This window comes from Streptomyces sp. BBFR2, assembly GCF_044497305.1.
Lineage (GTDB): Bacteria > Actinomycetota > Actinomycetes > Streptomycetales > Streptomycetaceae > Streptomyces.
The window spans coordinates 6,560,515-6,616,946 of sequence record NZ_CP172415.1; the positions used below are offsets into that span (position 1 = coordinate 6,560,515).

The 56,432-nt window shown below is 74.1% G+C and carries 51 protein-coding genes and 1 pseudogene (2 of these 52 only partly in view); 24 read left to right on the forward strand and 28 right to left on the reverse strand.

Translation table 11 applies throughout. From position 1 onward, the window contains the following. A protein-coding gene (locus tag ACGH2B_RS27025; RefSeq protein ID WP_399095185.1) for a tetratricopeptide repeat protein crosses the window boundary here: on the forward strand, window positions 1-1,079 show its final stretch. 1,207 nt of this gene lie to the left of the window's left edge; only the last 1,079 of its 2,286 coding nucleotides appear in the window; the start codon falls outside the window, past its left edge; its stop codon occupies window positions 1,077-1,079. A 19-nt stretch (window positions 1,080-1,098) separates the two neighbouring features. On the opposite strand, the gene ACGH2B_RS27030 is transcribed toward ACGH2B_RS27025, so the two are convergent. After that, the gene (locus tag ACGH2B_RS27030; RefSeq protein WP_399095188.1) at window positions 1,099-2,265 is read right to left on the reverse strand and encodes an NAD(P)/FAD-dependent oxidoreductase; all 1,167 of its coding nucleotides are present in this window, start codon (window positions 2,263-2,265) and stop codon (window positions 1,099-1,101) included. 382 nt (window positions 2,266-2,647) lie between these two features. Here ACGH2B_RS27030 and ACGH2B_RS27035 point away from each other — a divergent pair, with 382 nt between their 5' ends. The 4 genes from ACGH2B_RS27035 to ACGH2B_RS27050 all read left to right on the forward strand — a co-directional run bounded on the left by ACGH2B_RS27035 (window position 2,648) and on the right by ACGH2B_RS27050 (window position 11,006). After that, complete coding sequence (locus ACGH2B_RS27035; protein WP_399095190.1) at window positions 2,648-5,101, forward strand: FAD-dependent oxidoreductase; 2,454 nt, start codon at window positions 2,648-2,650, stop codon at window positions 5,099-5,101. A 118-nt stretch (window positions 5,102-5,219) separates the two neighbouring features. After that, window positions 5,220-6,374: an aromatic ring-hydroxylating dioxygenase subunit alpha gene (locus tag ACGH2B_RS27040; RefSeq protein WP_399095193.1), complete on the forward strand. Its 1,155-nt coding sequence runs from the start codon at window positions 5,220-5,222 to the stop codon at window positions 6,372-6,374. Window positions 6,375-6,506: 132 nt separating this feature from the next. Beyond that, window positions 6,507-9,029 (forward strand): ATP-dependent Clp protease ATP-binding subunit, encoded by a 2,523-nt coding sequence (locus ACGH2B_RS27045; protein WP_399095196.1) that lies wholly within the window; start codon window positions 6,507-6,509, stop codon window positions 9,027-9,029. A 231-nt stretch (window positions 9,030-9,260) separates the two neighbouring features. Then, window positions 9,261-11,006, forward strand: a complete 1,746-nt coding sequence (locus tag ACGH2B_RS27050; RefSeq protein WP_399095199.1) for an FUSC family protein — start codon at window positions 9,261-9,263, stop codon at window positions 11,004-11,006. A 27-nt stretch (window positions 11,007-11,033) separates the two neighbouring features. Here ACGH2B_RS27050 and ACGH2B_RS27055 read toward each other — a convergent pair whose 3' ends face one another. Next, a complete protein-coding gene (locus tag ACGH2B_RS27055) occupies window positions 11,034-13,343 on the reverse strand; it encodes an FdhF/YdeP family oxidoreductase (RefSeq protein WP_399095202.1) in 2,310 nt (769 codons plus the stop codon). A 329-nt stretch (window positions 13,344-13,672) separates the two neighbouring features. Here ACGH2B_RS27055 and ACGH2B_RS27060 point away from each other — a divergent pair, with 329 nt between their 5' ends. The 3 genes from ACGH2B_RS27060 to ACGH2B_RS27070 all read left to right on the forward strand — a co-directional run bounded on the left by ACGH2B_RS27060 (window position 13,673) and on the right by ACGH2B_RS27070 (window position 16,911). Next, window positions 13,673-14,656 carry a Dyp-type peroxidase gene (locus ACGH2B_RS27060; RefSeq protein ID WP_399095205.1) on the forward strand — a complete coding sequence of 328 codons (984 nt, stop codon included), beginning with the start codon at window positions 13,673-13,675 and terminating at the stop codon, window positions 14,654-14,656. A 5-nt stretch (window positions 14,657-14,661) separates the two neighbouring features. Then, window positions 14,662-15,498, forward strand: coding sequence for a family 1 encapsulin nanocompartment shell protein (locus ACGH2B_RS27065; RefSeq protein ID WP_399095208.1), 837 nt, complete (start codon window positions 14,662-14,664; stop codon window positions 15,496-15,498). 135 nt (window positions 15,499-15,633) lie between these two features. Beyond that, entirely contained in the window at window positions 15,634-16,911 is a 1,278-nt protein-coding gene (locus ACGH2B_RS27070; RefSeq protein WP_399095211.1) for an aminotransferase class I/II-fold pyridoxal phosphate-dependent enzyme, read from the forward strand. An 85-nt stretch (window positions 16,912-16,996) separates the two neighbouring features. Here the strand turns inward: ACGH2B_RS27070 and ACGH2B_RS27075 are convergent, their stop codons facing one another. Further along, the gene (locus ACGH2B_RS27075) at window positions 16,997-17,506 is read right to left on the reverse strand and encodes a DUF664 domain-containing protein (protein WP_399095214.1); all 510 of its coding nucleotides are present in this window, start codon (window positions 17,504-17,506) and stop codon (window positions 16,997-16,999) included. Between the two features lie 182 nt (window positions 17,507-17,688). Between ACGH2B_RS27075 and ACGH2B_RS27080 the strand changes: the two genes are divergently transcribed. Beyond that, on the forward strand, window positions 17,689-18,741 hold the full coding sequence (locus ACGH2B_RS27080; RefSeq protein ID WP_399095216.1) for a nitrous oxide reductase family maturation protein NosD: 1,053 nt from the start codon (window positions 17,689-17,691) through the stop codon (window positions 18,739-18,741). Window positions 18,742-18,775: 34 nt separating this feature from the next. Next, window positions 18,776-19,834 carry a methyltransferase gene (locus ACGH2B_RS27085; protein ID WP_399095219.1) on the forward strand — a complete coding sequence of 353 codons (1,059 nt, stop codon included), beginning with the start codon at window positions 18,776-18,778 and terminating at the stop codon, window positions 19,832-19,834. A gap of 78 nt (window positions 19,835-19,912) precedes the next feature. Here the strand turns inward: ACGH2B_RS27085 and ACGH2B_RS27090 are convergent, their stop codons facing one another. The 7 genes from ACGH2B_RS27090 to ACGH2B_RS27120 all read right to left on the reverse strand — a co-directional run bounded on the left by ACGH2B_RS27090 (window position 19,913) and on the right by ACGH2B_RS27120 (window position 25,196). Then, window positions 19,913-20,245 carry a TcmI family type II polyketide cyclase gene (locus ACGH2B_RS27090; protein WP_399095222.1) on the reverse strand — a complete coding sequence of 111 codons (333 nt, stop codon included), beginning with the start codon at window positions 20,243-20,245 and terminating at the stop codon, window positions 19,913-19,915. Window positions 20,246-20,305: 60 nt separating this feature from the next. Continuing rightward, window positions 20,306-20,785 carry an SRPBCC family protein gene (locus ACGH2B_RS27095; RefSeq protein WP_399095225.1) on the reverse strand — a complete coding sequence of 160 codons (480 nt, stop codon included), beginning with the start codon at window positions 20,783-20,785 and terminating at the stop codon, window positions 20,306-20,308. A gap of 1 nt (window position 20,786) precedes the next feature. Then, complete coding sequence (locus ACGH2B_RS27100; RefSeq protein WP_399095228.1) at window positions 20,787-21,044, reverse strand: phosphopantetheine-binding protein; 258 nt, start codon at window positions 21,042-21,044, stop codon at window positions 20,787-20,789. 17 nt (window positions 21,045-21,061) lie between these two features. Next, window positions 21,062-22,306, reverse strand: a complete 1,245-nt coding sequence (locus tag ACGH2B_RS27105; RefSeq protein WP_399095231.1) for a ketosynthase chain-length factor — start codon at window positions 22,304-22,306, stop codon at window positions 21,062-21,064. Next, window positions 22,303-23,571 carry a beta-ketoacyl-[acyl-carrier-protein] synthase family protein gene (locus ACGH2B_RS27110; RefSeq protein WP_399095234.1) on the reverse strand — a complete coding sequence of 423 codons (1,269 nt, stop codon included), beginning with the start codon at window positions 23,569-23,571 and terminating at the stop codon, window positions 22,303-22,305. Before ACGH2B_RS27110 ends, ACGH2B_RS27105 begins: the two co-directional genes overlap by 4 nt. Further along, complete coding sequence (locus ACGH2B_RS27115; protein WP_399095237.1) at window positions 23,568-24,002, reverse strand: cupin domain-containing protein; 435 nt, start codon at window positions 24,000-24,002, stop codon at window positions 23,568-23,570. Before ACGH2B_RS27115 ends, ACGH2B_RS27110 begins: the two co-directional genes overlap by 4 nt. Window positions 24,003-24,077: 75 nt before the next feature. Continuing rightward, window positions 24,078-25,196: a SchA/CurD-like domain-containing protein gene (locus tag ACGH2B_RS27120; RefSeq protein WP_399095240.1), complete on the reverse strand. Its 1,119-nt coding sequence runs from the start codon at window positions 25,194-25,196 to the stop codon at window positions 24,078-24,080. 236 nt (window positions 25,197-25,432) lie between these two features. Between ACGH2B_RS27120 and ACGH2B_RS27125 the strand changes: the two genes are divergently transcribed. The 3 genes from ACGH2B_RS27125 (at window position 25,433) to ACGH2B_RS27135 (ending at window position 29,551) form a co-directional block, all read left to right on the forward strand. Then, complete coding sequence (locus ACGH2B_RS27125; protein ID WP_399095243.1) at window positions 25,433-27,067, forward strand: FAD-dependent oxidoreductase; 1,635 nt, start codon at window positions 25,433-25,435, stop codon at window positions 27,065-27,067. Between the two features lie 439 nt (window positions 27,068-27,506). Continuing rightward, entirely contained in the window at window positions 27,507-28,640 is a 1,134-nt protein-coding gene (locus tag ACGH2B_RS27130; RefSeq protein ID WP_399095245.1) for a hypothetical protein, read from the forward strand. Between the two features lie 185 nt (window positions 28,641-28,825). Next, window positions 28,826-29,551: a class F sortase gene (locus ACGH2B_RS27135; protein ID WP_399095248.1), complete on the forward strand. Its 726-nt coding sequence runs from the start codon at window positions 28,826-28,828 to the stop codon at window positions 29,549-29,551. Window positions 29,552-29,713: 162 nt separating this feature from the next. On the opposite strand, the gene ACGH2B_RS27140 is transcribed toward ACGH2B_RS27135, so the two are convergent. From ACGH2B_RS27140 to ACGH2B_RS27185, 10 genes are all read right to left on the reverse strand, one after another. Continuing rightward, entirely contained in the window at window positions 29,714-30,226 is a 513-nt protein-coding gene (locus ACGH2B_RS27140; RefSeq protein ID WP_399095251.1) for a hypothetical protein, read from the reverse strand. Between the two features lie 385 nt (window positions 30,227-30,611). After that, entirely contained in the window at window positions 30,612-30,911 is a 300-nt protein-coding gene (locus ACGH2B_RS27145) for a DUF1876 domain-containing protein (RefSeq protein WP_399095254.1), read from the reverse strand. Window positions 30,912-30,958: 47 nt separating this feature from the next. Next, window positions 30,959-31,951, reverse strand: coding sequence for a universal stress protein (locus ACGH2B_RS27150; RefSeq protein WP_399095257.1), 993 nt, complete (start codon window positions 31,949-31,951; stop codon window positions 30,959-30,961). Between the two features lie 613 nt (window positions 31,952-32,564). Next, the gene (gene paaE, locus ACGH2B_RS27155) at window positions 32,565-33,707 is read right to left on the reverse strand and encodes a 1,2-phenylacetyl-CoA epoxidase subunit PaaE (RefSeq protein ID WP_399095260.1); all 1,143 of its coding nucleotides are present in this window, start codon (window positions 33,705-33,707) and stop codon (window positions 32,565-32,567) included. Then, window positions 33,707-34,228 (reverse strand): 1,2-phenylacetyl-CoA epoxidase subunit PaaD, encoded by a 522-nt coding sequence (paaD, locus tag ACGH2B_RS27160; protein ID WP_399095263.1) that lies wholly within the window; start codon window positions 34,226-34,228, stop codon window positions 33,707-33,709. The genes paaE and paaD overlap by 1 nt, the downstream gene beginning before the upstream one ends. A gap of 2 nt (window positions 34,229-34,230) precedes the next feature. Then, entirely contained in the window at window positions 34,231-35,097 is an 867-nt protein-coding gene (paaC, locus tag ACGH2B_RS27165; RefSeq protein ID WP_399095266.1) for a 1,2-phenylacetyl-CoA epoxidase subunit PaaC, read from the reverse strand. A gap of 19 nt (window positions 35,098-35,116) precedes the next feature. Continuing rightward, window positions 35,117-35,419 (reverse strand): 1,2-phenylacetyl-CoA epoxidase subunit PaaB, encoded by a 303-nt coding sequence (gene paaB / locus ACGH2B_RS27170; protein WP_399095269.1) that lies wholly within the window; start codon window positions 35,417-35,419, stop codon window positions 35,117-35,119. Next, entirely contained in the window at window positions 35,416-36,420 is a 1,005-nt protein-coding gene (gene paaA / locus ACGH2B_RS27175) for a 1,2-phenylacetyl-CoA epoxidase subunit PaaA (protein WP_399095272.1), read from the reverse strand. The genes paaB and paaA overlap by 4 nt, the downstream gene beginning before the upstream one ends. A 312-nt stretch (window positions 36,421-36,732) precedes the next feature. Continuing rightward, entirely contained in the window at window positions 36,733-37,605 is an 873-nt protein-coding gene (locus ACGH2B_RS27180) for a 3-hydroxyacyl-CoA dehydrogenase family protein (protein WP_399095275.1), read from the reverse strand. Between the two features lie 115 nt (window positions 37,606-37,720). After that, window positions 37,721-38,944, reverse strand: coding sequence for a thiolase family protein (locus tag ACGH2B_RS27185; RefSeq protein WP_399095278.1), 1,224 nt, complete (start codon window positions 38,942-38,944; stop codon window positions 37,721-37,723). A gap of 288 nt (window positions 38,945-39,232) precedes the next feature. On the opposite strand from ACGH2B_RS27185, the gene paaI reads away from it, so the two are divergent. After that, complete coding sequence (paaI, locus tag ACGH2B_RS27190; RefSeq protein WP_399097373.1) at window positions 39,233-39,622, forward strand: hydroxyphenylacetyl-CoA thioesterase PaaI; 390 nt, start codon at window positions 39,233-39,235, stop codon at window positions 39,620-39,622. Next, a complete protein-coding gene (paaK, locus tag ACGH2B_RS27195) occupies window positions 39,619-40,971 on the forward strand; it encodes a phenylacetate--CoA ligase PaaK (RefSeq protein WP_399095281.1) in 1,353 nt (450 codons plus the stop codon). The genes paaI and paaK overlap by 4 nt, the downstream gene beginning before the upstream one ends. 292 nt (window positions 40,972-41,263) lie before the next feature. Here paaK and ACGH2B_RS27200 read toward each other — a convergent pair whose 3' ends face one another. Further along, entirely contained in the window at window positions 41,264-42,790 is a 1,527-nt protein-coding gene (locus ACGH2B_RS27200) for a GMC family oxidoreductase (protein ID WP_399095284.1), read from the reverse strand. Window positions 42,791-42,973: 183 nt separating this feature from the next. Further along, window positions 42,974-43,264: a hypothetical protein gene (locus ACGH2B_RS27205; protein ID WP_399095287.1), complete on the reverse strand. Its 291-nt coding sequence runs from the start codon at window positions 43,262-43,264 to the stop codon at window positions 42,974-42,976. 153 nt (window positions 43,265-43,417) lie between these two features. Between ACGH2B_RS27205 and ACGH2B_RS27210 the strand changes: the two genes are divergently transcribed. Continuing rightward, on the forward strand, window positions 43,418-43,876 hold the full coding sequence (locus ACGH2B_RS27210) for a hypothetical protein (RefSeq protein WP_399095290.1): 459 nt from the start codon (window positions 43,418-43,420) through the stop codon (window positions 43,874-43,876). Window positions 43,877-43,908: 32 nt separating this feature from the next. On the opposite strand, the gene ACGH2B_RS27215 is transcribed toward ACGH2B_RS27210, so the two are convergent. From ACGH2B_RS27215 to ACGH2B_RS27235, 5 genes and pseudogenes are all read right to left on the reverse strand, one after another. Further along, window positions 43,909-44,289 (reverse strand): hypothetical protein, encoded by a 381-nt coding sequence (locus ACGH2B_RS27215; RefSeq protein ID WP_399095293.1) that lies wholly within the window; start codon window positions 44,287-44,289, stop codon window positions 43,909-43,911. Between the two features lie 153 nt (window positions 44,290-44,442). Continuing rightward, window positions 44,443-44,658 (reverse strand): cold-shock protein, encoded by a 216-nt coding sequence (locus ACGH2B_RS27220; RefSeq protein ID WP_399095296.1) that lies wholly within the window; start codon window positions 44,656-44,658, stop codon window positions 44,443-44,445. 329 nt (window positions 44,659-44,987) lie between these two features. After that, entirely contained in the window at window positions 44,988-47,543 is a 2,556-nt protein-coding gene (locus ACGH2B_RS27225) for an MFS transporter (protein WP_399095299.1), read from the reverse strand. Beyond that, window positions 47,540-48,091, reverse strand: a complete 552-nt coding sequence (locus tag ACGH2B_RS27230; protein ID WP_399095302.1) for a MarR family winged helix-turn-helix transcriptional regulator — start codon at window positions 48,089-48,091, stop codon at window positions 47,540-47,542. Before ACGH2B_RS27230 ends, ACGH2B_RS27225 begins: the two co-directional genes overlap by 4 nt. 243 nt (window positions 48,092-48,334) lie before the next feature. After that, window positions 48,335-48,747 (reverse strand): annotated as a pseudogene (locus tag ACGH2B_RS27235) (pyridoxal-dependent decarboxylase); the annotation flags it as partial. A gap of 383 nt (window positions 48,748-49,130) precedes the next feature. Here ACGH2B_RS27235 and ACGH2B_RS27240 point away from each other — a divergent pair. From ACGH2B_RS27240 to ACGH2B_RS27270, 7 genes are all read left to right on the forward strand, one after another. After that, entirely contained in the window at window positions 49,131-49,487 is a 357-nt protein-coding gene (locus ACGH2B_RS27240; RefSeq protein ID WP_399095305.1) for an MmcQ/YjbR family DNA-binding protein, read from the forward strand. A gap of 63 nt (window positions 49,488-49,550) precedes the next feature. Next, the gene (locus ACGH2B_RS27245; RefSeq protein ID WP_399095308.1) at window positions 49,551-50,165 is read left to right on the forward strand and encodes a hypothetical protein; all 615 of its coding nucleotides are present in this window, start codon (window positions 49,551-49,553) and stop codon (window positions 50,163-50,165) included. Window positions 50,166-50,219: 54 nt separating this feature from the next. After that, a complete protein-coding gene (locus ACGH2B_RS27250; protein ID WP_399095311.1) occupies window positions 50,220-50,918 on the forward strand; it encodes a ribonuclease H in 699 nt (232 codons plus the stop codon). Between the two features lie 163 nt (window positions 50,919-51,081). Then, entirely contained in the window at window positions 51,082-51,285 is a 204-nt protein-coding gene (locus ACGH2B_RS27255) for a hypothetical protein (protein ID WP_399095314.1), read from the forward strand. A gap of 216 nt (window positions 51,286-51,501) precedes the next feature. Next, window positions 51,502-52,530 carry an L-threonine 3-dehydrogenase gene (gene tdh / locus ACGH2B_RS27260; RefSeq protein WP_399095317.1) on the forward strand — a complete coding sequence of 343 codons (1,029 nt, stop codon included), beginning with the start codon at window positions 51,502-51,504 and terminating at the stop codon, window positions 52,528-52,530. 81 nt (window positions 52,531-52,611) lie between these two features. Continuing rightward, a complete protein-coding gene (locus ACGH2B_RS27265; RefSeq protein WP_399095319.1) occupies window positions 52,612-53,814 on the forward strand; it encodes a glycine C-acetyltransferase in 1,203 nt (400 codons plus the stop codon). Window positions 53,815-53,836: 22 nt separating this feature from the next. After that, window positions 53,837-54,766, forward strand: a complete 930-nt coding sequence (locus ACGH2B_RS27270; protein ID WP_399095322.1) for a LysR substrate-binding domain-containing protein — start codon at window positions 53,837-53,839, stop codon at window positions 54,764-54,766. A 223-nt stretch (window positions 54,767-54,989) separates the two neighbouring features. Here the strand turns inward: ACGH2B_RS27270 and ACGH2B_RS27275 are convergent, their stop codons facing one another. Continuing rightward, on the reverse strand, window positions 54,990-55,919 hold the full coding sequence (locus tag ACGH2B_RS27275) for a 2-hydroxyacid dehydrogenase (RefSeq protein ID WP_399095325.1): 930 nt from the start codon (window positions 55,917-55,919) through the stop codon (window positions 54,990-54,992). 133 nt (window positions 55,920-56,052) lie between these two features. Here ACGH2B_RS27275 and ACGH2B_RS27280 point away from each other — a divergent pair, with 133 nt between their 5' ends. Beyond that, window positions 56,053-56,432, forward strand: the beginning of a protein-coding gene (locus tag ACGH2B_RS27280) for an MFS transporter (RefSeq protein WP_399095327.1). Its footprint extends 958 nt past the window's final position; only the first 380 of its 1,338 coding nucleotides appear in the window; its start codon is at window positions 56,053-56,055; its stop codon lies off the right edge, out of view.

Here is a 56,432-nt window from a genome sequence, read left to right on the forward strand (position 1 = left end):
CGGCGGCTCACCTGGTGAACCGGGCCGCCTCCGACGACGCGGTGACGGACGCCGCGAGGCGTCTGGCCGAGCCGCATCTGCTGACACTCCTGCACCGCGACGACACCTCCGGCCTTGTGCGGGACACGGCCCGCAGGGTCAGGAACCGCTATGACGCCGCCGGACGCTGGGCGGATGCGTTGCCGTTCGCCGAGGGAATCGTACGGGCGTGGCGCGGTGCGGCGGACGCCACATCGGCCGCGGTCGCCGACGCCATTGCTCTGGGCAAGGTCATCAGTCAGAACGGTGATTTCGCCGGCGCGGAGCCCATTCTGGAGGAGGCACTGCGCGCGGCGACCGCACAGGAGGCTCAGGCGCCGCTGCTGGTGGGAGACGGCTGCATCCAGCTGGCGGGGGTCTACGGGAGGCGCGGACGCTATACGGAGGCACTGGACCTCGCGCGCCGGGCGCACGGGATCAGAGAGCGCCTGTTGGGTCCCACGCACGCGGAAACCGCGGAAACCCTCTTCGTGCAGGTCGACAACCACTGCATGAACGGCGACCTGGACATCACGCTCCGGCTGGCCGACAGGGTCAGGGAGGTCGTCCCGCATCTGCAGGGCGAGCGGAGCGAGGAGATCGCCTGCCGTTCCTTGCTGATGTGTGCCTGGGCGATGCGCGAGGTCCTCTCGGATACTTCCTCGCCGGCGGTGACCGAGCCCCTGCCCTCCTGGGACGACGTGAGCGAACAGGCGCAGGCGGCGCTGGAGGCATGCAGAGCCCATTTCGGCCCGGGCCACCCGATGACCACCTCGGCCCGGACCACCTTCGCGCAGGTGTCCTGGCACCGCGGTGACAAGGAACTCGCGGTCGCCGAGGCACGGGAGGTCGCCCGCACCCGGTCCGAGGAATGGGGTGAGGAACACCCCTTCACCATGGAGGCGACCGCCATGCTGGCTCGCATGCTGGCTTCGACGGGATTACGGGAGGAGGCCATGGGCCTGGCGGACCGCGCACACGCCGGAGCGGTGCGCATCCTCGGTGCCGACCACCGCATCACCCGGTTGTGCGCCGAAGCCCGGGCGGCGGCGTCCGCATGAGCGACGCCTGCCCCCCGCCTCACCCCACCCCCTCCGCCGCCCGCCCCACCTCCCGCCGCAGTCGCGCGAACGGTCGCGGGAGGTTGAGGGCGAGCGCGGCGGTGGGGCGGCCGTTCCGCTCGTAGACGGCGAGGAAGGAACGGTCGGCCGGGGAGCCCGCCACGACGCGCGGCAGGTCCCCGGGGGCCCGGCGTCCGGCGAACTGGAGCCGGACGCCGTACTGCTCCGACCAGAAGTACGGCACCGCCCGGCAGGTGGCCACGGTGCGGCCCGCGAGGAGATTGCGGGCGCACACCGCCGCCTGTTCGGTGGCGGCGCTCCAGTGCTCACCGCGCACCCCCGCCGCCCGCGCCACGTCCCCGGCGGCCACCACCCGCGGCAGCGGCGTCACCCCGCCCGCGTCGCAGCACACCCCGTCGTCGAGCGGCAGCCCGCTGCCGGCCAGCCAGCCGGTACGCGGGCGGACCCCGATGGCGACGACGACCACCTCGGCGGGGAGCAGCCGGCCGTCGGCCAGTGCGACCCCGGTGACGGTGTCCGCCGCGCCGTCCGCCCGCAGCCGCGCCACCCCGGTACCGGTCAGCAGCCGTACCCCGTGATCGGCGTGGAGCGCGGCACACACCCGGGCCATCGCCTCGCCCAACTGCGAGGCGAGGGGCAGCGGCGCGGCCTCCACCACCGTCACGTCGTGGCCGAGCGCGGCGCACGACGAGGCGGTCTCCGCGCCGAGGAACCCGCCGCCGATCACCACCACCCGCACCGGTGAGGCGCTCAGCGCGGCGCGCAGCGCCCGCGCGTCGTCGAGGGTGCGCAGGGTGTGCACCCCGCCGGGCACCGGCCCCGGCAGGGTGCGCGGCGCGGCGCCGGTGGCGAGGACGACGCCGTCGGTGCGGATCTCCTCCCCGGTGGCGAGCGTCACCGACCGCGCCCGCGGATCGAGGCGGACGGCCCGGGTACCGGTGCGCAGATCGAGGGCGAGCGCGGCGGTCTCCGCGTCGTCGGCGAGCGCGAGGGCGCCGGCGTCCGCCGCGCCGGTGAGGAACGCCTTCGACAACGGTGGCCGGTCGTACGGCCGGTGGGGCTCCTCGCCGAGCAGGACCAGCCGGCCCGCGTACCCCTCGGCGCGCAGCGCACGGGCGGCGCCGAGCCCCGCCAGTGACGCGCCGATGACCGTGACGGTGTGCATGGGCGTCCTCCTCGGAGCCGCGGCCTCGTCCGGGCCGGTGACGGGCGGCCGGGTGACGGCCGCCGCGCCTGTCCGGACGCGTGGAGGCGCACCGCCCGGCACCCGGACAACGTTTCGCGGTGCGCACGGCGGAGCGTTCCGCGCAACAGAGTCCCGGCGCGCCCACGGCCCGTCAAGCGCTTCCGCCGGACCCTCCGGCGATTCCCGGCCGCCCGCTCCCGGCCCCTTGACGGTGGAGCTGCGGCGTTCCCACTATGTCTCTCATCGCGCAACCGATCGTGTCCTGCGCAACACCGTGGGTCTCTGTCGCCCCGTGCCCTCCCGCTGTCCCCGCCGCACCGCCGTCCCGGCGCCGTCCGCCCCGACCTCCCCGAGGAGGGACATGCCTCCCGCACCCCCGACCGACGCCCGCGTGGTCGTCATCGGCGCCGGCATCGTCGGCTGCTCCCTCGCCGACGAACTCACCGCCCGTGGCCTGCGCGACGTCACCGTCCTGGAACAGGGCCCCCTCCCGGCCCCCGGCGGCTCCACCTCGCACGCCCCCGGCCTGGTCTTCGCCACCGCCCCGTCCCGCACCATGACCCGCTTCGCCGCCTACACCATCGAGAAGTTCACCGCGCTGGAGGCCGACGGCGCGCCCTGCTTCTCCGCCGTCGGCGGGCTGGAGATCGCCACCACCGCGGAACGCTGGGCCGACCTCCACCGCAAGGCCCGCCTCGCCGCCTCCTGGGGCGTGCGCGGGGAACTCCTCACCCCCGCCGAGTGCGCCCGCCACTGGCCGATGCTGGATGCCGCCCTGCTGTACGGCGGCTGGTACACCCCCGACGACGGCATCGCCCGCGCGGTGCCCGCCTGCCGCGCGCAGCTCGCCCGCGCCACCGCCCGCGGCGCCCGCGTCCTCGACCGGCACACCGTCACCGGCATCGAGCACTCCGGCGGCCGCGTCACCGCCGTCGTCACCGACCGCGGCACCTTCCCCGCCGACCACGTCGTGAGCGCCGCCGGTTTCTGGGGGCCGGTGATCGGCGCGATGGCCGGGGTGAGGGTGCCGCTGCTGCCGCTCGCCCACCAGTACGCGACGACCGCGCCGCTGCCCGCACTCGCCGTCCCCGGCGGCCCGCGGGCCGAGGCGGTCCGCCCGCTCCTGCGCTTCCAGGACCGCGACCTCTACTTCCGCGAGCACGGCGACCGCCTCGGCATCGGCTCGTACGCCCACCGCCCGATGCCCGTCGACCCGTACACCGTGCCCGCCTACGACGACGCGCCCGTCATGCCGTCCTCGCTGCCGTTCACCGCCGAGGACTTCGCACCGAGCTGGCGCGACGCCACCGAACTGCTGCCCGCGCTCGGCGCCTCGCGGATCACCGACGGCTTCAACGGCGTCTTCTCCTTCACCCCGGACGGGATGCCGCTGCTCGGCGAGGCGGCCGCGCCGCGCGGCTTCTGGCTCGCCGAGGCCGTCTGGGTCACCCACTCCGCGGGCGCCGCCCGCGCCGTCGCCGAACTGATCACCGACGGGCACACCACCCTCGACCTGCACGCCTGCGATCCGCACCGCTTCGAGGGCGCCCAGCGCTCACCCGCGTACACCGCCGAGCGCGGCGCCCGCAGCTTCATCGAGGTCTACGACGTCGTCCACCCCCTCCAGCCGCCGGCGGGCCCGCGCCCGCTGCGGGTGAGCCCGTTCCACGACCGGCAGCGGGAACTCGGCGCGTACTTCCTGGAGTCGGGCGGCTGGGAGCGTCCCCAGTGGTACGAGGCGAACGCCCCGCTCGCCGACGGCCTCGCCCTGCCCCCGCGCGACGCCTGGGCGGCCCGCCACTGGTCGCCGGTGAGCGTCGCCGAGGCCCGCGCCACCCGCGAACGCGTCGGCCTGTACGACCTGACCCCGCTGCGCCGCCTGGAGGTCGAGGGCCCGGGCGCGCTCGCCTTCCTGCAATACCTGACGACCAATCAACTCGACCGGCCGCCGGGCACGGTGACGTACACCCTGCTGCTCGACGCGCACGGCGGCATCCGCTCCGACCTCACCGTCACCCGCCTGGACGAGGAGCGTTTCCGTATCGGCGCCAACAGCGCCGCCGACCTGGTGTGGCTGCGCCGTCACGCCCCCGCGGGCGTCCGCGTCCGCGACCTCACCGCGGGCACCTGCGGCATCGGTGTCTGGGGCCCGCGCGCCCGCGACCTCGTGCAGCCGCTGGCCGACGGCGACTTCTCGCACCGGGGCTTCGGCCGCTTCCGGGCCCGCCGCGCCCACCTCGGCCCCGTCCCGGTCCTCGCGCAGCGCGTCTCCTACGCCGGGGAGCTGGGCTGGGAGCTGTACACCACCGCCGACCTCGGCCGCTGCCTGTGGGACACGCTGTGGGAGGCGGGCCGCGGCCTCGGCGCCGTCGCCGCGGGGCGCGCCGCCCTGGACAGCCTCCGCCTGGAGAAGGGGTTCCGCGCCTGGGGCCACGACATGACCTGTGAGGACGACCCGTACGAGGCGGGCCTCGGCTTCGCCGTCCGCCCCGACAAGGGGGACTTCCTCGGCCGCGCCGCCCTCGCCGGACGCGAAGGCGCCGTCCGGCGCCGCCTGGTCCACCTCACCCTCGACGACCCGGCCGCCGCCGTCCTCGGCGGCGAACCGGTGTACGTGGCCGGGGAGGCGGCCGGTCACCTCACCTCCGCCGCCCACGGCCCGGTCGTCGGCCGCTGCGTCGCCCACGCCTGGCTGCCCCGCGCGCACACCGCACCCGGTACCGCCGTCCACGTCGGCTACTTCGGCGACCTGCTCGCCGCGACCGTCACCGCCGAACCCCTCGTCGCCCCGGAGGCGGCCCGCCGGAACCGCTGAGCCCGCCGCCCGTTCCGCCTCGTCCGTACAGCCTCTTCCGCCCGCACCGCCCCGCCCCGTTCCGTCCGCACCGGCCCTCGGCGCTCCCGCCGGACCGCCCCGCCCGAGGAGAACGAAGATGACCGCCACCCCGTTCAGCGGCCCGCGGGCGAGCGCGCCCGGCCCCGAGCTGATCGCCACGCTGCCCGGCGCCGCCTACACCGACCCCGCCGTCTTCCGCCGTGAACAGGAGCGGATCTTCGAACGGCGGTGGTTCTGCGCGGTCCGCGCCGCCGACCTCGCCGGGCCCGGCGCCTTCCGCACCGTCCAGGTCGGCCGGGAGAGTGTGCTGCTCGTCCGCGACCGGCGCGGTGAGGTCCGCGCCCACCTCAACATCTGCCGCCACCGCGGCGCCCGCCTGTGCACCGAGGAGAGCGGCACCGTCCGCCGTACCCTCCAATGCCCCTACCACGCCTGGACGTACGGCCTCGACGGCCGCCTGACCGCCGCCCCCAACCTCGGGCAGATGCCCGGCGTCGACCGCACCGAACGCGGACTGATCCCCGTCCACCTGCGGGAATGGCTCGGCTATCTCTGGGTGTGCCTCGCCGGTGCGCCCCCGTCCTTCGAGGACACCGTCATCGCCGCGGCCACCGAACGCCTCGGTGACCCCACCGCCCTCGACCGCTACGGCGCCGCACACCTCGCCCTCGGCCGCCGGATCACCTACGACGTCCGCGCCAACTGGAAACTCGTCGTCGAGAACTTCATGGAGTGCTACCACTGCGCCACCATCCACCCCGAACTCACCGACGTGCTCCCGGAGTTCGCCGACGGGCTCGCCGCCCAGTACTTCGTCGGCCACGGCGCGGCCTTCGCCGGGACGGCCGAGGGATTCACCGTCGACGGCACCGGCGGTTTCGGCCGGCTGCCCGGCCTCGACGACACCCAGGACCGGCGTTACTACGCGCTCACCCTGCGCCCGCAGGTCTTCGTCAACCTCGTCCCGGACCACGTCATCGTCCACCGGATGTTCCCGTCCGCCGCCGACCGCACCACCGTCGCGTGCGACTGGCTCTACCGGCCCGAGGTCCTGGCGTCCGGCGCCGACCTCACCCCGTCGGTCGAGCTGTTCCACCGCGTCAACACCCAGGACTTCGCCGCCTGCGAACGCACCCAGCCCGCCATGGACTCCCGCGCCTACCGCGACGGCGGCGTCCTCGTCCCCAGCGAGCACCACATCGGCGCCTTCCACCGCTGGGTCACCGACGCCCTCGCGGACGATCCCTCCTGACCCGCGGCGCGGGGCGGCCCACCGGCCGGAACCGCGGGGCGGTCCGCGCCGGGGGCGGGCCCCGCCTTCCGTTTGCGGAGCACCCGGGGCCGCGCTTGAGTGAGGAGAACCCCCCACGCACCAGGAGCAGACATGTCGATGCCGTTCGGTTCCGCTTTCGGCGCGTCCGACCCGTTCAGCGAATTGCTGAACCGGTTCTTCGGAATGTCCCCGGCGTCCTCGCCGCCCGCCGTCCAGCGGGTCCCCATCGGACGGCTGCTGACCGACTCCTCCCAGGAACTGATCAACCTGGCCGCGGGGCGGGCGGCCGAGGACGGCACCTCCGACCTCGACACCGAACATCTGCTGTGGGCCGCCACCAAGGTCGAACCGGCCCGCGGCCTCCTCGCCCGCTCCGGCGTCGACCCGGACGGCCTCGGCGACAAGATCGCCGCCGTACTGCCCCGCGAATCCGGCGAACCCTCCGCCGAACCGGGCCTGACCCCCGCCGCCAAACGCACCCTCACCAGCGCCTACGACCGCTCCCAGGCCGCGGGCGTCTCCTACATCGGCCCCGAGCACATCCTCGGCGCGCTCCTCGACACCTCCGGCCCGGGCTCCGGATCCGGCGCCACGCGGCTGCTGCGCGCCGAGGACCTCGACGTCGACAAGGTGCGGCGGCAGGCCGAGGAGGCCGCCCGCGCGGAGGGCACCCCCGCCGCCGCCAAACCCCCGGCCACCACCCTCGACGAGTACGGCCGCGACCTCACCGAGGAGGCGAAGGCGGGCAAGCTCGACCCCGTCGTGGGACGGGCCGACGAGATCGAGCAGACCGTGGAGATCCTCTCCCGGCGCTCCAAGAACAACCCCGTCCTCATCGGCGAGCCCGGCGTCGGCAAGACCGCCATCGTCGAGGGGCTCGCCCAGCGCATCGTGGCCGGTGAGGTCCCGCAGACCCTCAAGGACAAGCGGGTCGTCGCCCTCGACCTGTCCGGCATGGTCGCCGGGGCGCAGTACCGGGGCCAGTTCGAGGAGCGGCTGAAGAAGGTCATCGAGGACGTCCAGCAGGCCGAAGGCGAGATCATCCTCTTCATCGACGAACTCCACACCGTCGTCGGCGCGGGCGCCGCGGGCGAGGGCGCCATGGACGCCGGCAACATGCTCAAACCCGCGCTGGCCCGCGGCGAACTGCACGTCGTCGGCGCCACCACCATCGACGAGTACCGCAAACACATCGAGAAGGACGCGGCCCTGGAACGCCGCTTCCAGCCGGTGATGATCCCCGAACCGACCGTCGAGGAGACCGTCCAGATCCTGGAGGGGCTGCGCGACTCCTACGAGGCGCACCACCAGGTCCGGTTCGCCGACGGCGCGCTGACCGCGGCCGCAGAACTCTCCGACCGCTACGTCTCCGACCGCTTCCTGCCGGACAAGGCCATCGACCTGATGGACCAGGCGGGAGCACGGGTGCGGCTGCGCAGCGCCGGACGCTCCACCGAGGTCATCAGCCGTGAGGACCGCCTGGCCAAACTGCGGCGCGAGAAGGACCAGGCGGTCGCCGGAGAGGACTTCGACAAGGCGTCCGAGCTGAAGGGGCAGATCGCCGAGGCGGAGGGCGAACTCGCCGGAATCGAGGAGCGCCGCGAGGGCGTCGTCTCCGTCACCGCCGACGACATCGCCGATGTGGTCTCCCGCCGCACCGGCATCCCCGTCGCCCAGCTCACCGCCGGCGAGAAGGAGAAGCTGCTCAAGCTGGAGGACGCGATGCACGAGCGGATCGTCGGCCAGAGCGAGGCCGTCACCGCCGTCTCCGAGGCGGTCCGCCGCAACCGCTCCGGTATGGGCGACCCCAACCGGCCGGTGGGCTCCTTCCTCTTCCTCGGCCCCACCGGCGTCGGCAAGACCGAACTCGCCAAAACCCTCGCCGAACTCCTCTTCGGCGACGAGGACCGCATGATCCGCTTCGACATGAGCGAGTTCCAGGAGAAGCACACCGTCGCCCGGCTCGTCGGGGCGCCCCCCGGCTACGTCGGCTACGAGGAGGCCGGACAGCTCACCGACCGGGTGCGCCGCCGCCCGTACTGCGTGCTCCTCTTCGACGAGGTGGAGAAGGCCCACCCGGACATCTTCAACACCCTGCTGCAGATCCTCGACGACGGCCGGCTCACCGACGCGCAGGGCCGTACCGTCAGCTTCCGCCACTGCGTCGTCATCATGACGTCCAACATCGGCGCGCAGCGGATCATCGCGCACGAGGGCGACGTCTCGGAGCTGAAGGACGAGCTGATGGAGGACCTGCGGGCGCGCTTCCTGCCGGAGTTCCTCAACCGGATCGACGACATCATCCTCTTCCACAGCCTCACCGAGGACGATCTGACCCGGATCGTCGACCATCTCCTCGACCGCAGCCAGCGCCGCGTCCACGCCCAGGACATGACGCTTGAGGTCACCGAGGCGGCGAAGAAACTGCTGGTCGCCCACGGCTACCAGCCGGAGTTCGGGGCCCGCCCGCTGCGCCGCACCATCCAGACCGAGCTGGACAACCGGATCGCCTCCCTGCTCCTGGCCGACGAGGCAGGGCCCGGCGACACCATCGTCGCCGACGTGGGGGAGGACGACTCCCTCCACTGCACCGTCCGCAAGGGCGCCGAGGCCGGGGAACGGGCGGCGGCGTAGCGCGGGCGGACCCGCGGCCGTGCCCGCCACCCGGCGCGGGCCCGGCCGCGGGGCGCTGCCGGGAGGGCGTCGCAGGTCAGGAGAGGTGCGGCCGGTCCCGGGATTTCGCCGACGGCGAACGGAGGGAGGAATTCCGGTACCGGCGGCCGGGTTGTGCGAGAGCACCCGTCCACCACCGGAAACCGGAGAGATGCACCAGCCGCCCCGCCCGCCCGACCCCCGCACACCCTCATGAGCCCGACCGGTGACGACGGCCGCGCCGCCGGACCGCGCGGCCCCCGGCAGACCGCGGCCGGGGTGCTGCGGGTCCTCTCCCCACGCGGCTCCCTCACCCTGCACCCGGTGGACGGAGCGCTCACCTTCGCGCTGCGCGCCGCGCTCGCCATGGCCCTGCCCGCACTGATCCTCGCCGCCACCGGCCGTACCGAACAGGCCGTCTACGCCATGCTCGGCGGCTTCACCACCACCTTCGGCCGCAACCTCCCCTACCGGCGGCGCGCCCCCGCCCTGGCGCTGGTCGCCCTCGCCATGACGGCGTGCGTCGGCGGCGGCTCCGCGCTCGCCGCCTGGGCCCGGCCCGGCGACGGCGGCACCGGCGCCGCCGTGGTGGTCGCCGCGACGGCGCTGGTCGCGGGCGCCGCCAAGTACGCCTGCGACGCCGCACGGCTCGGCGGACTCGGCGCGGTGCTGCTGCTCTTCGCGTTCGCCGCCGCGGCCAACGGCACCGCCGCCCCCGCCGACGTCCTCCCGCACACCGCACTGGCCGCCGCGGGCGCCGCGCTCTCCTGGGCACTGGCCATGGCGGGCCGCTTCGTCCACCCCGACCGCCCGCAGCGCCTCGCGGTGGCCGCCGCGCTCCGCGCCCTCGCCGACCTGTGGGACGCCCCCGGACCCGACCACGACGGGCGGCGGCGCCACCGGGCGACCGCCGCCGTGCTGCGCGCCCACCACTCCCTCGGCCTGCTGCCGCGCGCGGCGGGTACGGAGCGCCACGGCGGGGTGTGCGTCCACCTCACCGATCTGTCCTGGTCGCTGCTGATCAGCTCCGCGAGCCGGCCGCCGGACGACCCCACGCTGCTCGCCCGCCATCTGCGCCGCCAGGCGCGCGTCCTCGCCGACCGGCGCCGCCGCATCCCGCGGCTGCTGCCCGGACCGGCCTCCTGGTCCACCCCGGCCGGTGCCGGCCCGGCGGCGGGCACCGCGCCGCCGGGCGCCGCCGAACTCCGCGCCGCCGAACTGGTCGCGGGCCGCCACCCCGGCGGCCCCGGCCACCGCTCCGTCCTGCTCGTCCCGGCGCTGCGGATGACCCTCGGCACCGGTCTGGCGGGCGGCGCGGCCCTGGCGCTGGGCCTCGGGCACGGCTACTGGGCCGCGGTGTCCGCCGCCGCGGTGCTGCACTCGATCAACGTCCGGACGGCGACGCAGCGCGCCGTGCAGCGGACCCTGGGCACGGCCGCCGGACTCCTCCTCGCCCTGGCGCTGCTCGCCCTCCACCCGGGCGCGGGCACGCTGGTCGCGGTGATCGTGGTGCTGGAATTCCTGCTGGAGTACGTCGTCGCGCGCAACTACGGCCTCGGCGTGGTCTTCCTGACCCCGCTGGCACTGCTGATGACCGATCTGACCGCACCGGACTCCGCCGGAACGCTTGTCGCCGACCGGGCCCTCGCCAGCGTCCTGGGCATAGCCGTCGGACTGCTCTGCGGTCTGCTGGTCGTCCACGACCGCGCCGTGCTGCGGGCGCGGCGGGCGCTGACCGCGTGCAGCGCCGCCGCCGCGGACGCCGAGCGGGTGCTCGACGGCGGCCGGACGGCGGCGTTCGCGGACGCCCAGGCACGGCTGGCGGTGGCCGTCGTCGAACTGCGGGAGGCGGACGACGCCGCGGCGGGCGAGGTGTGGCGGGCGGAGACGGACCCCGCCGAACTCGCCGCGGCGGAGACCCGCGCCCATCTGCTGCTGGAGCGCTTCACCCGGGTCTGAGGCGGCACCCGGGTGAGCGCCGGTCTCTCACGCCGCCGGTGCGACGGTCACCTTCAGATGTTTCATCAGCGGCTGATCGCTCTGGACGCTGTAGTCGCAGACCGCGATCAGCACGTTCATCTCGGGCATGTACCCGGCCGCGCAGCCCCGGGGCAGGGCGTACGGGACGGCGAGGTAGCCGTTCAGGGAGCGGGTGGTGCCGTCCTTCGCGGTCGCGGTGATGTCCACCGGGTCGAACTCCGCGATACCGCGTTCGCGCATGTCGTCGTCGTTCATGAAGACCAGCGTGCGCAGATTGCGGATGCCGCGGTAGCGGTCGTTGTCGGAGTACAGGGTGGTGTTCCACTGGTCGTGGGAGCGCATCGTGCCCAGCGCCAGCGTCCCGGGCGCCGGGACCACGTCCGGCAGCGGCGCCGCGGAGAACTCCGCCGCCCCGGACGGGGTACGGAACACCAGCTCCCGGGCGGGCTGCTTGATCCGGAAGCCGAGCGGCAGCCGCACCCGCCGGTTGAAGTCCTCGAAACCGTCCAGGACCTGCGCCATCGTGTCGCGGATCCGGTCGTAGTCCTCCACGTACCACTCCCAGGGCGTGGCGCTGTCCGGCAGTGCCGCGCGGGCCAGCCCGGCGATGATCGCGGGCTCCGACAGCAACCGCGGCGAGGCCGGGCGTTTCATGCCGACGGAGAGGTGGACCATGCTCATCGAGTCCTCGACCGAGGTGGACTGCACCCCGCCGCGCTGCCGGTCCTTCTCGGTCCGGCCCAGACACGGCAGGATCAGCGCCTGCCTGCCGTGGACCAGATGGCTGCGGTTGAGCTTGGTGCTGACCTGCACGGTCAGCGCGCACTTGCGCAGCGCCGCGAAGGTGTACGGGGTGTCCGGCGCGGCGAGGGCGAAGTTGCCGCCCATGCCGACGAAGACCTCCACCTCGCCGCGGTGCATCGCCTCGATGGTGGCGACGGTGTCCAGCCCGTGCTCCCGCGGCGGTTCGATACCGCAGACCTCGGCGAGCCGGTCGAGGAACGCGTCGTCGGGCCGGTGGTCGATCCCGCAGGTCCGGTTGCCCTGCACATTGCTGTGGCCGCGGACGGGGGAGGGGCCCGCGCCCTCGCGGCCCAGGTTGCCGCGGAGCAGCAGCAGGTTGACGATCTCCCGGACGGTGTCGACGCCGTGCTCGTGCTGGCTGACGCCCAGGCACCAGCTCACGATCGACCGGTCGGCGTCACCGTAGATCCGTGCCGCCTTGAGGATGTCGTGGCGGGTGAGGCCCGACTGCCGCTCGATCTCCTCCCAGGGCGTGGCCTCGCACAGCTCCCGGTACGCCGCGAAGCCCGTGGTGTGCCGGTCGATGAACTCCTGGTCGAGCGCCTTGGGATCGGTCCGCGCCTGCTCCAGGACGGCTTTGGCCATACCGCGCAGCAGCGCCATGTCGCCGCCGATGCGCACCTGGAGGTTGAGGGTGCTGGTCCGCGTCGCCTTGAACAGCGCCATGTCGGTGAAGTCGTGCGGCACGATCGTGCGGGTCGCCGCCGCCTCGACCATCGGGTTGACGTGCACGATCTGCGCGCCCCGGTCGTACGCCTCGGCGAGCGCGGTGAGCATCCGGGGCGCGTTGGAGGCGGCGTTGACGCCCATGATGAAGAGCGCGTCGGTGGCCTCCCAGTCCTTGAGATCGACGGTGCCTTTGCCGGTGCCCAGCGACGCCGTCAGGGCGCGGCCGCTCGCCTCGTGGCACATGTTGGAGCAGTCCGGCAGGTTGTTGGTGCCCAGCTCCCGCGCCATGAGCTGGTAGAGGAAGGTCGCCTCGTTGCCGAGCCGCCCGGAGGTGTAGAACGACGCCCGGCCGGGGCCGTCGAGTCCGCGCACCACCCGGCCGAACAGCGCGAACGCGTCCTTCCAACTGATCGGTACGTAATGGTCGGTGTCCGGGTCGTAGACCATCGGCTCGGTCAGCCGCCCCTGGTCCTCCAGCGCGAAATCGCTCCAGGAGGAGAGTTCGGTCACCGTGTGCGCGGCGAAGAACTCTTGCCCCACGCGCTTGCGGGTCATCTCCCACGTGACGTGTTTGATGCCGTTCTCGCAGATGTCCAGGTGCAGGCCCTTGGTGTCGTCCGGCCAGGCGCATCCGGGACAGTCGAAGCCGCCGTTCTCGTGGTTCATCCGCATGATCGCCCGCGGCCCGTCCACCCACTGCTTCTCCCGGGCCAGGACCCGGGTCACGCTCTTCGCCGCGCCCCATCCGGCGGCGGGGTGATGGTAGGGCCGGAAGGACGGCTCGCCCTCGGGGTCGGGCCCCACCTGATGCGTCGGCTGTTCCGGCTCCTCAAAGGTGCTCACCGTGTCCACCTTTTCCCTCGTCCGGGGGCGGCCCGCAGCGGGCCCTCGCGGTCAGGCTAGGACGGGGGAGCGGGCGCGGCGAGGCGGAGCGGGCGACGGCACGCGGGTTCGCCCGGGGCGGCGTACGGCACCAAGCGCCGCCGCGCGGGCGGTCCCGCGCGCCCGGCGCGGGCACCTCCGGGAGCGGCGGTCCCGGCGCGCCGCCCGACTGCGTCCCGTGGCGGGCGCGGATACGCTGAGCCCGTTCCATGCTTTTTGCCGTTTTTGAAGGCTTTTGGTCCGATCCGGGGGTTCGCCCCGGCCCCGCCCGTACGCCCGCCGGGAGCTCCATGGTCACCTCACAGTCCGTCGTCCGGCTGCCCGCCCGCGCCGCCGTCTTCCTCGTGGCCACCATCGCCCCCGGCGGTGAGAGCGCCGTCCGCGACGCCCTCCAGGATCTGGCGGGGCTGGTCCGCTCGGTCGGCTTCCGGGGCGCCGAAGCCGGTCTGACCTGCGTCGCCGGGATCGGCTCCGCCGCCTGGGACCGCCTCTTCACCGGCCCGCGCCCACGGGAGCTGCACCCCTTCCAGCCCCTGCACGGCCCCCGCCACCGCGCCCCGGCCACCCCCGGTGACCTCCTCTTCCACCTCCGGGCCTCCCGCCCCGACCTCTGCTTCGAACTGGCCCGGCTGCTCACCGACCGCCTCGGCTCCGCCGTCACCGTCGTCGACGAGGTCCACGGCTTCCGCTACTTCGAGACCCGCGACCTCCTCGGCTTCGTCGACGGCAGCGAGAACCCCACCGACACCGCCGCCGACGACGCCGTGTACATCGGCGACGAGGACCCCGAGTTCCGCGGCGGCAGCTATGTGATCGTGCAGAAATACCTCCACGACATGGCCGCCTGGCAGGCGCTCACCGTCGACGAGCAGGAGCGTGTCATCGGCCGCGGCAAGATGGACAACGTCGAGATGCCCGACGACGTCAAACCCGCCGACTCGCACGTCGCGCTCAACACGATCACCGACGCCGACGGCACCGAACGGAAGATCGTCCGGGAGAACATGGCGTTCGGCCGGGTCGGACAGGGCGAGTTCGGCACCTACTTCATCGGCTACGCCCGCACCCCCGAGGTGACCGAGCGGATGCTGCGGAACATGTTCCTCGGCGACCCGCCGGGCACCACCGACCGCATCCTCGACTTCTCCACCGCCGTGACCGGCGGCCTCTTCCACGTCCCCACCGCCGACTTCCTCGACGACCTGCCCGACCCGCCGACCGGCGCCGCCGCTCCGGGCGGCTCCCTGCACATCGGCAGCCTGAAAGGAACCTGAGCGCCATGACCGACCCCACGACGCCCCACGGCACGGACAACCTGCACCGCGAACTCGCCCCCATCACCCCGCAGGCGTGGGCGGAGATCGAGGAGGAGGCCCGCCGCACCTTCCGCCGCCACGTCGCCGGGCGCCGCGTCGTCGACGTCCCCGACGCCGCCGGACCGGAACTCGCCGCCGTCGGCACCGGCCACACCACCGGCGTCGAACCGCCCGCCCGCGGTGTCACCGCCCGGCTGCGCGAGGCCCGGCCCCTGGTCGAACTGCGCAGCGCCTTCACCGTCACCCGCGCCGCCGTCGACGACGTCGAACGCGGCGCGCAGGACTCCGACTGGCAGCCGGTCAAGGACGCCGCCCGCGCCCTGGCCCTCGCCGAGGACCACGCGGTCTTCGACGGCTACCCGGCGGCCGGCATCGACGGACTGCGCGCCCGCAGCTCCAACCCGGTGCTGCGGCTGCCCGCCGAGGCGCGCGACTACCCCGACGCGGTCAGCGGGGCGCTGACCGCGCTGCGGCTGGCCGGTGTCGACGGCCCGTACGCGCTGCTGCTCGGCGCCGACGCGTACACCGCGGTCAGCGAGACCTCCGACCACGGCTACCCGATCGCCGCGCACCTCGCCCGGATCCTGGACGGCAAACCGATCTGGGCGCCCGCCGTCAAGGGCGCGTTCGTCCTCTCCACCCGCGGCGGCGACTTCACCCTCCGGCTCGGTCAGGACGTCGCGATCGGCTACACCGCGCACGACGCGCACGGCATCGAGCTGTACCTCCAGGAGACGCTGACGTTCCTGACGTACACCGACGAAGCGGTGGTCGTGCTGGAGGGGCCGGAGGGTTCCTGACCGGGCCAGGGGCGCCGCACCCCGCCGCGTCCCGGCACCCGGCCCGACCGCGCCCGGCACCGCCCGACCGGCGGTTTGTATCCTCGGCAGGGCAAGACGAGCCATCCGGCACCATCGCGGTCGAGAGGAAACACCATGACCACCGAGCTGAGCGACGCCACCCTCAGCGAGCTCCTTGAGCAGGCACGGAGTGACTACAAGGACCTCGCCGGCCGCGGGCTCGCCCTCAACCTCACCCGCGGTAAGCCGGCCCCCGAGCAGCTCGACCTCTCCGAGGACCTGCTCAGCCTGCCCGGCGGACGGCACACCGCCGCCGACGGCACCGACGTCCGCAACTACGGCGGTCTCCAGGGCCTGGTGGAGCTGCGGGAGATCTTCTCCGACGTGCTCCAGGTACCCGTACCGCAGCTCCTCGCGGCCGGTAACTCCAGCCTGGAGCTGATGCACGACTGCCTGGTGCACGCCCTGCTGAGCGTGCTGCCCGGCGCCGAGTCCCGCTGGGTCGACCAGGAGCGCATCGCCTTCCTGTGCCCGGTCCCCGGCTACGACCGCCACTTCGCGCTCTGCGAGCGGTTCGGCATCGACATGATCCAGGTGCCGATGACCGCCGACGGCCCCGACATGGACACCGTCGAGCGCCTCGTCGCCGAGGACCCGGCCGTCAAGGGCATCTGGTGCGTCCCGAAGTACAGCAACCCCGACGGCATCGTCTACAGCGACGAGACCGTCCGCCGCCTCGCCGCGATGCCCACCGCCGCCCCGGACTTCCGCATCTTCTGGGACAACGCCTACGCGGCCCACCACCTCACCGACGAGCGGGTGGAGATCGCCGACCTGCTCGCCGCCTGCGAGGCGAGCGGCCACGCCGACCGGGCCTTCGTCTTCGGCTCCACCTCGAAGATCACCGCCGCCGGTGCCGGTGTCGCCTTCTTCGGCTCCTCGCCCGCCAACGTCTCCTGGCTGCTCGCCAACAACAGCAAGCGCTCGATCGGCCCGGACAAGATCAACCAGCTCCGCCATGTGCTGTTCCTGCGCGACGCGGACGGCGTCCGCGCCCACATGGACCGCCAGCGCGCCGTGCTGGCGCCCAAGTTCGCCGCGGTGGCCCGCATCCTCGACGCCGAGCTGGGCTCCACCGGCCTCGCCGAGTGGACCGCGCCCAAGGGCGGCTACTTCGTCACCCTCACCGTCCCCGACGGCTGCGCCAAGGAGGTCGTCCGCCGCGCCGGTGAGGCCGGCATCGTCCTGACCCCGGCCGGCGCCACCCACCCGTACGGCGACGACCCGCGCGACGCCGTCATCCGCATCGCCCCCAGCTACCCCGGCCTCGCCGAGCTGGAGGCCGCCATCCACGGCCTCGCCGTCTGCGTCCGCCTGGTCGGCTACGAGCGGCGCGCCGCCGCGCAGAGCTGACGCACCACGGGTGTGACCGCACCACGGGTGTGACACGGGCCGGGCCCGCCGCGAGCTGAACGCGGCGGGCCCGGCCCGTACCGTCTCACCCGCCCAGCAGCCCCCGCGCGTACGCCGCCTGCCCCGCGTGCTGGAGGCCGTCGCTGATCACGCTGATCAGCCGGGTGGCCAGCGTGACGGGCGGATCCCACGACCGGTCGATGATCCGGGCCAGGTCCTTGACCTGGAGATCCTCGACGAAGCGGACGGTCACCGCGTGCACCGCGTCGTGGTAGCCCAGTAGCTGGCGTGACGTCAGATCGCGGACCTTGGCCACCTCCCGCCGGGAGTGGCCGTACCCGGTGTCCGACGCGGGCAGCGCCAGCCCGAAGCGGTGCGCCCAGTCCTGCGCCGTCCATACCTGCTCGGTGCCGGCGGCGTCGGCGATGTGGTCGTCCTGCACCCGGGTGAGGTGCCACACCAGCCAGGCGATCGGATTGGCGCCACCAGCGGGCGACGTCGCCAACTCCTCCGGCCCCAGCCCGCCGACCACCTCCTCGACGGTCTCCCGGATCCGCCCGAAGGCGTCGACGAGCAGTTCCGTTCCGGCGCTCATACGCGGCTCCTGGAGGGGAAGGCGGGGCCGGACGCACGGCCCCGCGTGACGGGCCCGTTCCATGATGCGCGGGCCGTGTCCGGGCCACCACCGGGGGAACGCCGCCACCCGGTCGCGCACGCTGCGTGCCCCTCGGGTTACCACATGTGGCGGGGCCCGGCGCGCGCCCATAGCTTCGCCTCATGGTGAAACGACAACTGACAACCACCGGATGTCTGGTGACGATGCTGGTCACCGGCGTGGCCGCCGCCCCGCCCGGCCAGGCCGACCCCTCGCACACCGTCCGTCCGGGTGAGTCGATCCAGAAAGCCGTGGACGCCGCGCGGCCCGGCGACACCATCGACCTCGCCCCCGGCACGTACCGGGAGTCCGTCCGTATCGGCAAGCCGCTGACGCTGCGCGGCGCGGGGGAGCGCACCGTGCTGCGGCCCGCCGCCACCCGCGCGGCGGACGACTGCGGCAAGGACGGCAACGGCATCTGCGTGCTGGGCACCCCCGGCCACCGCGTCGCGGACGTCGCACTGCGCTCCCTGACCGTCGAGGGCTTCCGCAAGAGCGGCGTCTGGGCGTCGTGGACCGACCGGCTCAGCGTCCGCGACGTCACCGCCCGCGACATGGGGCAGTGGGGCATCGCCCAGCAGGAGTCCGTCCGGTCCTCGCTGCGCGGCAACACCGCCACCGGCAACGGTGACGCCGGGATCTTCGTCGCCAACACCGTCGACGAGGAGGGCGGCGCCCTCGACACCCAGGGCACCGACATCCGCGGCAACACCGTCACCGGCAACCGCATCGGCATCACCGCCCGCCGCGTCCGCCACCTCGACATCGCCCTCAACGACATCACCGGCAACTGCAGCGGCGTCTTCGTCGTCGGCGACGAATCCCGCCCCCGCGGCGGCGCCCTGACCGTCCGCGACAACAACGTCTCCGAGAACACCAGGAAGTGCGCCGCCACCAAACGCCTGCCCGCCCTCCAGGGCGTCGGCATCGTCCTCACCGGCGCCGAGGACGCCGAGGTCACCCGCAACCTCGTACGGAACAACGCCGGCGACTCACCGCTGGCCGGCGGCATCGTCCTCTTCCGCAGCTTCGTCGGCGTCCGCAACGAACGCAACGACATCAGCGGCAACATCCTGATCGGCAACAAGCCCGACCTCGCCAACCGCGACACCGCGACCAGCAACCACTTCACCCGCAACGTGTGCCGCACCTCGCAGCCCGCGGGGCTGTGCTGACCCCCGCCCACCCCACCAGGAGAGACGAGACTCCATGACCACCGTCAGCCCCCCGCCCCAGCCCCCCGCCCAGCAGCCGCCCGCACCCCCGGCGGCCATGCGGCTGCGGGAGATCATCTTCGGCGCAGCCCCCGCCGCCGCCGTCCGTGCCGCCGCCCGGCTCGGCGTCGCCGACGCGCTGGGCGAGAACCCCGCCACCGCCGGGGAACTCGCCGCCGCCGTCGGCACCGAACCCCGCCCCCTCGCCCGTCTGCTGCGCGCCCTGACCTGCTACGGCATCTTCACCGAGACCGACGAGGGCACCTTCGCGCACACCGACATGTCCCGGCTGCTGCGCGACGACACCCCGCAGAGCCTGCGCCACATCTCCCTGTGGTGCACCGAACCGTGGACCTGGCAGGCATGGCCGCTGCTGGACGAGGCCGTCCGCTCCGGCCGCGACGTCTTCGACACCCTCTACGGCAAGGACTTCTTCACCTACCTGCACCAGGACGCCCGCGACTCCGCCCAGATCTTCGACCGGGCGATGACCACCTCCAGCCGGCAGTCCGCCCAGGACGTCGCGGACCTCCTCGACCTCTCCGGCGCCGCCACCGTCGCCGACATCGGCGGCGGCCAGGGCCACGTCCTCGCCGCCCTGCTGGAGAAACACCCGCACCTCAAGGGCACCCTCGTCGACCTCCCGGCGGTCGTCGCCGGCGCCGACGCGCGGCTGCGCGACGGCGGGGCGCTCGCCGACCGGGCCACCGTCGTGGCCGGCGACTGCCGCACCGCCCTCCCCGTCCGCGCCGACGTCTACCTCATCAAGAACATCCTGGAGTGGGACGACGAGTCCACCCGCCGCACCCTGCGCAACGTCATGGACGCCGCCGCGCCCGGCGCCCGCGTCGTCATCATCGAAAACCTCGTCGACGACAGCCCGTCCATGAAGTTCACCACCGCCATGGACCTGCTGCTCCTGCTCAACGTCGGCGGCGCCAAGCACACCAAGGACAGCCTGGTGCAGCGGATGACCGAGGCCGGACTCGTCCTCCACGACATCCTGGAGGTCAACCCGTACCTGCACGCCTTCGACTGCACCGTCCCGCACTGACACGCCCGCGCCGCGGCGACAACGGGCCGCCCGCCGGGGAACTTCCCCCGGCGGGCGGCCCGTTGCGGTGGCGGGCGGTCAGTTCGGACCCGCGCTCTCCCACCGGTAGAACTGATGGGCCATCGCGTCCTTCGGCCCGCGCCACGTCTGCGGGTCGTACGGGCTGACGAACGACGACAGCCGGTCGCTGATGGCGCGGAACTCCGGGTGTGAGGTCACCTTCGCGATCTCCGGACCGGGCGGCCGTTCCGACTCGATGAGGTGCAGATACACGTCGCCGAACTGGAACAGCGTCCGCCGGGTGACCCCGACCAGCCGCGGCAGCTCCGTCCGGTCGGACGCGGCGAACACATCCGCGATCTTCGGCGCCGACTCCGGGGCCATCCGGGCGACGATCAGTGCGTGGTGCATCGGTCAGGTACCTTTCCCGCCGCCTCGGGGCGGCGCGTGCGAACGCGGGCCCGCGGCCCGTCAGTTGGCGGGGACGGAGGCGCCGCGCAGCTCCCGGGCGCGCTGCTCGATCTTGTCGCGGATCAGTTCGAGCTGGATCCGGGAGTTGCGGTTGATGTGGTCGGTCATGCCCTGGTCGTCGACGGGCGCCTGCGGCTTCATCGCGAAGTCCTGCGTCCAGTGCATGGTCGTACCGGTCTTGTTCGGCGTGTACGTCCAGTGGATGTCCATGTGCGCGAACGGACCGGTCTCGACGCGGCGCGCCCGCACGCTCAGCGCCTCGCGGTCACAGGTCCGCTCCGACACCCAGCTCCAGACCTTGCCGCTGTCGTCCGGGTGCATCGTCAGCCGGAACGTCGTGCTGTTGCCCTCCCGCGAGAGGATCTCGACCGACGCGTACTCGCTGAAGAGCTGCGGCCAGTTCTCCAGGTCGTTGGTCATCTCCCAGACCAGGTCGAGCGGGGCGGCGATGGTGATGGCGTTCTCGGTGTGGCCGGGCATGTCAGGCTCCTGTCGGGGATGCGGTGTTGACGAGGTCGAGGAAGTCACGCGGGGAGCGGCAGCGCTCGGCGTCCTCCGGCATCGGGTGCGCGAAGCGGTTCTCCAGCTCACCCACGATGCCGAGCAGGCCGAGTGAGTCGAGACCCAGCTCGGCGAAGGGCACGTCGGGGCGGTTCGCCATCTCCTTCGGGTCGACGGTGACACCGGCCGCCGACTTCATCAGCGCGGCGAGTTCGTCGAAGGTCAGTCGTTCGGTCATGGCAGTTCTCCTTCTCATCAGAGGGCGTCGCCGGCCCGCCGCAGCACCAGCGCCGCGTTCGAACCCATCAGCCCCCGGCTCAGCACGAGCGCGGTGCGCAGTTCGGCGGGGCGCGCCCGGCCGGTCACCACGTCCAGGTCGTGGCAGACGTCCACGACGTTCGGCGTCGGCGGCACCACCTGGTGTTCCAGGGAGAGCACCGCCGCCGCCGTGTCCAGGAGCGGGGCGCCGCAGTACGCCCGCCCCGTCCCGGTCTTCGGCGCGGTCACCGGGACCCGCACCGCGTGCCCGCCGAGCGTGTCGGCGAGCGCCAGCGCCTCGGCGCGGTCGGCCGCCGGCACGCCCAGCGCGTCGGCGAAGACCACGTCGATCTCCTCCGGGGCGCACTCCGCCTCCGCCAGCGCGACCTCGATGGCCCGCGCCAGACCGGCCCGGGACTCCGTCCACCGGGACGCGCCGGTGAACGTCGCCCCGTGCCCCGCCACCGTCGCGCGCACCGCGGCGCCCCGCTCCCGCGCCGTCCGCTCCTCCTCGACGACGAGCATCGCGCCGCCCTCGGCAGGCACGAACCCGCAGGCCCAGGAGGTGAACGGCCGGTAGGCGCGCTCCGGGTCGGGCACCAGGCTGAGGTCCTCGTACCCGAGCTGGCAGACGATCGAGTACGGCGCGAGCGGCGCCTCCGCGGCGCCCACCACCACGGCGTCGGTACCGCGCGCGAGGGTGCGGGCGGCGTGCGCCAGTGCGTCCAGACCACCGGCCTCATCGCTCGCCACCACCCCGCACGGCCCCTTGAAGCCGCCGCGGATGGAGACCTGACCGGTGCTCGCCGCGTAGAACCACGCGATCGACTGGTACGGCCCGACATGGCGCGGGCCCTGGCCCCACAGGTGCTGCAGCTCCCGCTGGCCGAACTCGCCGCCGCCGGAGCCGGCGGCGGTCACCACGCCCACCGCGTACGGTGAACGGCGCTCGTCGGGCACCAGCCCGGCGTCCTCCAGAGCGAGGTCCGCCGCCGCCATCGCGAAATGCGTGAAGCGGTCCGTCTGGACCAGGAACCGCTCCTCCACCAGCCCGCCGGGGTCGAAGTCGCGGACCTCGCCCGCCACCTTCAGCGGCAACTGCCCGCACCCCTCCCGGGTGACGCGGTCCAGCACGCTGACGCCTTCCCGGGTCGCCTTCCAGAACGGTTCGGTGCCGGTGCCGTTGGGGGCCACCACACCGATGCCGGTGACGGCGCAGCGGCGTCGCTCACCTGCGCTCATGACACTCTCCCTCCCGGGTCGGTGAGGACCACGGCGGACTGGAAGCCGCCGAACCCGCTGCCGACCGAGAGCACGGACCGCAGCCGGGCCTCCCGGGCCGTGCGCGGGACGTAGTCCAGATCGCACTCCGGGTCCGGCGTCTCGTAGTTGGCGGTGGGCGGCACCACCTGATGGGCCAGCGCCAGCACCGACGCGACGATCTCGATCGCGCCGATCGCGCCCAGCGAGTGCCCCACCATCGACTTGATGGAACTCATCGGCACCTTGCGGGCGTGCGCCCCCAGGGACCGTTTGACCGCGGCGGTCTCGTGCCGGTCGTTCTGCTTGGTGCCCGACCCGTGCGCGTTGACGTAGTCGACCGCCGTGGCGTCGAGCCGGGCGTGGTCGAGGGCGTGGTTGATCGCCTCGGCCATCTCCAGGCCCTCCTGCGTCAGCCCCGTCATGTGGTACGCGTTCCCGAAGGTCGCGTAGCCGCCGATGACGCAGTGCACGGTGGCGCCGCGGGCCCGCGCCCGCTCCAGCTCCTCCAGGACGAGGACGGCGCCGCCCTCACCCATCACGAAGCCGTCGCGGTGCGCGTCGAACGGCCGGGAGGCGTGCTCCGGGTCGTCGTTGTTGGGCGACGTCGCCTTGATCGCGTCGAAGCACGCCACCGTGATCGGGGAGATGGGGGAGTCCGACGCGCCCGCGACGCACACATCGGCCCGGCCCTCCTCGATCGTGTGGAACGCGTACCCGATCGCGTCGAGACCGGAGGTGCAGCCCGTCGACACGGTCTGCACCGGCCCGCGGGCGCCCACCTCCTCGGCCACCGCGGACGCCAGCGAGCTGGGCGCGAACGCCCGCTCCAGGTACCGCCCGGACGGCCGGTGGTCGACGTCCCAGCGGGAGCCGGACGCGCTGACCGCCACGTAGTCGCTCTCCAGCCGGGTGGTGCCGCCGACCGCGGTGCCCAGGGACACCCCGACCCGCCACGGGTCCTGCGCCGCCATGTCCAGACCGGCGTCGCGCAGCGCCTCGGCCGCCGCGACCAGCGCGAACTGGACGTACCGGTCCGAGCGGGCGATCTGCTCGCCGCTCAGGCCGCACGCCACCGGGTCGAAGTCGCACTCGGCGGCGATCCGGGACCGGAACCCCGTCGCGTCGAAGAGCGAGATGGCGCGGGTCGCCGTGCGCCCGGCGGACAGCAGGTCCCAGAAGGCGGGGACACCCACGCCGCCCGGCGCCACGATCCCCATACCGGTGACCGCGACCCGGCGGCTCATGAAACCACCTCCGTTCGTTCCGGTGGGCCCGCCTGGGCTGCGGCTTCGGTGACCTCGGTGTCGACGTGACCCAGCTCCGGACGCGGCGCCAGCGGCCCCAGATGGAACACCATCCGCGCCTGGACGTCCCCGACGTTGCGGAAGCGGTGCCGCACCCCGAGGGGGATCAGCAGCGCCTGGTCCGGCACCAACGGGTACGTCTCGTCGTCCAGATCGACCTCCAGGGCACCGTCCACGACGTAGACGAACTCCTCGGAGTAGGGGTGGTAGTGCTCGCCGATGCGCTCGCCCGGCTCGATGAGCGCCATGCCCATGAAGCCGCTCGTGGCGCCGACCGCGCTGGGCGTCAGCATCGCGCGCAGGTCACCTCCGCGCCGGCGGTTGGGCTGCGTCTCGCCGAGGTCCACGATGCGTGGGCGGTGCGTGCTCATGACTTTCTTCCTCCAGATTGCGGGATGGTGGGGGCTGCCCGGCCGTGGTGCGGCCGGGCGGCGTACCGGGCGCGGTCAGGGCCGCGGGGACCGGCGGTCGGTGAGAAGCCGCATGTCGCAGCGGGTCAGGAACCGGGCCAGCGCCCGGTCGTCGGAGAGTCCGTCCGCCACCTCGGAAGCCAGCAGCCGCCGCAGCACCTCGGTCTTGCGGGGACCGCGGACGCCGAGCACCGCCGCCGGATCGCGCTCCGGGGGAGCGGTCAGATCGACGAGGCGGACGACGATGTCGTCGCGCTGGAAGACGGTGCTGGCGGCGACGGGGCTCGCCGGGTCGTCGGCCGCCGCCTCGTCCTGCTGCGCCAGCAGCCGCGCCAGCGCCATCCCGCAGCCCTCCCGGGCCGGGTAGCACAACGCGTGGCGGGAGACGTCGGCGGGCGTCGCCGTACCGGCCGCCACATGGTGCACGGCGGGCAGCGCGGCACGGGTGAAGAACATCCGCGCCGAGTTCGGGTCCGACAGGTCGCGGTCCTGCTCCAGATACGGGTTGATCTCCTCCTCGACCCGCCGGATCTCCGGCTGCTGGGCGATGTACCGCAACGCGGCGACCAGGTCGCCCTGCACCTCGACGGCGCGCACCACCCGGTTGCCCTGCAGGAAGAGAGTGGTGCGCAGCAGCCGGGTGGTGTCGTCGACCCGCGCCTCGGGCGAGGTGTAACCGGACAGGATCTCCGCGACCTTCGGTTCGCTGCCCGGCTTGACGGTGAACGTCAGGGCGTGCCGGACGATGCCGTCGCCGACGCGGGGGGAGGCGGGGAAGTTGCCCTTCACGGGCTCGGGGGCCGAGTCCGCGCCGTGGGCGGTCTCCCGCATGACGCTGAACCGCAGCGAACGGGTGTCACGCACACAGCCGTGCAGCGGCTGCACCATGTCGACGTGCTCCTCGCTGTTGACCCAGGCGAGGAACGGCGGGGCGCTCTCCCATTCGCTGGTGATCAGCCACTGCGAGGGGTTCTCGATGGACTGGCAGAGCTGGTCGGAGAGGTGACCGGGGACGGAGGCGACCTGATTGCAGAGGTGTTCGTACGCTTCGAGGAAGCGCTGCTGGGCGCCGTCGTGCAGGTCCAGGAGCAGTACGACCCGCAGGCGCGAGCCGTCGAAGGCGGACTGAGATATTCGTTCCGACAGCATGGTCATCGCTACGCAACTCCTTGCGGCAGATCGTGTGAGGGGCCATCAGGCCCGGTGCGACGGGGCGTCGTGCCCAGCGGTCGCCGACGGCCCCGCACCTGGGGCGGCCGTCTTGCTCGATCGTGGACGGCTCCCACGGGGTGCGCGAGATCTGTGACCCATGCGGGTGAAGCATGATCGAATCGCCTGTCAGCAGGGGAAATCCAGCCCGTACGCACCGCCGTAGGAGCTGGAGCACCGCAATGAAATCAACGGCATCCGTCAGGGTTCCGGTACTCGTCGTCGGCGGATCCCTGGTGGGTCTGTCGGCCTCGCTCTTCCTGGGACGTCTGGGCGTCGAACACCTCCTTGTGGAGCGGCACTCGGACACCTCGCGTCATCCGCGCGGACGCGGCAACAACGTCCGCACCATGGAGCTGTACCGCACCGCCGGGGTCGAGGGCCGCATCCGCGAGGCGGCGTCCGTCCTCGCCGGCAACCACGGCATCCTCCAGGCACCGTCCCTGACAGGCCAGGAGCAGCACTGGCTGTTCCGGGAGATGGACCCGGGCGGCGGACTCGCCCGCTTCAGCCCCGCCGGCTGGTGCCTGTGCAGCCAGAACGACCTGGAGCCGGTCCTGGTCCGCGCCGCCCGCGAACTCGGCGGCGATCTGCGCTTCTCCCACGAACTGCTCTCCTTCGACCAGGACCCCGACGGGGTGACGGCGCTGGTCAAGAGCAGCGAGACCGGTGAGCACCTGACCGTCCGCGCCGACTACGTCATCGCCGCCGACGGCCCCCGCAGCCCCGCCCGCGACCGGCTCGGCATCGCCATGGCCGGACCCGGCGCCCTCTTCCACAACGTCAGCATCACCTTCCGCGCCCCGGGGCTCGCCGAGATCGTCGGCGACCGCCACTTCATCGCCTGCTACCTCACCGACCCGGACGCCGACGGCGCCCTGCTGCCCGTCGACAACCACACCCACTGGGTCTTCCACGCCCCCTGGCACCCCGAGCGCGGCGAGACCCTGGAGGACTTCACCGACGCCCGCTGCGCCGACCACATCCGCCGCGCCACCGGCGCACTCGACCTCGCCGTCGAGATCACCGGCAAGGCCCCCTGGCACGCCGCCGAACGGGTCGCCGAACGCTACGGCTCCGGCCGCGTCTTCCTCGCCGGGGACTCCGCCCACGAGATGTCCCCCACCGGCGCGTTCGGCTCCAACACCGGCATCCAGGACGCCCACAACCTCGCCTGGAAACTCGCCGCCGTCCTCGACGGATCGGCAGGCCCCGGCCTGCTGGAGAGCTACGAGGCGGAGCGCCGCCCCGTCGCGCAGGAGACCAGCGCCCGCGCCTCGGCGCGCTCCGCCGAGCACAGTCACCCCGGCTACGAACCGGCGCCCTCGGCCGCCGGCGCCCGCCAGAAGGGCGTCCTGACCGTCGCCCTGGGCTACGCCTACCCCCGCGGCGCCGTGGTCGGCGCCGACCCGGACCTGCCCGTCGTCCCCGACCGGATGAGCCTCACCGGCGCCCCCGGCACCCGCGCCCCGCACCTGTGGCTGCGCTCCGGCGCCACCCGCCACTCCACCCTCGACCTCTACGAGCGGTCCTTCGTGCTGCTCACCGGCTCCGCGGGCGGCGCCTGGCGCAGCGCCGCCGCCTCGGTCGCCGCCGCGTGGTCGCTCCCCCTGGACCGCTACGCCATCGGGGACGGCCCCGAGGACGACTTCGCCCCGGAGGACGGCGCCGACTGGGCCGAGGCCCACGGCACGACCCCCGGCGGCGCCGTACTGGTCCGTCCGGACGGCTTCGTCGCGTGGCGGGCCCCGGGCCCCGTGGACGACCCGGAGTCCGCCCTCCGCGACGCCCTGGGACGTCTGCTCCACCGCACCTGACGCCCGCCCCGCACCCGACGGCGCCCGCCACGGCCCACCCGGCCGCGGCGGGCGCCGTCGCGTACGGGGAAGGGGAAGAACTGCCGGATGTCCGCTCAAATCCCTTTGCCGCAAAGGGAAATGACGGCTCATCAGAACATTTTCTGTCCGGGTGCGGGCGTGCCGGGGCGGTGCGGGAGAGGTGTGACGGGGGCTCGCCGGGAGAGGGTGAGGGGGGATTGGCCCGGCGTGGTGACGTGCGGCGGCGCCCGGCGCCGTCCAACGGGTGATGAACGGGCCCCGGGCCACCCGATGAGCCCACGGTGTCCCTCGAATGCGGATCTCTCCGGTGGTGCGCCCCCGCATTTCGGATGACGGTGATCACGTCGCCACCGCGAATCCGATGTGCCGACGACCTGTCAGCCTTCGCGGTGCCGTACGTGAAAGGACACACGTTTTCATGCGCACTTCCCGCAGCCTGTTCGCCTCGGCCGCCATCGGCGCGGTCCTGGCCATCACGACCCCCGCCGCGTACGCGCTCACCGTCGCCGGTGACGACGGCGGGTCCTCCCACTCCAGCAGCGAACACCGCGACTCCGACCGCGGTGACCGTGGCGACCGCGGCGACGGTGGGGACCGCGGCGACCGCGGTGACCACGGCGACCGCGGCGGCCGTGGAGATCACGGCGACCACGGCGACCGCGGTGGTCGTGGCGACCACGGCGACCGTGACCGTGGCGACCGTCCGAACGGTGGCATGCACACCGGTGGTGGCTTCCTCGCCAAGGTGATGGGCGACGAGGGCTCCGACCACGACAAGGGTGACAAGGGCGACCGCGGTGACCGCGGCGACGGTGGGGACCGCGGCGACCGCGGTGACCACGGCGACCGCGGCGGTCGTGGGGACCACGGTGACCACGGTGACCGGGGCGGCCGTGGGGACCACGGCGACCACGGCGACCGAGGCCGTGGCGACCGTCCGAACGGTGGCATGCACACCGGTGGTGGCTTCCTCGCCAAGGTGATGGGCGACGAGGGCTCCGACCACGACAAGGGTGACAAGGGCGACCGCGGCGACCGCGGGGACCGGGGCGACCGGGGCGACCGTGGGGACCACGGGGACCGTGGCGGCCGTGGCGAGCACGGCGACCACGGTGACCGGGGCGACCGTGGCGACCACGGCGACCACGGCGACCGTGACCGTGGCGACCGTCCGAACGGCGGCATGCACACCGGCGGTGGCGCCCTCGCCTCCGTCGTCGCCAACGAGTGGGGTCAGGGCAGCGACTCCGACCACGACAAGGGCGACAAGGGCGACCGCGGCGACCGCGGCGACCGCGGGGACCGGGGCGACCGTGGCGAGCACGGGGACCGTGGCGGCCGTGGGGACCACGGTGACCACGGTGACCGGGGCGGTCGTGGCGACCACGGCGACCGCGACCGCGGTGACCGTCCGAACGGCGGCATGCACACCGGTGGCGGCGGCACGGCCCTCTCCGGCAGCGGTCTCGCGGCCGGTTCGGTCCTGCTCCTCGGTGGCCTCGGCGCCGGGGCGTACGTCCTGCGCCGCCGTAACTCCGGTACGGCCGCCTGACCCCTCCCGCCCGGCGTAGCACGCTGAGCTGTCGCGGCCACCGTCCTCACCGGCGGTGGTCGCGGCGCTTGCGTTCCGCCCGTACGGCCGCCCGGCGCGCGCGGCGAACGACCCGGGCACCGGGACCGCCGCCCCGTACGCGGACGGCACCGAACAGCACCTCGTGTGGAAGAAAGGCACGTCCGATGGCTCCCACGACACCTCCCCGGCATCAGCCTCCCCCTAAAGAGCGCCGGTCCGGCGCGGCTCCCCGCCCGTTCGCCCGGGCCCTGATGTGGCCGGCGGCGGCCGTGGGCGTGGGGGCCCTGCTCGTCTTCAACTCCCTCGACACCTCGGCGGACTCCAAACCGCCCTCCTCACCCGTGGCCCTCGCGCCGGTCGCCCCGGATGTCACCGCCCCGGCGACGAGCCCGACGACGCACCCGAAGACCTCCACGGCGCTGCCCCGCTCCGAACCGCGCCGCATCCGCATCCCGAAGATCGGCGTCGACGCCCCGTTCACCCCGCTGTCCCTCGCCCCCAGCGGACAGCTCAACGCCCCGCCGCCGGACAACAGCAACCTCGTCGGCTGGTACAAGGACGGCGCCACCCCCGGCGAGAACGGCTCCGCCATCGTCGCCGGACACGTCGACACCAAGACCGGCCCGGCCGTCTTCCTCCAGCTCGACGAGTTGAAGAAGGGCAGCACCATCGACATCACCCGCGCCGACAAGTCCGTCGCGACCTTCACCGTCGACGACGTCGAAACCTTCAGCAAGGCCCAGTTCCCCAACGACCGGGTGTACGCCGAAACCCCCAACCCCCAGCTCCGGGTGATCACTTGCGGCGGCGCCTACGACAAGGCCGCCAAGGACTACACGGACAACGTCGTGGTCTTCGCCCACCTCTCCTCCTCCAAGAAGGCGTCCTGAGCCCGGGCGTCCCGCACCGGCCGTGAGCCGGACCGGCCGGGCCTGAGCGGCACGGAGGGAGGGCGGACCTTCGGATCCGCCCTCCCTCCGCCATACGCGGGGCTGTACGCGGGGCCGTACGCGGGGAAGTCATCGGCGTCCGGCGACTTCCCCGCGTACAGGTCAGTCCGGTGGCCCGCCCCACTTGGGGCCGACGCGCTCCCAGGCGCGCTCCCACTGGGCGTCCCGCCGCCGGTCCAGCAGCAGCCGGGTGCCGCGCGCCGCCCCGAGCAGCAGCAACGTGCCGGACGAGGCCGCCACCACCCCCACGGCGACGCTCTCCGCCTTGACCCGCTCCGGGCCCGCCGGGTCGGCCAGCAGCCGGCCCGAGCCGTCCAGCCGGGCGGTGGTCCGCGCCCCCGCCCGCGCCCCGGCCGGTACCGCGGTCCGGCCGTGGTGGACCGAACCGTCGGCCGCGGTCCACCGCACCGTCGCCCGGACCCGTGCCCCGGCCACCGTCGCCGCGTCCACCCCGATCCGGGGCGGGGGATCCTCGGTCAGCACCGCTTGGACGCCGTGCGTGCCCCGGGCGGACGGGGCATGGGCCTGCACCGCGTGCGCCGCCGCGACGCCCGCGGCCGGAGCGCCCACCGCGATCAGCACCGCGGCGATGGGCGCCAGCCAGAACTCCGCCACATCCGTCCCACGCCGCAGCGTTCCTGGCCGCACCCGCCCGAAGAGCCCCGCGCGCCACCGCGCCCACCCGAAAGGCAGCGGTCCCCGCCGCACCCACCCGAAGAGCAGCGGTCCCCGCCGCAGCCGCCCGAAAAGCCTCGCGCCCCGCATCCTCCACGCCTCCGCCCCGTGTCCCGTCCGGCCCCTCGTCCGACGGTCGCACGCCCGGCCCCGGGCCGGAGCCCCCGGACGCCCCGGCCCTCCTCCCGCGTCCCGCCGCCCGAGGTGTCCGAACCGTGTACGAGCACCGCGCCCGCGCCGCCCACGAGCCGCCCACGGCGCGGGCGCCGGGGCGCGCGTGCCGCCGCCGGCCCGCGTACAGCCGTCCGGAGCGCCGGCCCCCTGCTCAGGCCGGGGTGTCCCACCCGGTCACGGTCGGGGTGGCCCGGGACCGGTCCGGTGCCGCGCCGACGTCGATCAGGTCCCGGTCGGCCACCCGGAGCAGGCGTCCGGCGAGATCTTTCAGGGCGCGGCCGGACGCCAGCTCGTCGCCGATCGCGGGGATGTCCACGTCCTCGGGGTTGCAGTGGGCCGTGCCCCGGCCCGCGAGCGAGGTGGTCCCGGTGTCGAGTACCGCCCGCGCCTTCGTCGTTCCGTCCTCCTCGACGAGCAGGATCCGCACCGTCCACTCGGTGGTTCTCGTCATGACGTGCCTCCGTTCCGCGGCCCGCCCGCGCGGGGCGGGCGGTGTGCTCATTCGTGCGGGACGACCGCCACCGCACACGGCGCGTGGTGCAGCGCCGCCTGGACGAGATGGCCGATCCGCGACGGGATCCGGGGGCGGCGACGGCGGCGCCCGACGACCAGCAGACCGCCCCGCCCGGCCTCCTCCAGCAGCGCCTGGGCCGGGCTCTCCAGATCCACCCGCTCCACCACCCGCACCTCGGGATACCGCGCCCGCCAGGGCCGCAGCGCCTCGGTCAGCTCCTTACGGGCGTCCTGCGCGGTCTGCTCGGCCACGTACGGCTCCACCCCGCCGCCCCGGTTGTAGGCGTGCGCGGGCAGATGGCGTCCGTGGACCGCGCGCAGCGGGACGCCGCGCCGGGCGGCGGTGGCGAACGCGAAGTCCATCATCGCCGCACACGGCTCGTGCAGGCTCACCCCGACCACCACGTCGCCGTGCCGCCCGTCCTCGGCGGCGCCCGGCCGCGCCCGGACCAGCACGGTGGGCACATTCACCCGCGTCACCAGCCGCAACGCGACATCCCCCAGCACATACCGGGCCACCGGCCCCAGGTTCCGGGAGCCGAGCACCAGCAGATCCGAACGCTCCGCCGCGTCGGTCAGCGCCGCCAGCGGATCGTCCGGGACCAGCTCCTCGTCCACCGCCAGCTCCGGATGGCGCTCCCGCACGGCGGCGCGCGCCTGCTCGACGATCCGGTGCGCCCACCGGTTCTGCTCCGCGCCCCGCGCCTTGCGCCCCGGGCGGAGCCGCCGCGGCGGCGCGCCGCCCGGCTGCCGCGGCTCCGGACCCGGCGCCTCCGCCTCCTGCGGCCGCGCTCCCGGCTCCGGCGCCTCCGGCTCCTCCGCCTCCTCCGGTGCGAGCATCGCCCAGGCGTGCAGCAACCGCAGCCGCGCACCCCGCGCCCCGGCCTCCTCCGCCGCCCACAGCACGGCCGCCATCGACTCGGGGCTGCCGTCCAGCCCCACCGTCACGGTGCCCGCCGCGGCGGTCGCGCCCGTCACGACGCCGCTCCGCCGCCGCCCGACACGGTGCGCCCGGCGCGGCGCGCCCCGGCGGACGCGGCGCTCCGCGGCTCCCCGGCGGCGGGGTCGCCGGGCCACGACCGCACCGTTCCCCGGAGCCTCGGACCGCCTCGTGTACGGCACTCCATCACGGCACTCCCTTCCGGACGGCGCCCACCGGCGGCTGCCCGCCGGAGCGACACACCTTCTCCTTCCAGGGTGGCCGGATCCGGCACTTCCGGCATGTGCCCACCGGATGCCGGGCCCCGGACACGGTGAGGGGAGGCGGGGACGGGTCGTACGGGGGCTTACGGAAGACGTACGGGGCGGCGTACGGAGGCCCGGCGGCGGACGACCGCACGGCCGCCAGGCCAGCGAGGCACCCGAGGCACCCGAGGCACCCGAGCGGCCGGGCCCGGGCCACCGGGCCTCGGCCTACAGGACTCGGGCCTCCGGACCTGGCCGCCGGGCCTCGGGCCTACCGGACCTGGCCGCCGGGCCTCGGCCTACCGGACCCGGGCCGCCGGACCCCGGACCACCGGGGGAGCCGTCCTGGGCCCGGCGCTCCGGTAAGTGGCCGCCGGCCCGGCCCCCGGCTCGCCCCGGGCCCCGCTCAGCTATCGAAGTCGACCGTCAGCTCCTCGGACACCGGGAAGCTCTGGCAGGTCAGGACGTACCCGGCGGACACCTCGGCCTCCTCCAGCGCGTAGTTGCGGCGCATGTCGGCCGTGCCCTCGGTGACCAGCGCCCGGCACGTGCCGCACACCCCGCCCTTGCAGGCGAACGGGGTGTCCGGGCGGATCCGCGCGGCGCCGTCGAGGAGGGTGGTGTCGCGGGGGAGCGGCGCGGTGGTGGACCGCCCGTCCAGGACCAGCGTGACCCGGCTGACCGGGCCCTCGGCTGCCGCGTCCGCGTGCCGCACCGGACGGACCGGCTCGTCGTCGGCGAAGAACAGCTCCTGATGCACCCGCCCGCCCGGCACCCCGAGCTCCGCCAGCACCCGCCGGGCGTCCTCGACCATGCCGTGCGGACCGCACAGCCACCAGTGATCGGCCGACGGGACGTCCACCAGCCCGCCGATCAGCGCCGCCAGCCGCTCCGCGTCCAGCCGGCCCGAAAGCAACTCCGCCTCGCGGGGCTCCCGGGAGAGCACATGGCCCAGCTCGAACCGGGCCGGATACAGATCCTTCAGATCGGCCAGCTCATCGGCGAACATCACCGAATCCGTCCGGCGGTTGCCGTAGAAGAGGGTGACCTGCGAGCGCGGATCGGCGGCGAGCACCGACTCCGCGATCGACACCATCGGGGTGATCCCGGAGCCCGCCGCGATCAGCACATGGTGGCCGGGGCGCGACAGATCCGGGGTGAACGCGCCCGTCGGCGCCATCACCTCGACGGTGTCCCCGGGACGGACCTCATGCACCAGCCAGGACGAGAACAGTCCGCCGGGCACCACCCGCACCCCGATGCGCGGACGGGCGCCCACCGGCGCGCAGATCGAGTACGACCGCCGCTCGTCCCGCCCTTCGACCTCCCGCCGCAGCGTCAGCGACTGACCGGGCCGGAACGCGAACTGAGCCGCCAGCTCCCCGGGCACCTCGAAGCTGATCGCCGCGGCGTCGTCGCACAGCGGCTCCACCTCCGCGACGCGCAGCCGGTGGAACGCCGGACGCCGCCGGGCGGGCGCGCCGGACCGCTCCGCCGCGGACGCCCGGGGCGACGCCGCCCCGGTCAGCTCGGACGAGGTCGGGGCCATCAGATCTCCTTGACGTACTCGAAGGGCTCGCGGCAACTCCCGCACCGCCACAGGGACTTGCAGGAGGTGGCGCCGAAACGTGAGGTCTCCCGGGTGTCCGCCGCACCGCAGTGCGGGCAGCGCACCGCCCGCCGCACCCCGGACAGCTCCAGCGGCACCGGTCCCGAGGTCCGCCGCGGCGCGGGGCCGGGCGGTGCGATGCCGTGCTCGGCGAGCTTGCGGCGGCCTTCGGCGGTGATCCAGTCGGTGGTCCACGCCGGCTCCAGGGCCGTACGGATGGTGACCCGTGTGAACCCGGCGTCCCGCAGCCGCGCCGCGACGGCGGCCCGCATCTCGGCCATCGCCGGGCACCCCGAATACGTCGGTGTCAGCGTGGCGGTGACCGCGCCGTCCGCGGCGACCTCCACACCCCGCAGCACCCCGAGGTCGGCGAGGGTCAGCATCGGCAGCTCCGGATCGGGCACCTGCGCCGCGATCCGCCGGGCCAGCTCGGCGCCGCCGAGACCGGTGACGGTGGCCATGGTCACCACACTCCCTCCGGGTGCGCCCGCGCCACGCTCTGCAACTCCTCCAGCAGCGGCGCCAGATGGACGGTGTGCTCACCGTCGCGGCCGCCCCCCGGCAGCGGTGGCGCCTGCACCAGCTCCAGCCCCGCCGCGTCACAGACCTGCCGCACCACCCCGGTCACCTCGTCCCGCAGCTCCGCCGGCGCCACCCCGCACACCGGGGCGCCGGTGAACAGCTCACCGGTGTACGGGGCGGCAGCGGCGAGCGCCGCCCGCATCCGGCGATGCGACTCCTCGGTGCCGTCCCCCAGCCGGACCGCCCACTCCGCGGCGTACTGACGGTGGTACGTCAGCTCCTTGACGCCCTTTCCGGCGACGGCGGCCACCACCGGGTCCGGCGCGCCGTGCGCGAGGCGGGTGAAGAGCGCCAGCCGCCAGCTCGCCAGCCAGAGCAGCCGCACGACGCAGAACGCGAAGTCGCCGTTGGGGAGTTCGGCCAGCCGGAGCGGGCGGAAGGCGTCCGCGTCGCGGAAGTAGGCGAAGGCGTCCTCGTCCCGGCCGCTGCCGTCCACCTGACCCGCGCGGGTGTACAGCAGACGGGCCTGGCCCAGCAGGTCGAGGCCGATGTTGGCGAGCGCCACCTCCTCCTCCAGCTCCGGGGCGCGGGTGCACCACTGGGCCAGCCGCTGCGCGCCGACCAGCGCGTCATCGGCGAGCGCCGCGCAGTCGGCGGCCAGCCGCGCCGCGTCCACCCCGGCGGGCACGGCCGTCTCCACGCCGTGCAGCGGGTCCTCGAAGCCGGTGCCGAACGCCCAGCGGGCGTCGCCGTCGCCGTGCTCCTCGGCCAGGGACAGATAGATGTGATCGTCGTCGGTGCCGGCCATGTCCTGCTCCTCCCCGGTCTCAGATGTGCGGGACGTCGTCGGGTATGTCGTAGAAGGTGGGATGGCGGTAGATCTTGTCGGCGCTGGGCGCGAAGAACGGGTCCTTCTCATCGCGGGTGGAGGCCGCGATGTGGGACGAGCGGACCACCCAGATGCTGACGCCCTCGTTGCGGCGGGTGTACAGATCGCGGGCGTGGGTGAGGGCCATCCGGTCGTCGGCGGCGTGCAGCGAGCCGACGTGCACGTGGTTGAGCCCGCGCTTGCCGCGGATGAACACCTCGTACAGCGGCCAGCCGGCCTTCGGGTCGTCGGTCTCGCTCATGCCGCCGTTCCTTCCTCGGTGTGGGGTCCGTGCGGGCCGCGGGCCGCCTGCTTCGCGGCGTGGGCGGTGGCCGCCTCGCGCACCCAGGCGCCGTCCTCGTGCGCCGTGCGGCGGCGCGCCATCCGCTCGGCGTTGCAGGGGCCGTCGCCCTGGATGACGCGCTGCAGCTCGGACCAGTCGGGGGTGCCGAAGTCGTGGCGCCCGCGCTCGGCGTTCCAGCGCAGCTCGGGGTCGGGCAGGGTGACGCCGAGCCGCTCCGCCTGCGGGACGGTCATGTCGACGAACCGGCTGCGCAGCTCGTCGTTGGTGTGCCGCTTGATCTTCCAGGCCATCGACGCCGCGGAGTTGGGGGAGTCGCCGTCGGGCGGGCCGAACATCATCAGCGACGGCCACCACCAGCGGTTCACCGCGTCCTGGACCATCTCCCGCTGCGCCTCGGTGCCGCGCATCATCGTCATCAGCAGCTCGTATCCCTGCCGCTGGTGGAACGACTCCTCCTTGCAGATCCGCACCATCGCGCGGGCGTAGGGGCCGTACGAACTCCGGCACAGCGGCACTTGATTGCAGATCGCGGCGCCGTCCACGAACCAGCCGATGACGCCGACGTCGGCGAAGGTCGGGGTGGGGTAGTTGAAGATCGAGGAGTACTTCTGGCGGCCCGCGATCAGCCGCTCGGTCAGCTCGGTGCGCTCGGCGCCCAGCGTCTCGGCGGCGGAGTAGAGGTACAGGCCGTGCCCCGCCTCGTCCTGGACCTTGGCGAAGAGGATCGCCTTACGGCGCAGCGAGGGCGCCCGGGTGATCCACGCGCCCTCGGGCTGCATCCCGATGATCTCGGAGTGCGCGTGCTGCGCGATCTGCCGGACCAGGGTCCTGCGGTAGCCGTCGGGCATCCAGTCGCGCGGTTCGATGCGCCGGTCCTTGTCGATCGAGGTGTCGAACCGCTCCTGAAGCTCCCGCTCGGTGCCGCCGGTGGCCGACGGGGCGGAGTCTGTCGTGGTCATCGATACCAACTTCCCTACCGACCATTCGTTCGGTTCATATTCTGACGAGTTTCCGCGGCACGGGCAAGCCCCTTTCGAGGGAGGGGCGCCTTGGGTGTCCGGGGTGTCCGGGAGGTTCGGCGGCGAGCGCCCGGGGCGTCCGGGCGGGCGCCGGACAGCTCGGACGCGCCCCGCGCCCTGCGGCCTTACGGCGCCGGAGGGAGGGTGGCGCCGTACGCTCCCGGGGCGCGGCGCACCCCGGCGCCGCCATGGGGACGGGCCCGCCCCGGCGCCCGCAGGCCGTGCGGCCCCGGCGCCCGAGGGGCCGGCCCCTCACTCCCAGGTGTAGAACCCCCGCCCCGACTTCCGCCCCAGCTCCCCGCGGGCCACCTTGGCGCGCAGCAGCTCCGGCGGGGCGAAGCGCTCACCGAGCGTGGCGTGCAGATGCTCGGCGATGGCCAGCCGGACATCCAGCCCCACCAGGTCCGTCAGGCGCAGCGGCCCCATCGGATGGCGGTAGCCCAGCGTCATCGCGTCGTCGATCGCCTCCGGAGCGGCGACGCCCTCCTCGGCCATCCGGATCGCCTCCAGGCCCAGCGCCACCCCCAGACGGCTGCTGGCGAACCCGGGGGAGTCCTTGACCACCACCTCCTTCTTGCCCAGCGCCCGCGTCCAGCCGAGCGCCCGCTCGACCGTCGCCTCGTCGGTGGCCGGCCCGACGACGATCTCCACCAGCGCGGAGGCGGGGACGGGGTTGAAGAAGTGCATGCCCAGGAAGCGGCCGGGGTGGTCGAGCGCCGCCGCCAGCTCGGTGACCGGCAAGGAGGAGGTGTTGGTGGCCAGCACCGTCCCCTCGCCGACCGCCCGCTCCGCGGCGGCCAGCACCTCGGCCTTGAGCCGCACGTCCTCCGGCACCGCCTCGACGACCAGCGCGGCCCGCGACGGCAGCGCCCCGGCCGACTCCACGGTGGCCACCCGGGCGAGCACCCGCTCGACCGGCTCCGTGAGCTTGCCGCGCTCGGCGGCGCGCCGCAGCCCGGCGGCGACCCGCTCCACGGCGGCCGCCGCCGCCCGTTCGCCGCTCTCCACGACCGTCACCGACGCCCCGGCGGCCGCGAACGACTGGGCGATGCCCGCGCCCATCCGGCCACCGCCGATCACCCCGACCACATCCGGCGCCATCGGTCCGGCAGATCCGCTGGTCATGTCAGTCCCCTTCGCTCCGCACCCCGCGCCGCCCGCGACCGTCCGGGCCCGCGTCCTGTCGTTGCCGGGGCGCACGCCGGGCGCCCCGCGCGGCGGGCCCCGGCCCCCGCGCCCCTCACACCCGCTCCACGAGCATCGCCACGCCCTGGCCGACGCCCACGCAGAGCGTGGCGAGCCCGCGCCGGGCGTCCTCCCGCTCCAGCCGTCCCAGCAGGGTCAGCAGGATCCGGGCGCCCGAGCACCCCAGCGGATGACCCAGGGCCAGCGCCCCGCCGTCCGCGTTGACCCGCGCCTCGTCCAGCTCCAGCCGCCGGATCACCGCGAGCGCCTGCGCGGCGAACGCCTCGTTCAGCTCGACCGCGCCCAGTTGCCCCGCCCGCCAGCCGGCCCGGGTCAGCGCCTTCTCGGTGGCGGGCACCGGCCCGAGCCCCATCAGGTGCGGCGCCACCCCGGCCGCCGCCGAGGTGACGATCCGGGCGCGCGGCGTCAGCCCGTACCGCTCGACGGCGGCCGGGCCCGCCACCACCAGCGCCGCCGCGCCGTCCGAGAGCGGTGAGGCGGAACCGGCCGTCACCACACCCCCGGGCCGGAAGAGCGGACGCAGCGCCGCCAGCTTCTCCGCCGTCGTCGACGGACGCGGCCCCTCGTCGTACGTCACCACGCCGTCCGCCGTCTCCACCGGCACGATCTCCCGGTCGAACCGGCCCGCCTCCCGGGCGGCGACCGCCCTCCGGTGGCTGCGCAGCGCGAACGCGTCACATGCGGCGCGGTCGATCCCGTCGAGCGCCGCGACCTCCTCGGCCGTCTCACCCATCGACAGCGTCACCCGCACCGCCTCGGGCCCCGCGTCCGCCGCCACCGCGCGGTCGGCCGCCGCGAAGCGCGGGTTGGTGAACCGCCAGCCCAGGGAGGTGTCCCGGAGCTCGCCGGGCTTCGCCCACGGCGTGCCCGGCTTCTCCATCACCCACGGGGCGCGGGTCATCGACTCCACCCCGCCCGCCACGACCAGCTCGGCCTCGCCCGCCCGCACCGCCTGGGCCGCGGAGGCGACCGCCGTCAGCCCCGAGGCGCACAGCCGGTTGACGGTGTGGCCGGGCACCGTGTGTGGAAGGCCCGCCAGCAGGACGGCCATCCGCGCCACGTTGCGGTTGTCCTCCCCGGCCTGATTGGCGGCGCCGAGTATCACCTCGTCCACCGCCTCGCCCGGGACTCCCGCGCGCCGCACCGCCTCCCCGACCACCAGGGCCGCGAGATCGTCGGGCCGTACGGAGGCCAGCGCCCCGCCGTGGCGGCCCTGCGGGGTGCGGGCGCCGTCGATGAGATAGACCTCGTCAGCCACGGCCGGCCCCCTCCGGGAGAAGGGCGCCGCCCGGGAGCCACGCCGCTCCCGGCACGCGGTGCGCGGCGGTCGCGGCGCGCCCCCGCGGCGGCCGTCGACGGGCGGGGGAGCCGGGGCTTCCCGGGACGTACTGGGGCATGCGGTCCACCTCTTGACAGGCAGTGCTGATGCTTGCTTACGTGACGGAGCCGACGCTAACCGAATGTTCGGTCGGCACACAAGGTGTCGAGAGGAGCTGTGGAAAAGGTGAGATACACCGCTGGCGCCGCCCCCGGCCCGGTCGAGCGCATGCTCGCCGAGGACCGGGCCTCCCGCGCCATGGGCATCGAGCTGGTGACCCACGGCGAAGGACACGCCCTGCTGCGGATGACGGTGACCGCCTCGATGGTCAACGGCCACGGCATCGCCCACGGCGGCTGCCTCTTCCTGCTCGCCGACACCGCGTTCGCCTGCGCCTGCAACAGCCACGGCCCGGTGACCGTCGCGGCCGCCGCGGACATCGACTTCATCGCCCCCGCGCACGAAGGCGACGTCCTGCACGCGGTCGCGGCGGAGCGCACCCGCTTCGGCCGCAGCGGCATCTGCGACGTGACCGTCCGCCGGGCCGACGAGGTGATCGCGGAGTTCCGCGGCCGTAGCCGCAGCGTCCGCGGAACGACGACGAAGGAGCCGCGATGAGCACCGAACCGACGGTCCGGGCCACCGCCCGCCCCCGCCTCGGCGAGCCCCTGCCCCCCGCCCTGCTGGACGACGGCGAGCGGCTGACCCGCGAGGAGCTGCGCGCCGTCCAGCTCCGCCGGCTGCGCGCCACACTGCGCCACGCGTACGACCACGTCGAGCTGTACCGCACCAAGTTCGACCGCGCCGGGGTCCGCCCCGAGGACTGCCGCACCCTGGAGGACCTGGCGCGCTTCCCCTTCACCACCAAGGCGGACCTGCGGGACACCTACCCCTTCGGGATGTTCGCCGTCCCGATGTCCGACGTACGCCGCGTCCACGCCTCCAGCGGGACCACCGGCCGGCCCACCGTCGTGGGCTACACCGAGAACGACCTCTCCATGTGGGCCGACGTCGTCGCCCGCTCCCTGCGCGCCGCGGGCGCCCGCCTCGGCGACAAGGTGCACATCTCCTACGGATACGGCCTGTTCACCGGCGGCCTCGGCGCCCACTACGGCGCCGAGCGGGCCGGCTGTACGGTCATCCCCGCGTCCGGCGGGATGACCGCGCGCCAGGTGCAGATCATCCAGGACTTCCGCCCCGAGATCATCATGGTCACCCCGTCCTACATGCTCACCCTCCTCGACGAGTTCGAGCGGCAGGGCATCGATCCGCGCACCACCTCCCTGCGGGTCGGCGTCTTCGGTGCCGAGCCCTGGACGGAGGGCATGCGCCGCGAGATCGAGGAGCGGCTGGATCTGCACGCCGTCGACATCTACGGCCTCTCCGAGGTCTGCGGCCCCGGCATCGCCCAGGAGTGCGTCGAGGTCAAGGACGGCCTGCACGTCTGGGAGGACCACTTCTACCCCGAGATCGTCGACCCGCTCACCGGCGGGTCCGTGCCCGACGGCGGCCACGGCGAGCTGGCCTTCACCTCCCTCACCAAGGAGGCGCTGCCGGTGATCCGCTACCGCACCCACGACCTGACCCGCCTGCTGCCCGGCACCGCCCGCCCCGCCTTCCGCCGGATCGAGAAGATCACCGGGCGCTGCGACGACATGATCATCCTGCGCGGCGTCAACGTCTTCCCCAGCCAGATCGAGGAGATCGTCCTGACCGCCCCGGGCGTCGCCCCGCACTTCCAGATCCGGCTGACCCGCCGCGGCCGTATGGACCACATGACCGTCCTCGTCGAGGCCAGGCCGGACGCCGGCCCCGATATACGCGCGGCCGCCGCCGCCCGGATCGCCAAGGGCGTCAAGGACGGCGTCGGCACCACGGTCGAGGTGACGGTCGTCGACCCGGAGACCCTGGAACGCTCGGTCGGCAAGATCCGCCGCGTCAAGGACCTCCGCGAACACGACCGCTGAACACCGCCCGCCCGGCGCCGTGACGACGCGCCGCCGGGCGGCCGGAGCCGGACGGGACGCCCCAGGTCAGGGGCGGTACGGTCCCGGTCCGGTACGTCGATACGCACCGGACCGGGCAGGCGGACCCGACCCGCGCGACCCCGCCGGGGCGCCCGGGGAACGGCCCCGGCCACGCCCCGTACGCCCAGGCCGCCGTACCACGCCCCCTACGTCCGGGACCGCGCACCACGCGACCCGGTACGGCCCCGGACCGCACGCGCCCCCGGACCGCACGCGCCCCCGGACGGATCCCTCAGCCCGCGTCCGCGAGCACCAGCTCCGCCGCCTTCTCGCCGATCATGATCGTCGGGGCGTTGGTGTTGCCGGACGGCACCGACGGCATCACCGACGCGTCCGCGATCCGCAGCCCGTCCACGCCGTACACCCGCAGCGACGGATCGACCACCGCCCGCGCGCCCTGCCCCATCCGGCAGGTGCCCACCTGGTGGTGGTACGTCCCCACCGCCCGCCGCACATAGGCCCGCAGGTCATCCCGGGTACGGGCCTCGGGCCCCGGTGCCACCTCCGCCTTGCGCCAGGCGTCGAACGCCCGCTGCCCGCCGATCTCCCGGCTCAGCTCCACCGCGTCGACCAGCGCCTCCAGGTCGTACGGATCGTCCAGGACGTTCGGATCGAGCAGCGGCGCCGCCTCCGGGTCCGCGGAGGCCAGCCGCAGCGTGCCGCGCGACCGGGGCCGGACGAGCCCCGGCGCGATGGTGTAACCGTGCTCCGGCACCGGATAGGACTCCGCCGGATACACCAGGTGCATGAAGAGCGGCTGGAGATCGGGCCCCGGCAGCCGCGCGTCGGACGAGGCGAACAACTGCGCCTCCAGCAGGTTCGCGGTGCCCGCGGGGAGCGGGCCGGTGGCCTCGTAGACGTTGCTCACCAGCAGGTGGTCGTGGAGGTTGGCGCCGACGCCCGGCAGGTCCACGGCCGTCTCCACCCCCACCGCCCGCAGGTCCGCCGCCGGGCCGATACCGGAGTGCAGCAGCGTCTGCGGCGAGCCGAGCACCCCGCCGCAGAGCAGCACCTCCCGCGCGGCACGCACCTGATGCAGCCGCCCGTCGGCCGCGTACTCCACCCCGACGGCCCGGCCCTTCTCCAGCAGCACCCGGTGCACCCGCGCCCCGGTCGTCACCGTCAGCTCCGGATGCCCCAGGACGGGCGCGACGAAGCTCTGCCAGGCGCTCATCCGCAGCCCGCCACGGACCGTGACGTGGTTGAAGCCGACCCCGGTCATGTGCGTGCCGTTGAAGTCCTCGGTGACCGGGTGGCCGAGACCGGCCGCCGCCTCGACGAACGCGGCGGCCGTCGGGTGCGGTGCGGTGATCCGGCTGACCGGCAGCGGCCCGCCCGCGCCGTGCCACGCCCCGGCGCCGTCCACATGGTCCTCGGACCGTTTGAACAGCGGCAGCACACTGTCCCAGTCCCAGCCCGGGCAGCCGTCGGCGGCCCAGCCGTCGTAATCGCTGCGGTGCCCGCGGATGTAGATCATGCCGTTGAGGGAGCTGGAACCGCCGAGCACCTTCCCGCGCGGCCAGGCCAGCACCCGGTCGTTGGCGTGCCGTTGGGGAACGGAGACGGCCGCCCAGTCCAGCGCGGACCCGAGGAGCGCCGGCCAGCCCTGCGGGCTGTGCACCCGCGCGTCGTCGTCCGGCGGCCCGGCCTCCAGCACCTGCACGGAGTACCCCCGGTCCAGCAGTCTCCGGGTCAGCACGCTCCCGGCCGAACCGGCCCCCACCACAAGGAAGTCGTGCTCCGTACGTGCCTGCGCCATGACGGTCCTCTCTCGTCCCGCGACCGGCCCGGCGGGCCGAAGTCGTCGCTCCTCAGGGACGGTAGAGGCCACGCGGCGCCCGCGGGCCCGGATCGGCCGGAAGACAGGGGTACGGAGGCGACAGGGCGGCCGTCACACCCGGGGCGCGCGGCCCGGCTCCGGACCGCGCGCCCCGTGCCCGGGTCACCGCTCGAAGAGCCGTTGCAACTCCCGCTCCGCGTCCTCGCCACCGCGCACCGCCTCCACGACCGCCTGGTGGAAACTGCGGCTGTCCTCCTCGGAGGAGCAGGGGACGGGACTGCCGACCATGGTGAACCAGTCCGCGGCGCCGGTGTACTGCACCGCCACATGCGCCTGATCCTCCGACCAGGTCGTATGGATGGTCACATCGCCGTCGAGCACCCCCGCCTCCACGGTGCGGACGGCGCCCGGCCGCGCGTGGATGCCGACGGTGGTCCAGGAAGCCCAGGTCATGAATTCCCCCTCGGGTGACGGGGGCACCGGCCGGCGGCCGGGCGCAGTTCCTCAAGTCTGGCACCGGCGGCCGGTCGCCGCAGGGCGGCCCGGTTCACTCCGGTGGCCGTGCCCGTGCGGACAGCCGCCCGGCTTCGGGGCAGAGGAAGGGGCATGAGCAGTCACTCAGCATCGCGCGACGCCGACCGGTCCGGTCCGGCCCCCGCCCACCGCAGGCCCGAGGGGGTCAGCGACGCCACGGTCCGGGCGCTGGGCACCCTCTCGGAAGCCCTGGAGACCGTCGAACGGGCCCGCGGCCACCTCTACGCGTTCCACCAGCTCACCGGCGGCGCCGACCGCGTGGTGGGGGAGAGCGTCCACCAGTTGCGGGCGGCCGGTCACCTCGATCTGGCCGACCTGGTGGAGCGGGAGATCGTCGGCCGGAACGTCCTCCCGGGCCGCTGGACCTTCCAGGTCGTCGAGGAGTACAACGCGACCTACTACCGGCCCTTCACCGCCGTCGAGGAGCGGATCCGCGACGCACTCGTCGAGGGCCGTACCCACGTCCACGAGGCGGAACTCAAGGAATCCCGCCGCACCCGCGGCCACCCCGACCACACCGCCACGCCCTGACGGCCCGGCCCCCGGCGGCCCGGCGCGCGGCGTCAGCCGGCGGCGGGCCCCGGGGAGCGGCGGCCGATCCGCATACCGGGACGCCTGCGGTGCACCGTGAGGTACGACAGGCCCGCCGCGCCCGCGACGAGCGCCCGGGCCGACCCGTGCGGCAGCCACACCAGGGCGTCCGCACCCAGCGTCTCGTCGCCCGCGGCGGATTCCAGGGTGCCGTCCCCGGCCAGGACGAGGAGGAGGACGTCCAGATCCGGTTCGGTGTGGGTGTCCACGCGCTGCCCGGCCGTCAGATGGACGACGTTGGCGTCGAGCTGACGCCCGGACTCGGCCAGTTTCCACCGCACCGCGGCATCCCCCGGGGCGGCCGCGGCCAGCGCCCCCAGATCACACAGCACACTCGGAACGGGAGACTCCACCCTGCGCACCTTTCCCCGGGACCCTGGCACCGCATTCTTCCACCGGCCGGGAGCCGGTGATCGCGCGGGCGGACACGGAGCGGATACGGAACCGTCCCGCTCCTGACGGGAGCGGGACGGCGACGGGACCCGGGAAGGGGGCCGGGCGGTGGTTCAGGCGACGACCGTGCTGACCACGATGTTCTCGGCCTGCGGGCCCTTGTGGCCCTCGGTGACGTCGAAGGTGACGGCCTGGCCCTCCCGCAGCTCCCGGAAGCCGGTGGCGTTGATGTGGGAGTAATGGGCGAAGACGTCGGGGCCGCCGCCGTCCTGCTGGATGAAGCCGTATCCCTTCTCCGCGTTGAACCACTTCACGATGCCGCTCTTCATATGCCCTCCACGGGAACTCGTAAGACCTCCCGCACCGTGCGGGAGGCCGCGACAGACGATGGATGACTGACAAGTGGTGACCGGCCGGACCCGATCGGGAACACGACCGCCACCCTTCGACGTTACACAGAGAGTGACATGTTGGCCACAAAGAGTGCGCGTTTGGGGTGGGTTTCGTGTATTTCGTGTGTCGTGGGAGGGATGCGGAGCGTGAGGGGGCGTCGGAGGGGGGCCGTCGGGTGTGCCGGGTCGCGTGGCTCCGGGAGCGGGACGGCGGCGGGCCCGGCCCCCTCGGTGGGAGCCGGGCCCGGAGTCCCGTCGGCAGCCGGTCAGCCGGCCGTGTCGTGACCGAGGTCGATGTCCAGCTCGGTGTGGCCGTCGGTGCTCACCCGCAGCGGCGTGGCGACCGGCGGATAGCCGCTCGCGATCACCGTGTAGGTGCCCTGGTCGAGGTCGGTGAAGGCGTACGCGCCGTCATCGCCGGTCGTCGCCGTGCCCACGACGTTGCCCGCCGGGTCCAGCAGCGTGACGCGGGCGTCGCCCAGCGGGCCGTGGTGCGCGGTGCGCACCGTGCCCCGGATACGGGCGCCGGGCGTCAGCCGGATCTCGTAGCGGTTGCGGCCGCCGGGCGTGACCTCCACCGGGAGCGCGGCCGGGCGGTGCCCCTCGGCGCTGACCGCGAGGGTGTAACCGCCCTGCGCCAACTCCCCGAAGACGAATCCGCCGTCCGCACCCGCGACCCCGGACGCCACGACCTCACCGCGGACATCCGTGGCGACCACCAGCGCGCCCGGCAGGGGAGCGCTGTCCAGATCCGCGACGACCTCGCCGGAGAGCCCGCCCGCGCCGCCGAGCGCCAGATCGAACCGCACCGGCTCGTCCGCCACCACGACCGTCGCCGCCTGCGGCTGCCGGGCGCCCGCCGAGCCGATCAGCACGTACGTCCCGGCGCCCGGCGCGGCCAGCACGTAGCGGCCGTCCGCCCCGGTCGCGGTCCGGCCCAACTGCCGCCCGCCGATGTCGATCAGCGTGACCACGGCCTGCGCCACCGGCGCGCCGCCGCCGTCGTGCACCGTGCCCTCGACGCAGGGGCCCGAGGCCTCAGCCGGTGCGGGCGGCGCCGCCTCCGCGGCGGTGGCCACGGCGCCGGTCTCCGCGGCGGCGGGTCCGTCCGCGCCGGACGCGGCGGCTCCGGCGTCCTCCGCCTCGGCCTGGGCGCGCGCCTGGAGTCCGGAGATCTGCCGCAGCGGCACCTCCTTGACGAACAGCACCAGCAAGAACGCCACCGCCACGACGATCGCGCCCATCAGGAACACCGTGTGCATCGAGTCGGCGAAGCCGCGCTTGAACGGCTCGGCCAGCCGCGGGTCCAACTGCTGGATGAACGACGAGTCGCTGAGCACACCGGAGGAGTTCCCGCCGCCCCCGGGCGCCTTGAGCATGTCCAGGACCGGCTTGTTGGCCGGGTCCTGGAGGACCTTCGGATCGTGCAGCGCCGCCTGGAAGCGCTCGGTGCGCACCGCCGAGCCGAACGCGTCCGCGATCTTGTCGCCGACGGTGCTGAACAGCACCGACAGGAAGATCGCGGTACCGGCGGTGGCGCCCATCTGCCGGAAGAACGTCGACGACGCGGTCGCCACGCCCATGTCCCGCGGCGGCACGGCGTTCTGCACCGCCAGCACCAGCGTCTGCATGCAACCGCCCAGCCCCAGGCCGAAGACGAGCATGTAGAGCATCGTCTCCCACAGCGGCGTGTCCCACTGCACCCGGAAGTGGAACAGCAGCATCGCCGCGACCATCAGCGCCGTACCGACGATCGGGAAGATCTTGTAGCGGCCGGTCTTCGCCGTGATCTGGCCGCACGCGACGGAGGCGATCAGCATGCCCGCCATCAGCGGCAGCATCTCCAGGCCCGAGCGGGTGGGGCTCGCGCCCTTCACGATCTGCAGGTACTGCGGGATCATCAGCATCCCGCCGAACATCCCCATACCGATCAGCACCGACAGCAGGCTCGTCATGCTGAAGGTGCTGTTGCGGAAGAGCCGCATCGGGATCAGCGCGTCGTCCCCGATCCACCGCTCGACGAAGATCCACGCGATGATGCCGATGCCGCCGATGACGTAGCAGGCGATCGAGGTGTCCGAACCCCAGCCCCACTCGCGGCCCTGTTCGGCGACGAGCAGCAGCGGGACCACACCGACCGCGATGGTCAGCGCGCCCCACCAGTCGATGCGGTGATCCCGCCGGGTGTGCGGGATGTTGAGGACCTTCGCGACGACGAACAGCGCGATGATGCCGATCGGCACGTTCACCAGGAACACCCAGCGCCAGCCGGTGATGCCCAGCAGGTGCTCCTGCCCCGCCAGCGCACCGCCGATCAGCGGCCCGGCGACGCTGGAGGTGGCGAAGGTGCCCAGCATGTAGCCCTGGTAGCGGGCCCGTTCGCGGGGCGGGACGACGTCGCCGATGATGGCCAGCGCCAGCGACATCAGACCGCCCGCACCCAGACCCTGCACGGCGCGGAACGCCGCGAGTTCGGTCATCGATGTGGAGAAGGTGCAGGCCACCGAGCCGACGACGAAGACGCTGATCGCCGTCAGGTAGTACGGCTTACGGCCGTGCAGGTCGGACAGCTTGCCGTACAGCGGTGTGGAGATCGTCGAGGTGATGAGGTACGCGGTGGTCGCCCACGCCTGCTGGCTCAGCCCGTGCAGGTCGTCGGCGATGGTCCGGATCGAGGTACTGACGATGGTCTGGTCGAGCGCCGCCAGGAACATCCCCAGCATGAGCCCGCTGAGGATGGTCAGGATCTGACGATGGGTGAGGACACCTGTCCCCGGTATCTCCTTGGCCCCCGCCGTGGGTGGGGAGGTGGATGTGCTCATGCGCTGTGCTCTCCCTGTTGCGCGGCGTCGCCCTGGTCTCCCCCGGAGCACGGTCGCGCGTGTTGGTGTTCCACCAAGTCGTGGTTGAGGCGGCCCATCAGCCGGATCAGGTCCGCCCGGTCCTGCGGGGTCCATGGCTCCAGCAGCCTGGCCAGTTCGGCGTCGCGCTGACGCCGGTAGTGCTCGAAGGTCTCCCGGCCGGACGGTGTGGCGCTCAGCAGCGTCACCCGCCGGTCGTCCGGATCGGGCCGCCGCTCGACCAGACCCCGGTCGACCAGTGCCCGCACCTGACGGCTGACCGTCGACAGGTCCAAGAACGCGTCGGCGGCCAGATCGGTGGCCCGGCGGTCGCCGCCGAGCACCAGCCGGGCCAGCAGCACCCGGTCGGCGGCGCTCGCGTCGTTCTTCGCGCGCTGCTTCCACGCCGCGATGAGCCGCGTGAACCGCACGATCTCCGACCCCAGCCCGGCGGCTGCCTCGTCCAGTCCCGAGGCAGCGGTGACCCGCTCGTCCGTGCGGCCGTCAGGGGGGACCGTCCCCTTGTTCATGGTGAATCCTTGCGAAATCCGTCGGCGCGCACCACGGCCGACCCGGCATATTGCTTGTATCCAGCAAGTCTATCCCGGGCGAGGCCCGCCGATCACCGCACCTGGGCACATCCGTTCCGAACGCCGTTGCCACAGGCCCGCGTTACGGTGCGGGGGCCGCCGCGGAACACGGCGCCGCCCCGGGCCGGACACGGCGGCGGGGGCCCGGACTCCCGCCCGGACACCCGCCACCGTGCCCTGTGTTCAGAGCTTCCGGGCCGCCGCCGTCAGCGCCGCCGCGACGCGGGCGACGTCCGCCTCCTCGGTGCGCCAGTTGCTGAACGCGGCGCGGGCGTGCCGTCGTACGTCGTCGGCGTCACGAACATCTCCGGGGCGACCTCGTCCGCGAACGCCCGCAGCCGCTCCACCGTCGGTTCGCCGGACAGCGTGAAGCAGGCGACGTTCCGCCGCACCGGCGCCGGCAGCCGCAGTTCCGGAGCTTCCGCCACCGCCCGCCCGAGGTTCCGGGCCCTGGCCACACACCGTTCGGCGCTCTCCCGGTAGCCGTCCCGCCCGTAGGCGCGCAGGGTGAACCACGCGGCGAGCGCCCGCAGTCGGCGCGAGTGCTCGGGCGTCAGAGGGATGAGGTCCGGCTCGGCGCCCGACGGCCCCAGGTAGCGCGGTCCCGCGCTCGCCGACAGGCCCGGCTCCCAGTCGTCGCCGAACTCCGCGAGCACACCGCGCAGCCCCGTTCCGCGCTCCGGCAGCGGTGCCTCGGGCGGCGGCTGCCACGCCGGGACCGCCGGCCTTTCGGGCAGCCCGTCGAGGAAGGCCATGGCGCGTTCGCGCGCGGCGTCCAACAGGGCGGGCAGGTCGGCGAGGTCGGCGGTGAGGCGCGGACGCAGGGGACTCCGTTCTTCGGTTTCGGCGCCACGCCAGGCCGGTACGCGCGGGCGCGGCCCGGCCCGCCCGCGGACAACTGGACCGTTTCCGGGGGCCGGGCGCGGCGCGGGCCCGCGTCCGTGTGCGCGTCCCCGCGCCGTCCTCGTAACCTCGGGGCATGACCGACGCCCAGGGCCTGCCCGACTCCGACGACGTCCGCCGTATCGCGCTCTCGCTCCCCGAGACCAAGGAGCGGCTGGCGTGGGGGATGCCGACCTTCCGGGTCGCCGGGAAGATGTTCGTCACCGTGCCGGACGACGAGACGTCGTTCGCCGTCCGCTGCCCGATGCATGAGCGGGACGAACTGATCGCGGCGGAGCCGGAGAAGTTCTGGGTCCCGCCGCACGAGGCCGGTTCGCACTGGGTACGCGTCCGGCTCGCCGCCCTGGAGGACGAGGCCGAACTCCGCGACATCCTGACCGATTCCTGGCAGCAGGCGGCGCCGCCCCGGCTGACGGAGACCTTCGGCCGGTAGCGGACGGACCGGGCGCCGCCTCGCGGGAGCGGCGGGCGCGCCCGAGGGGCCTACGCTCGGCGCATGTCCGCCACCGAAGCCGCCGCCCGCCGTGACCGTGCCGTTCGCCGCCGTACCGCGGCCCTCGATGTCCTCGGCACGCTCGGGCTGCTCGACCGCTGGCGTCCGCTCGGCCGCCCGGTCCTCGTCGGGTCGGTCGCGCTGGACCTCGTCGTCGAACCCGACATCGACCTGGAGATCTACTCCCCGGCGCCGTCCGTCGCCCGGGGCTTCGCCGCGCTGACGCCCTGCGCCGAACTGCCGGGCGTACGGCGGCTGCGCTTCACCAACGCCCTCGACCTGCCCGACCAGGGGCTCTACTGGCGCCTGGACTACGAGGCGGACTCCGGCTACACCTGGCAGATCGACATGTGGTGGCTGGCCGACGACCACCCGGGCCCCCGCGCCGCCGATCTGGTCGGACCGCTGCGCGCGGCGCTGACCGAGGAGACGCGGGACGCGATCCTCACGATCAAGGAGGCGGCGGCCGCCGAGGGCGAGCCGCTGCCGGGCATCTGGGTCTACCGCGCCGTCGTCGCCGACGGGGTGCGCGGCTATCCCGCGTTCACCGCCTGGCGCGCCCGCACCGCCACGGACCGGCTGACGTCCTGGCGTCCCGCCACCGGCCCGGCGCTCTGAGCCACGGCGGGGGAGTGGCGTCCGGCACCCCGCCGGGCCTGGGATGATCGGGGTATGGCTGAACGCGTAATCGCCGCGTGTGACGGGGCGTCGAAAGGAAATCCGGGACCGGCGGGCTGGGCCTGGGTCATCGCCGATGAGGCGGGCGACCCGGCGGTCTGGGAGGCGGGCCCGCTGGGCACGGCGACCAACAACGTCGCCGAGCTGACCGCCCTGGAGCGGCTGCTGACCCACGCCGATCCGCAGGTCCCGCTGGAGATCCGGATGGACTCGCAGTACGCGATGAAGGCGGTCACCACCTGGCTGCCGGGCTGGAAGCGCAAGGGGTGGAAGACCGCCGCGGGCAAGCCGGTCGCCAACCAGGAGCTGGTGGTGCGCATCGACGCGCTGCTGACCGACCGCTCCGTCACCTTCCGGTACGTCCCCGCCCACCAGGTGGACGGCGACCGGCTCAACGACTTCGCCGACCGCGCCGCGAGCCGCGCCGCGACCGAGCAGGAGCCCGCAGGCAGCGCCCAGGGCTCCCCGGAACCGCCGCCCTCCGCGCCGTCCGCCGCCCGTCCCAAGCCGGTCCGCCGCGCCGGCGCCACCCGCACGGGCGGCTCCGGCGGCGGCTCGTCCCGGACGCTGAAGGCGAAGTTCCCCGGCCGCTGCCGCTGCGGCCGTTCGTACGCCGCGGGCGAGCCCATCGCCAAGAACCCGGACGGCTGGGGCCACCCGGACTGCCGCACCTCCGCGACCGGGGCTGTGTAGCCGGTGCCGCCGGGCCGGACGCCGTGCCGGCGGCCGGGAATCGCGGGCGGAGGGCCGGGCCTGAGCGGACGGTCCTGATCCGGCGGCGCGGGACGGCGCCGGGCCCCGGCCGTACCGGCGGCGAACTCGACGCGCTGCGCGAGCGGTTGCTCGCCGTGTTGCCGTGCTGCCGTGCGCCGAGGGCCGGCGGGCGGCCGCCTCCGGCGCGCCGAAGAGCCGGCTCGTCTTCGTCCAGGTGCTCCGCGTGGACCGCCTCACCGGGGAGACCTGCGCCCGTACCGAACTCCGTGACGTGTGCGTCGGCGCGCCGCTGGGCGCGCCGCGTCCGCTCCTCGGCGAGGACCCCGCGCCGGAATGGCCGCGCTGAGGCGGGAGCCGCGTGCCGGGAGCGGCGGATGAAGCGCTTCTGTTGCCCGGCTTAAGAAATGATCGATGGACGCGGCGCCCGCCGGACGGCAGATTGTGAGGCGTCCGGCCACGGCGGCCGCGGGTTCCCGCGTCCCTCGCCGTGTGCCGGTTTTTCCTGCCCGGACGCGCTCCGCCGCGAGGCGCCGGGCCCGTCGTCGGCACAGGAGACGCCTCGGTGAAAGCGCTGGTCAAGGAGAAGGCCGAGCCCGGGTTGTGGCTGCGGGACGTCCCGGAGCCGGCCGTCGGGCCCGGCGATGTGCTGATCAAGGTGTTGCGCACCGGGATCTGCGGCACCGATCTGCACATCCGCGACTGGGACGGCTGGGCGCAGCAGGCCGTGGCCGCCCCGCTGACCGTCGGCCACGAGTTCGTCGGCGAGGTCGTGGAGATCGGCCGGGACGTCACCGAGATCGCGATCGGCGACCGGGTCAGCGGCGAGGGCCACCTGGTGTGCGGCAGGTGCCGCAACTGTCTGGCCGGGCGCCGCCACCTGTGCCGCGCCACCGTCGGGCTCGGCGTCGGACGCGACGGCGCGTTCGCCGAGTACGTCGCGCTGCCCGCCTCCAACGTGTGGGTGCACCGCGTCCCCGTCGACCTCGACGTGGCCGCGATCTTCGACCCGTTCGGCAACGCCGTGCACACCGCCCTGTCGTTCCCGCTGGTCGGCGAGGACGTGCTGATCACCGGCGCCGGGCCGATCGGACTGATGGCGGCGGCCGTCGCCCGGCACGCCGGGGCCCGCAACGTCGTGATCACCGATGTCAGCGAGGAGCGCCTGGAGCTGGCCCGCAAGATCGGCGTCGGTCTCGCGCTGAACGTCGCGGACGCGACGATCGCCGACGGCCAGCGGGAGATCGGGCTGCGCGAGGGCTTCGACATCGGCCTGGAGATGTCCGGCCGCCCCGAGGCGCTGCGCGACATGATCGCCAACATGACCCACGGCGGCCGCATCGCCATGCTCGGTCTGCCCGCCGACGAGTTCCCCGTCGACTGGGCCCGCATCGTCACCTCGATGATCACCCTCAAGGGCATCTACGGCCGCGAGATGTTCGAGACCTGGTACGCGATGTCGGTGCTGCTCGAAGGCGGGCTCGACCTCGCGCCGGTGATCACGGGCCGCTACGGCCACCGCGACCACGAGGCGGCCTTCGCCGACGCGGCGAGCGGCCGCGGCGGCAAGGTCATCCTCGACTGGACCGTCTGACCACCCGTTCTCCCGCTCTCCCGCCGGGCGCGTCCCGCGCCCCGTCCCTCTGCCCCGGCACCCGACCCCGAAGGACAGGACATGTTCGACTCCGTACGCGACGACCTGCGCGCCGACCTCGACGAGATCCGCAGCGCCGGACTGCACAAGCCCGAGCGCGTCATCTCCACCCCGCAGTCCGCGAGCGTGCAGGTCACCGCGGGGGGCCGCCCCGGCGACGTGCTCAACTTCTGCGCCAACAACTACCTCGGCCTCGCCGACCACCCCGAGGTGATCGCCGCCGCCCGCGACGCCCTGGACCGCTGGGGCTACGGCATGGCCTCCGTCCGCTTCATCTGCGGCACGCAGGAGGTCCACAAGGAGCTGGAGGCGCGCCTTTCGGCCTTCCTCGGCCAGGAGGACACGATCCTCTACTCCTCCTGCTTCGACGCCAACGGCGGCGTCTTCGAGACCCTCCTCGGCCCGGAGGACGCGGTCATCTCCGACGCCCTCAACCACGCCTCCATCATCGACGGCATCCGCCTGTCCAAGGCCCGCCGCTTCCGCTACGCCAACCGCGACCTCGCCGACCTGGAGACGCAGCTCAAGGAGGCCGCGGGCGCCCGCCGCCGGCTCGTCGTCACCGACGGCGTCTTCTCCATGGACGGCCATGTCGCGCCGCTGCGGGAGATCTGTGATCTCGCCGAGCGCCACGACGCGATGGTCATGGTCGACGACTCGCACGCGGTCGGCTTCGTCGGAGCGGGCGGGCGCGGCACCCCGGAGCTGCACGGCGTGATGGACCGTGTCGACATCCTCACCGGCACCCTCGGCAAGGCCCTCGGCGGCGCCTCCGGCGGCTATGTCGCCGCCCGCGCCGAGATCGTCGCCCTGCTGCGCCAGCGCTCCCGGCCGTACCTCTTCTCCAACAGCCTGGCCCCGGTGATCGCCGCCGCCTCGCTGAAGGTCCTCGACCTGCTGGAGTCCGCCGGTGACCTGCGCGACAAGCTCGCCGCGAACACCGCGCTGTTCCGCTCCCGGATGACCGAGGAGGGCTTCGACCTGCTGCCGGGCGACCACCCCATCGCCCCCGTCATGATCGGCGACGCGGCCGAGGCGGCGCGGATGGCCGAACTCCTCCTGGAGCGCGGCGTCTACGTCATCGGCTTCTCGTACCCGGTGGTGCCGCACGGCGCCGCCCGGATCCGCGTCCAGCTCTCCGCCGCGCACTCGACCGAGGACGTGCACCGCGCCGTGGACGCCTTCGTCGCCGCACGGAAGGCCCTGGCCACCGAGGCGGAGTGAGCCGGCTGGCAGAATCGGCGGCGTGATCGACGCACGACGGCTGCGCACCCTCCAGGCGGTGGCCGACCACCGGACGGTGACCGCGGCGGCCGCGGCGCTGCACCTGACGCCCTCCGCCGTCTCCCAGCAGATCGCGGCGCTGGAGCAGGAAACCGGCCACAAGGTCCTCGCCCGCGACCACCGCGGGGCGCGCCTGACCCCGGTCGGCGCGATCCTGCTGCGGCACGCCGGGGCGGTCCTCGCGGAGCTGGAGCGCGCCGAGGCGGAGGTCGCGGCGTACACCAGCGGGGCGGCGGGCGAGGTCACCGTCGCCGCGTTCGCCACCGGCATCGGCGTGGTGGTGGCCCCGGCCATCACCACGCTGCGCGCCGCCGCGCCCGGCATCGTCGTCCGGGTGCGGGACGCGGAGGGCGACGAGAGTCTGCCGATGGTGCTCGACGGCCGCGCCGATATCGCCGTGGCCGTCGAGTACCGGGGCGCGCCGAGCGCCGGTGACCGGCGGCTGGTGCGCGTCCCGCTGTACGCCGAGCCGTTCGACGCGGTGCTGCCCCGCGATCACCGGCTCGCGCACGCCCCCGCGGTGCCGGTGGCGGCGCTCGCCGAGGACCCGTGGATCGGCCCGTACCCGGGCAACCCCTGCCATGACGTGATGGTCCTGGCCTGCGAATACGCCGGGTTCCGGCCCGAGCTGGCGCATTCGTCCGACGACTTCCGGGCCGTGGTCACGCTCGCCGGTGCGGGGGCCGGGGTGGCGCTGGTGCCGCGCTCGGCGCTGCGCGACACCGATCTCACGCAGGTCGCGGTGCGGCCGGTCGACGGGGTGGCGGCGACCCGCCGGGTCTTCGCCGCCGTCCGCCACGGCGCCGAGGACCACCCGCTCTTCCGCCCGGTCCTCGACGCACTGAGCGCGGCGGCCACGGCGGTCCCGCCGGGCGACCCGGTGACCGCCTGACGGGACCGGTGACCGCCTGACGGGACCGGCGCCCGCCGGAACGGCAGCCGCCCGCGCGCTCCCGGCAGTCGTACGTCACCGGGTTCGCGGAAAGCCGTACGTGTCACCGGGGAGCCGTACGTCACCGGGGGCCACGGAAGCCGTACGCGCCCCGGAGCCCCGCCCCGTCCGCCCCGCTCGGGACGGGTGGGGCGGACGCGCCGGCCCCGTCGCCAGCTCCCGGTCACCCCCGCGCGGGCACCGGGTTCAGCAGCTCCTCGCCCGCCGCCCACCGGCGGACCTGTTCCACGATCAGGCGCTCGGCGCGCGGGCGGAACGACGCCGCGCCGCCGCCGATGTGCGGGGTCAGCAGGACGCCGGGCGCGTCGCGCAGCGGGTGATCGCCGGGCAGCGGTTCGGGGTCGGTGACGTCGAGGGCGGCGCGCAACCGGCCGGCGGTCGTCTCCGCGAGCAGCGCCGCGGTGTCCAGGGTGCGGCCGCGTCCGACGTTGACGACGAGCGCGCCGTCCGGCAGCGCGGCCAGCTCCCGGGCCCCGAACAGCCCGGTGGTGGCCGGGGTTTCGGGCAGTGTGAGCACCGCGATGTCGACGTCCGGCAGCAGCGCGGGCAGTTCCTCGACGGCGTGCACGCCGCTCTCGGGCCGGGCCCGCCGGGCGACCTTGACGACCTCCGCCTCGCAGGCGAGCAGCCGCCGCTCCAGCGCCTCGCCGATCGACCCGTACCCGACGATCGCGACCCGGCTGTCCGCGAGCGAGCGGGTGAAGTGCGGCGCCCAGCGGCCCGTGGTCTGATCGGCGACCCAGCGCGGCAGCTCGCGCTGGGCGGCGAGGATCAGGCCGAGAGCGTGCTCGGCGGTGGACGCGTCGTGCAGTCCGCGGCCGTTGTACAGCGCCACGCCGTCCGGCAGCAGCGGCTGGAGCTTCTCGACGCCCGCGCTCAGCGACTGCACGGCGCGCAGCCGCGGCAGCCGCTCCAGCAGCCGGTCCGCGCCCGCGACGGCGTACGGCATGACCCACAGGCTCACCGCGGCCAGCGCGCCGGCGGACAGCTCCTCGACGGGGGTGCGGCCGTCCCACACATGGACGCGGGTGCCGTCGGGCCAGGGGCCGTGGCGGGCGTCGAGCTGCGGCCAGGGGATCAGGACGTCGGTCATCGTGCGTCTCCTCGACGGCGGGTGAAGGCGGTGAACGGGAGGCGGCGAACCGTTGACCGGAACGTCCGCCTCCTCGTAAGTTCTTCCCGCCTAGTGAAACACTTTCCATCTCACGGAAAACGGGGGGTCAACGATGACAACGCCGTCACCGTCCCTGAAGCCCGCACGCTCCCTGTGGGCCTCCAGCCGCGCCCGGCACCTGATGCCCGTCGCCTTCCTCACGTACTCGCTCGCCTACCTGGACAAGTCGAACTACTCCCTCGCCTCGGCGGGCGGCATGGCGCAGGAACTGCACCTCTCGGCGGGCCTCGACTCGCTGATCGCGGCCTCCTTCTTCCTCGGCTACTTCGTCTTCCAGATCCCCGGCACCATCTACGCCGAGCAGCGCAGCGCCCGCCGCCTCGTCGCCTGGTCGACGGTGGTGTGGGGGCTGCTCGCCGTCGTCCAGGGCCTGCTGAGCGATCCGGCGCAGCTCATCGGTGTCCGCTTCGCGCTCGGCGTCGTCGAGGGCGC

Coding starts and splice junctions, on each gene's coding strand:
- ACGH2B_RS27200 (WP_399095284.1), bottom strand. CDS start 42,790: ATGGCGCAGGCACGTACGGAGCACGACTTCCTTGTGGTGGGGGCCGGT.
- ACGH2B_RS27100 (WP_399095228.1), bottom strand. CDS start 21,044: ATGACCGAACGACTGACCTTCGACGAACTCGCCGCGCTGATGAAGTCG.
- ACGH2B_RS27205 (WP_399095287.1), bottom strand. CDS start 43,264: ATGACCTGGGCTTCCTGGACCACCGTCGGCATCCACGCGCGGCCGGGC.
- ACGH2B_RS27245 (WP_399095308.1), top strand. CDS start 49,551: ATGTCCGCCACCGAAGCCGCCGCCCGCCGTGACCGTGCCGTTCGCCGC.
- ACGH2B_RS27265 (WP_399095319.1), top strand. CDS start 52,612: ATGTTCGACTCCGTACGCGACGACCTGCGCGCCGACCTCGACGAGATC.
- ACGH2B_RS27230 (WP_399095302.1), bottom strand. CDS start 48,091: ATGAACAAGGGGACGGTCCCCCCTGACGGCCGCACGGACGAGCGGGTC.
- ACGH2B_RS27050 (WP_399095199.1), top strand. CDS start 9,261: ATGAGCCCGACCGGTGACGACGGCCGCGCCGCCGGACCGCGCGGCCCC.
- paaA (WP_399095272.1), bottom strand. CDS start 36,420: ATGACCACGACAGACTCCGCCCCGTCGGCCACCGGCGGCACCGAGCGG.
- ACGH2B_RS27220 (WP_399095296.1), bottom strand. CDS start 44,658: ATGAAGAGCGGCATCGTGAAGTGGTTCAACGCGGAGAAGGGATACGGC.
- paaB (WP_399095269.1), bottom strand. CDS start 35,419: ATGAGCGAGACCGACGACCCGAAGGCCGGCTGGCCGCTGTACGAGGTG.
- ACGH2B_RS27120 (WP_399095240.1), bottom strand. CDS start 25,196: ATGACCATGCTGTCGGAACGAATATCTCAGTCCGCCTTCGACGGCTCG.
- ACGH2B_RS27130 (WP_399095245.1), top strand. CDS start 27,507: ATGCGCACTTCCCGCAGCCTGTTCGCCTCGGCCGCCATCGGCGCGGTC.
- ACGH2B_RS27075 (WP_399095214.1), bottom strand. CDS start 17,506: ATGAGCGCCGGAACGGAACTGCTCGTCGACGCCTTCGGGCGGATCCGG.
- ACGH2B_RS27210 (WP_399095290.1), top strand. CDS start 43,418: ATGAGCAGTCACTCAGCATCGCGCGACGCCGACCGGTCCGGTCCGGCC.
- ACGH2B_RS27040 (WP_399095193.1), top strand. CDS start 5,220: ATGACCGCCACCCCGTTCAGCGGCCCGCGGGCGAGCGCGCCCGGCCCC.
- ACGH2B_RS27250 (WP_399095311.1), top strand. CDS start 50,220: ATGGCTGAACGCGTAATCGCCGCGTGTGACGGGGCGTCGAAAGGAAAT.
- paaC (WP_399095266.1), bottom strand. CDS start 35,097: ATGGCCGGCACCGACGACGATCACATCTATCTGTCCCTGGCCGAGGAG.
- ACGH2B_RS27035 (WP_399095190.1), top strand. CDS start 2,648: ATGCCTCCCGCACCCCCGACCGACGCCCGCGTGGTCGTCATCGGCGCC.
- ACGH2B_RS27180 (WP_399095275.1), bottom strand. CDS start 37,605: ATGACCAGCGGATCTGCCGGACCGATGGCGCCGGATGTGGTCGGGGTG.
- ACGH2B_RS27070 (WP_399095211.1), top strand. CDS start 15,634: ATGACCACCGAGCTGAGCGACGCCACCCTCAGCGAGCTCCTTGAGCAG.
- ACGH2B_RS27080 (WP_399095216.1), top strand. CDS start 17,689: ATGGTGAAACGACAACTGACAACCACCGGATGTCTGGTGACGATGCTG.
- ACGH2B_RS27065 (WP_399095208.1), top strand. CDS start 14,662: ATGACCGACCCCACGACGCCCCACGGCACGGACAACCTGCACCGCGAA.
- ACGH2B_RS27135 (WP_399095248.1), top strand. CDS start 28,826: ATGGCTCCCACGACACCTCCCCGGCATCAGCCTCCCCCTAAAGAGCGC.
- paaE (WP_399095260.1), bottom strand. CDS start 33,707: ATGGCCCCGACCTCGTCCGAGCTGACCGGGGCGGCGTCGCCCCGGGCG.
- ACGH2B_RS27275 (WP_399095325.1), bottom strand. CDS start 55,919: ATGACCGACGTCCTGATCCCCTGGCCGCAGCTCGACGCCCGCCACGGC.
- ACGH2B_RS27095 (WP_399095225.1), bottom strand. CDS start 20,785: ATGCCCGGCCACACCGAGAACGCCATCACCATCGCCGCCCCGCTCGAC.
- ACGH2B_RS27085 (WP_399095219.1), top strand. CDS start 18,776: ATGACCACCGTCAGCCCCCCGCCCCAGCCCCCCGCCCAGCAGCCGCCC.
- paaI (WP_399097373.1), top strand. CDS start 39,233: ATGCTCGCCGAGGACCGGGCCTCCCGCGCCATGGGCATCGAGCTGGTG.
- ACGH2B_RS27225 (WP_399095299.1), bottom strand. CDS start 47,543: ATGAGCACATCCACCTCCCCACCCACGGCGGGGGCCAAGGAGATACCG.
- ACGH2B_RS27145 (WP_399095254.1), bottom strand. CDS start 30,911: ATGACGAGAACCACCGAGTGGACGGTGCGGATCCTGCTCGTCGAGGAG.
- paaK (WP_399095281.1), top strand. CDS start 39,619: ATGAGCACCGAACCGACGGTCCGGGCCACCGCCCGCCCCCGCCTCGGC.
- ACGH2B_RS27030 (WP_399095188.1), bottom strand. CDS start 2,265: ATGCACACCGTCACGGTCATCGGCGCGTCACTGGCGGGGCTCGGCGCC.
- ACGH2B_RS27060 (WP_399095205.1), top strand. CDS start 13,673: ATGGTCACCTCACAGTCCGTCGTCCGGCTGCCCGCCCGCGCCGCCGTC.
- ACGH2B_RS27105 (WP_399095231.1), bottom strand. CDS start 22,306: ATGAGCGCAGGTGAGCGACGCCGCTGCGCCGTCACCGGCATCGGTGTG.
- ACGH2B_RS27240 (WP_399095305.1), top strand. CDS start 49,131: ATGACCGACGCCCAGGGCCTGCCCGACTCCGACGACGTCCGCCGTATC.
- ACGH2B_RS27115 (WP_399095237.1), bottom strand. CDS start 24,002: ATGAGCACGCACCGCCCACGCATCGTGGACCTCGGCGAGACGCAGCCC.
- ACGH2B_RS27125 (WP_399095243.1), top strand. CDS start 25,433: ATGAAATCAACGGCATCCGTCAGGGTTCCGGTACTCGTCGTCGGCGGA.
- ACGH2B_RS27090 (WP_399095222.1), bottom strand. CDS start 20,245: ATGCACCACGCACTGATCGTCGCCCGGATGGCCCCGGAGTCGGCGCCG.
- paaD (WP_399095263.1), bottom strand. CDS start 34,228: ATGGCCACCGTCACCGGTCTCGGCGGCGCCGAGCTGGCCCGGCGGATC.
- ACGH2B_RS27045 (WP_399095196.1), top strand. CDS start 6,507: ATGTCGATGCCGTTCGGTTCCGCTTTCGGCGCGTCCGACCCGTTCAGC.
- ACGH2B_RS27110 (WP_399095234.1), bottom strand. CDS start 23,571: ATGAGCCGCCGGGTCGCGGTCACCGGTATGGGGATCGTGGCGCCGGGC.